The organism is Streptomyces sp. NPDC056738, assembly GCF_042790435.1.
Classification (GTDB): Bacteria; Actinomycetota; Actinomycetes; order Streptomycetales; family Streptomycetaceae; genus Streptomyces.
In genome coordinates this window covers 228229-284835 of sequence record NZ_JBHTZF010000009.1, presented here as the reverse complement: position 1 = coordinate 284835, position 56607 = coordinate 228229, and the positions used below count along the sequence as shown (strand labels likewise).

Sequence of the window (56607 nt, the reverse complement as noted above, 5' to 3'; positions counted from 1 at the left end):
TGCTCGCGGCGATGGCGTACGTCCTGTTCGAGGAGAAGCTGGTCGACCTCGGCGCGCTCGCGCCGCACGTCCAGGGGGTCGACGAACTCCCGGACGTGCTCGCGGACTTCACCCCCGAGGCGGCGAGCGCGGCCTGTGACGTGGACGCCGGGACGATCCGGGAGCTGGCGCGCGAGCTGGCCGCCGCGCCCACCGCCGCCGTCTACGGCCGCATCGGCAGCTGCACGGTCCCGCACGGCACCCTGGCGAGCTGGCTGGTGGACGTCCTCAACATCCTCACCGGCAACCTCGACCGGCCCGGCGGCGCCCTGTTCCCGACGGCCGCCACCGACCGGACACCGCGCCCGGCGGGCCCCGGCCACGGCTTCGCCCTCGGCCGCTGGCACAGCCGCGTGAGCCGGCACCCGGAGGCGAAGGGCGAACTGCCGCTGGCCGCGCTGGCGGAGGAGATCGACACCCCGACCGAGGAGGGCACCCCGGTCCGCGCGGTCGTCGTGGTCGCCGCCAACCCCGTCCTCTCCGCGCCCGACGGCCTCCGCCTCGACAAGGCCCTCGAATCGCTGGACTTCATGGTCAGCGTCGACCCCTACCTGAACGAGACCTCGCGGCACGCCCACGTCGTCCTGCCGCCGCCCCCGCCCTCCCGGAGCGCGCACCACGACTTCGCCTTCAACACCCTCGCCGTCCGCAACCAGGTCCGCTACAACCGCCCCGCCGTTCCCCTGGAGGAGGGCCGGATGGCGGAGACCGAGATCCTCGCCCGGCTCGTCCTCGCCACGACCGGCATGCACGGCGCCGACCCGTCCGCCGTGGACGCCATGGTCGTCGAGGGCACCCTCGCCAAGGCGGTCGGGGACACCGCCTCGCCGGTGCACGGACGCGACCCGCGGGAACTCGCCGCCGCCCTCACCGGCGAGAACGGCCCCGAACGCCGGCTCGACATGATGCTGCGCCTCGGCCCGTACGGCGACGGCTTCGGCGCGCGCCCCGACGGCCTGACCCTGGACCGGCTGCTGGAGCACCCGCACGGCATCGACCTCGGACCGCTCGCCTCCAGCCTGCCGCGCCGGCTCAAGACCCGCAGCGGGAGGATCGAACTGCTTCCCGGACCGATCGCGGACGATCTGCCGCGGCTGCGGGACGCGCTGCGCGAACGCCCGGCGGCGATCGTCCTCGTCGGCCGCCGTCATCTGCGCTCCAACAACAGTTGGATGCACAACGTCCCCGCGCTCACGGGCGGTTCCAACCGCTGCACCCTGCACGTCCACCCCGACGACGCCGCCCGGCTGGGGCTCGCCGACGGGTCGGCCGTGCGCGTCAAGGGTGCCGGGGGAGAGGTGACCGCGCCGGTGGAGGTCACCGACACCGTGCGGCGCGGGGTGGTGAGCCTTCCGCACGGCTGGGGGCACGACCGCCCCGGCACCCGCATGAGTCACGCCGCCCTGGACCCCGGCGTGAACGTCAACCAGCTTCTCGACGGCTCGCTGCTCGACCCGCTGTCCGGAACGGCGGTCCTCAACGGCGTGCCCGTGGAGCTGACGGCCTGCCCCTGATCCGGCACCAGGGAGGCGGGACGCCTTTGCGCCGGTCGAGCGATACCTGACCGGGGTCCGGGCGCAGTTGCGGCCCTCCGTGGATCTTCTGTGAGAAGTAGTCAGATGACCAGAAATATGTATGAAAATCATCTGACTCGGAGGAGTCCGCATGCCGACCCCGTCCCTCTCCGCGCCACAGCGCGGCACCGGTGTTCTCTCCGCGCCCCGGCGCGGCGCAGGCGCCCTCGCCGCCCTCGCGGTCGCGGGCACCGCTCTCCTCGGTGCCCCGGCCGCCGTCGCCGCCCCCGGTGACAACGGCGACGTCAAGGTCCATGACGCGAACACGCCGTTCGACAACCAGCGGGACGATCCGAAGGTCTGCCGGTTCTACCTCGACGGCTTCAACTTCGACGCGGGGCAGCAGATCTCCTGGTCGATCGCGCACCAGCCCGGCGCGGCGGGCGATCCCGTCCTGGCGGGCACGCTCGCCGCGTCCCCGACCGGGCGCGCCGGGACCCGCATCCTCACCCTGCCCGACGGCCAGTACAAGCTGACCTGGAACTTCCAGGGCGAGAACGGCGCGGGCAAGAGCAAGGTCTTCAAGGTCGACTGCCCCGTGAGCGCTCCGAGCCCGACACCGACCGGCAGCGGCGGACCGAGCGGGACACCCGGCCCGCAGGGCGGCCCCGGCGGACAGCAGGGTGGCCCGGGCGGACAGCAGGGCGGTCCGGGCGGTCAGCAGGGCGGTCCGGGCGGTCAGCAGGGCGGTCCGGGCGGGCAGCAGGGCGGCCAGGGCCCCAACGGCGGACCGCCTGCGGGCGGCGGCGGACTCGCCCACGCGCGGGACTTCTCGCCGGTGGCCGGTGCGGCGGCCGCCGGTCTCGTCGTGGCCGGGGGAGTCGTGTTCCTGCGGCTGCGCCGACGCGGCAATGGCGCCGCGTAGACGACGGAGGCCCTGGTACCGGACGCGCGCCTACCGCCTGACGAGGACCCTGGTGGTCGCCGTCGCGCTGGTGGTGGGCGGCGTCTGGTGGGCGGGCGACGACGAGCCCGCCGGGACGGTGGCGTCCGGAGCCGTACGCGACGACGGCGCCGCCTCCCGGGCGCCGTCCGGGAAGCCGGGCGCCGGGTCCACGCCCGACGCCCGCCCCGGCGGCGCGCACGCCCCGCGGCGGCATCCGTCCCCGGCCGCCCGCCGGGCGGCCCGGCCCGCGCCCCCGCCCGCACCGCTGCCCCGCTCCCGGGCCGCCTCCCTGCGCATTCCCTCCCTCGGCGTCGACGCGCCGGTCATCGGTCTCCGGCTCGACCGCGAACGACGGCTCACCGCCCCGCCCGTGGACGACCCGAAGCCCGTCGGCTGGTACACGGACGGCCCCTCGCCGGGCGAACGCGGCACGGCGCTCGTCGTCGGCCACCGCGACACCCGGACGGGACCAGCCGTCTTCGCCCCGCTCGAACGCATCCGTCCCGGCGCGCGCGTCGAGGCACGGCGCGTGGACGGGCGTACCGCCGTCTATACGGTGGACGTCGTACGCACGTACGCGAAGGCGCACTTCCCCGACCAGGAGGTGTACGGCGCCCGCGGGCGCCCCGAACTGCGTCTGATCACCTGCGGCGGCGCCTACGACCGGAAGACGGGGTACGCCGCCAACGTCATCGCCTTCGCCCACCTCACCCAGATCCTGGGGCGGGCCGGCCCCCGTTGAGACGAACCCCGGTACGGATCACCGCAGTTGCGGCCGCGGCTCCCGTGACCGTCCCCGCCCCGACCGGTAGCCGATCGTCCGTTTCCGCCCGTACCGAACCCGCCCGTCCGAATCCGCCCCGTGTCTTCCCCCGGACGTGTGCGGTCCGTTAGCTTCCGTGACTCAAGGTCCCGTACGACCCGTGCGGGACGACCGGCCGCGGAGCACCAGCGCCTTGCACGCCCCCGGGGGCACCTGTCATGACACGCGCCATCTCCCTGCACCACGTCAGCAAGTCGTACGCCCGCGGGCCCCGCGCGGTGGAACGGTTCTCGCTGGACATCAGGCCCGGCGAATTCCTCGTGCTGCTCGGCCCCTCGGGCTGCGGCAAGTCGACCGTGCTGAGGATGATCGCGGGGCTCGAGGAGGTCACCGAGGGCGAGGTGCGCCTGGACGGTGAGTACTCCAACGACCTGCCGCCCTCCGAGCGCGACATGGCCATGGTCTTCCAGAACTTCGCCCTCTATCCGAGCATGACCAGCCGCGACAACATCGGCTTCCCGCTGCGGATCGAGACGCCCGGCGAGGACCCCCGGGCCCGGGTGGACGCCACCGCCCGGATGCTCGGCATCCAGGACCTCCTCGACCGCTTCCCCAACCAGCTCTCCGGCGGCGAGCGGCAGCGCGTCGCGATGGGGCGGGCGATAGCGCGCCACCCCTCCGCGTTCCTGATGGACGAGCCGCTGTCCAACCTCGACGCCAAACTCCGCAACCACCTGCGGGCCGAGATCTCCAAGCTCACCAGGGACCTGGGCGCCACCACGGTCTACGTCACCCACGACCAGGCCGAGGCCATGTCGCTCGGCGACCGGGTCGCCGTGATGCGCGGCGGCGTCCTCCAGCAACTGGGCACGCCCCGCGCGGTCTACGGGCTGCCCGCGAACGTCTTCGTCGCCGCGTTCATCGGCACCCCGCGGATCAACCTGCTGCGCGGACTCGTCCGGGCCCCGCTCGACGGCGCCATGACGATCAGCCTCGGCAAGCAGTATCTGCGCCTGCCCGAACCCCTGTGCCTGGACCACCAGTTGCTCCGGGTGCAGCAGGGCCGCGAGGTGATCGTGGGGCTGCGCTCCGAGGCCATCCGGCTCGCCAGGGCGTCGCAGGCCCGGCCGGGCGAGGTGCCGATCACCGGTCTGGTGGAGCACGTGGAGTTCCAGGGGCACGAGGTCCTCGTCCACTTCAACACGGGCTCGCGGCCCGCCTTCGTGCCCGAACTGGAGTCGCCGCGCCCGTCCCGCCCGACACGCCGGCGGCGCCGTGACGGCACCGTCCTGGACCGGCTGCGGGGGCGCGCCGGGGCGCTGCGGGCCGGACCCGTCGTCGTCCTCGACCATCCCGCGGACGACGAGGCCGACCACGCCGGACACACACCGCCCGAGGGGCGCCTGCCCGGCGATCTCGTCGTGCGCACCACGCCCGACATCGACCTCCGCCACGGCATGCAGGTCCCGCTGCTCGTGGACCTGGCCCATCTGTTCGTCTTCGACCGGAGCGGCGAGCGGATCTGCCCGGCGCCGGAGCGGCTGCCCGATCTGGAGGAGTGACGTGCCGGGCGTGGGGCGGACTCCCTGGGGCGAGGGTGGCGGACTGCCCGGGCGAGGGTGGCCGGTGCCGCTGACCTGCGGTGCGGCAGGTCACCCTGGCGCCGCAAAACTATCATCGCTAGTTTAGGGTCCGGACGACGCTGCCCCCGCCCGGGAGGAACACGATGAAGGCACATGACGGCATGTACATCGACGGGGCATGGCGCCCCGCCGCCGGACGGGACACGATCGAGGTCGTGAACCCGGTCGACGAGCAGGTGATCGGCCAGGTCCCGGCCGGCACCGCCCTGGACGTCGACGCCGCCGTACGCGCCGCGCGTGCCGCGTTCCCCGGCTGGGCCGCCACCCCGCCCGCCGAACGGGCCGCCCGCCTCACCGCGCTCAGGGACGTCCTGGCCGCCCGCAAGGACGAGATCGCCGAGACCGTCACCGCCGAACTGGGAGCGCCGCTCGCGTTCTCCCAGGCGGTGCACGCCGGCGTCCCCGTGCTGGTCGCCGGCTCCTACGCCGAACTGGCGGCGACGTACGCCTTCGAGGAGAAGGTCGGCAACTCGACCGTCTACCAGGAGCCCGTCGGTGTCGTCGGCGCGATCACGCCCTGGAACTACCCGCTGCACCAGATCGTCGCCAAGGTCGCCCCCGCCCTCGCCGCAGGCTGCACCGTCGTGCTGAAGCCCGCCGAGGACACCCCGCTCACCGCCCAGCTCTTCGCCGAGGCCGTGGCAGAGGCGGGCGTCCCGGCCGGTGTCTTCAACCTCGTCACCGGCCTCGGCCCGGTCGCCGGCCAGGCACTCGCCGAGCACCCGGGCGTCGACCTGGTCTCCTTCACCGGCTCCACCGCGGTCGGCCGGCGGATCGGCGCGACCGCGGGCGCCGCGGTCAAGCGCGTCGCCCTCGAACTGGGCGGCAAGTCCGCCAACGTCATCCTGCCGAGCGCCGACCTCGCCAAGGCCGTGAACGTCGGCGTCGCCAACGTGATGTCCAACTCCGGTCAGACGTGCAGCGCCTGGACCCGCATGCTGGTCCCCGCCGAGCGCTACGACGAGGCGGTCGAGCTCGCCGCGGCCGCCGCCGCGAAGTACGGCGACCGCATCGGACCCGTCGTCAACGCCAAGCAGCGGGACCGGGTGCGCGGTTACATCGAGAAGGGCGTCGCCGAGGGCGCGCGGCTCGTCGCGGGCGGCACCGAATCCCCGCGCGAGCAGGGCTACTTCGTCAGCCCCACCGTCTTCGCCGACGTCACCGAGCAGATGACGATCGCGCAGGAGGAGATCTTCGGACCGGTCCTGTCGATCCTGCGCTACGAGGACGAGGAGGACGCCCTGCGGATCGCCAACGGCACCGTGTACGGGCTCGCGGGCGCGGTGTGGGCGGGCGAGGAGTCCGAGGCGGTCGCCTTCGCCCGGCGGCTCGACACCGGCCAGGTCGACATCAACGGGGGGCGCTTCAACCCCCTGGCCCCCTTCGGGGGTTACAAGCAGTCGGGCGTGGGGCGCGAACTCGGCGCCCACGGCCTGTCCGAGTACCTCCAGACCAAGTCCCTCCAGTTCTAGGAGCGTTCACGTGGTTCGCGCCGCCGTCCTGCCCGCCGTGGGTGCCCCGCTGGAGATCGCCGAGATCGAACTCCCCGATCCCGGACCGGGCCAGGTCCGGGTGCGCCTCGCCGCCGCCGGGGTCTGCCACTCCGACCTGTCCCTGTCCAACGGCACCATGCGGGTCCCGGTGCCCGCCGTGCTCGGCCACGAGGGCGCCGGTACCGTCGTCGCCGTCGGCGAGGGCGTCGACCAGGTCGCCCCCGGCTCGCCCGTCGTCCTCAACTGGGCTCCTTCCTGCGGCCGTTGTCACGCCTGCTCGCTGGGTGAGGTGTGGCTGTGCGCCGACGCGCTCACCGGCGCGGGATCGGTGTACGCCCGCCGCGCCTCCGACGGGAGCGATCTGCACCCCGGCCTGAACGTCGCCGCGTTCGCGGAGGAGACGGTGGTGCCGGTCTCCTGCGTGCTCCCCGCCCCGGACGGCATCCCGCTCACCGAGGCCGCCCTGCTCGGCTGCGCCGTCCTCACCGGCTACGGCGCCGTCCACCACTCCGCCCAGGTCCAGCCGGGCGAGAGCGTCGCCGTGTTCGGGGCCGGCGGGGTCGGGCTCGCCGCCCTGCAGGCCGCCCGGATCGCGGGCGCCCCGAAGATCGTCGCGGTGGACGTCTCGCCCGAGAAGGAGTCCCTCGCCCGTGAGGCCGGGGCCACCGACTACGTCGTGGCCTCCGACACCACCGCCCGCGAGATCCGTGCCCTGACCGGCGGTCACGGCGTCGACGTCGCCGTCGAGTGCGTCGGCCGTGCCGTCACCATCCGTACCGCCTGGGAGTCGACCCGGCGCGGCGGCCGCACCACCGTCGTCGGTATCGGCGGCAAGGACCAGCAGGTCACCTTCAACGCCCTGGAGATCTTCCACTGGGGCCGGACCCTCGCCGGCTGTGTCTACGGCAACTCCGACCCGGCGCGCGATCTCCCGGTGCTCGCCGAGCACGTACGCGCGGGCCGGCTGGACCTCGGCGGCCTGGTCACCGACCGCATCGCCCTGGACGGCATCCCGGCGGCCTTCGACAACATGATCGCGGGCAAGGGGGGCCGGGCACTGGTGGTCTTCTAGCCGCGGCTCTCCGGGGCGGCCGCACCGGACGCGTCGGCCGCACCGGACGGGTCGACGGTTCCGGCGGCGGCCGGCACGGGCGGCCGCTCCGGGGCCGCCTCCCGGCGGGGCCGGGAGCGCGACACCGCCACACCCGCCAGGCACAGCACCCCGCCGGCCAGCGTCAGCAGCCCCGGGACCTCGTCGAGGAAGAGCCAGGACATCAGCACCACCAGGGCGGGCACCGCGTACGTCGTCGCGCCCATGCGGCTCGCGCTCGTCCGGGACAGGGCGTACGCCCAGGTCGTGAAGGCCAGCGCGGTCGGGAAGACGCCCAGGTAGACCATGTCGAGCGTGGCCGACAGGGGAGCGGCGGCCGCGTCGTGGACGAGCTGTCCCGCGAACGGGAGACACACCACGGCCCCGACCAGACAGCCGAACGTCGTCACCTGGAGCACGCTCGCCCGCCCGAGCGCCGGCTTCTGCGCGACGACGCCCGCGGCGTATGCGACGGCGGCGAGCAGACACAGGACGACCCCGAGCACCGAGGAACCGCCGCCGCCGGACATCGACAGCCCCACCGCGACCGCGCCCGCGAACGACACGGCCATGCCGGCCAGCAGCCGTGGCGGCATCGCGTCCCCCAGCAGCCGGGCGCCGAGCAGGGCGATCAGGATCGGGCCGATGTTCACGACCAGTGCCGCCGTACCGGCGTCCACCTGCTGCTCGCCCCAGTTCAGGGCGACCATGTAGAACCCGAACCACAGCACCCCGGATATCGCGATGCCGCGCCACGCGCCGCGCGGCGGCAGTCCCTCACCCCGGACGACGCACACGGCGCCGAGCACCAGGGCTCCGGCCAGCAGTCGTCCGAGCGCCAGCGCGCCGGGTGAGTACGCGGCGCCCGCGCTGCGGATCGCGACGAACGCGGAGGCCCACAGCCCGACGGTGACGGTCGCCGCACCGGCGGCGAGCAACGGGGCGCGCCGGCCGGGCGCCGCGACGGGGGAGGTGTTCATCATGCTCCAGAGGCTAGGCGGGACACCGCGGCCGGTCTCGCGGATTTCCGACGTCGAGCCCGCCCCGACCCCGCCCCTGCCTCAAGCCGGCACCCGACCCCACGGCCTGCCGCAAGCGGGCGGCCGAGCCCGCCGGGGCCTCAAGCCGGCACCCGACCCCGCGGCCTGCCTCAAGCGGGCAGCCGAGCCCACCGGGGCCTCAAGCCGGCACCCGAGCACCCCCGGACCCCGGCCTGCTCAGCCCTCCCCGGCCAGCCCCGCGTACTGCACCGCGAGGCCGTCCAGCAGGGCGCCGAGTCCTGTCTCGAAGGCCCGCTCGTCGATCTTCTCCTGCTGTTCGGCGAGCAGGTGCGCCTGCCCCAGGTGGGGGTAGTCCTCCGGGTCGTACGCGCTCTCGTCGTCCACGAAGCCGCCGGCGAACGAGCCCAGCGCGGACCCCATGATGAAGTACCGCATCAGCGCCCCGATCGAGGTGGCCTGGGCCGGCGGCCAGCCCGCCCGGACCATGGCACCGAACACGGCGTCCGCGAGCCGCAGTCCGGCCGGCCTGCGGCCCGGCCCGCGCGCGAGGACCGGGACGATGTTCGGGTGGTCGCGCAGGGCCGCGCGGTAGGAGACGGCCCAGTCGTGCAGCGCGGTCCGCCAGTCACGGCCGTCCTCGAACATCGACAGCTCGACCTGCGCGCTCACCGAGTCCGCGACCGCCTCCAGGATCTGGTCCTTGGTGCTGAAGTGGTTGTAGAGGGAGGGCCCGCTCACTCCCAGTTCCGCCGCGAGCCGGCGCGTCGAGACGGCCGCGAGGCCCTCGGCGTCCACCAGCGCCCGTGCCGTCTCGACGATGCGGTCGGTGCTGAGGAGGGGCTTGCGCGGTCGGGCCATGGCGCACATAGTAGGGCTGCACCATGAAACTAGCAGTGCTAATTTAAATGTTCGGCATTCAAAGTCCGCTACCAGTGGGGTGACCCGGCATGAACCTCGGGCTCAGCGATGAGCAGACCGCCGTCTGGCAGCTCGCCAAGGACTTCGTGCACCGCGAGATCGCCCCGCACGTCGTCGCGTGGGACCGCGCGGAGGACGTCGACCGGTCCATCGTGAAGAAGCTCGGCGAGGTCGGCTTCCTCGGCCTGACCATCGACGAGGAGTACGGCGGCAGCGGCGGCGACCACCTCGCGTACTGCCTGGTCACTGAGGAACTCGGGCGCGGGGACTCCTCGGTGCGCGGGATCGTCTCCGTCTCGCTCGGGCTCGTCGCCAAGTCGATCGCCGCCTGGGGGGACGAGGAGCAGAAGCGGCGCTGGCTGCCGGGGCTGACCTCCGGCGAGTACGTCGGCTGCTTCGGGCTCACCGAACCCGGCACCGGCTCCGACGCGGGACAGCTCTCGACCCGGGCCGTGCGCGACGGCGACGACTACGTGATCAACGGCAGCAAGATGTTCATCACGAACGGCACCTGGGCCGATGTCGTGCTGCTCTTCGCCCGCTCCACCGACGCCCCGGGCCACAAGGGCGTCTCCGCCTTCCTCGTGCCCACCGACACCCCCGGTCTGACCCGCCGCACCATCCACGGCAAGCTCGGGCTGCGCGGCCAGGCCACCGCCGAACTCGCCCTGGAGGACGTGCGCGTGCCGGCGAGCGCGATGCTGGCGCCCGAGGGCAAGGGCTTCACCGTGGCCATGTCGGCGCTCGCGAAGGGCCGGATGTCGGTGGCCGCGGGCTGCGTCGGCATCGCCCAGGCCGCCCTCGACGCGGCGGTGGCCTACGCGACCGAACGGGAGCAGTTCGGGAAGACGATCGCCCACCACCAGCTCGTCCAGGAGCTGATCAGCGACATCGCCGTCGACGTGGACGCGGCACGGCTGCTGACCTGGCGGGTCGCCGACCTCGTGGACCGCGGACTGCCGTTCGCGACCGAGTCCTCCAAGGCCAAGCTCTTCGCCTCCGAGGCGGCCGTGCGCGCGGCGAACAATGCCCTCCAGGTGTACGGGGGTTACGGCTACATCGACGAGTACCCGGTCGGCAAGCTGCTGCGCGACGCCCGCGTGATGACCCTCTACGAGGGCACCAGCCAGATACAGAAACTGGTCATCGGACGCGCCCTGACGGGTGTCTCGGCGTTCTGACCCTGAGTACGTGTCTGAGTACGACGGCGGATGTGGCGGCGGCCACATCCGCCGATCCTTGTCCCATGACCGAGACACCCGTCAAACAGCAGAACACGGCTGCCTTCTACGGACAGGCCGTGGCCTCCTTCTCCGTCGCCATGGCCGCCACCGCGCTCGGCATCTTCAAGCTCCAGGCCGACGCGTGGGTGCGGGGCTTCCTGGCCATCGCCGTCCTCTACCTCGTGACGTCCTCCTTCACCCTGGCCAAGGTGATCCGCGACCGCCAGGACGGCGGCCGTCCCGGCGGCCGGGTCTACGACCCCTTCGAGAAGCTCTGATCACGGTGCGGCCCGGAGCCGGTCGGCGCTAAGCGCCCGCTCAGGTTCGGGGGTATGGTGTTCACCCTGTCAGTGGAGAAGGGGCGAACAGCGATGAGTGCGGCGCAGGAGACGTCCGGCGGCGAGATGCAGCCGTGGGCCGAGGTGACCCCTGACGCGGCGCGGCGGCTGCTCGTGGCCGCGGTGGAGGCCTTCGCCGAGCGCGGGTACCACGCGACGACCACCCGGGACATCGCGGGCCGCGCGGGCATGAGCCCGGCCGCGCTGTACATCCACTACAAGACCAAGGAAGAGCTGCTTCACCGGATCAGCCGCATCGGCCACGACAAGGCGCTCGACATCGTGCGCACCGCCGCGGAGGCCGAGGGCACGCCGTCCGAGCGGCTCTCCGACGCCGTGCGGTCCTTCGTACGGTGGCACGCGGGCCAGCACACCACCGCCCGCGTGGTCCAGTACGAGCTGGAGGCCCTCGGGCCCGACGCGCGCGCGGAGATCATCGCGCTGCGCCGGCAGGTCGACGCGGAGGTCCGGCGCATCATCCAGGACGGTGTCGCGACCGGCGAGTTCGACGTCCCGGACGTCCCCGGCACCACCGTCGCCGTGCTGTCCCTGTGCATCGACGTGGCCCGCTGGTTCAACGTCGAGGGCCCCCGCACGCCGGACGAGGTCGGTGCGCTGTACGCCGACCTGGTCCGGCGGATGGTGGGCTTCAAGGGGTAGCCCCGGCCCGTCGCGGCCCGGGGCGTGGTGTCAGAGGTAGTAGCGCGAGACCGACTCCGCCACGCAGACCGGCTTGTCGCCGCCCTCGCGCTCCACGGTGAAGGCGAGGGAGACCTGTACGCCGCCGGGCACGTCGTCCACCGCGGTGATCGTGCCGGTGGCGCGCAGCCGCGAGCCGACCGGGACGGGCGCGGGGAAGCGGACCTTGTTCGTCCCGTAGTTGACGCCCATCCTCACGCCCTCGACGCCGATGAGCTGCGGGCCGAAGAGCGGCAGCAGCGACAGGGTGAGATAGCCGTGCGCGATCGTCGTGCCGAACGGACCCGCCGCGGCCTTCTGGGGGTCGACGTGGATCCACTGGTGGTCGCCGGTGGCCTCCGCGAAGAGGTCGATGCGCTTCTGCTCGATCTCGACCCAGTCCGTGTACCCAAGCTGCTCGCCCACGGCGTCCCGCAGTTCCTCGACCGTCGCGAACGTCCTCGGCTCTGCCATGTCCCTGGCCTCCCGCATCTCATAGTCTAAGCGACTGCTTAGCATGGTCGGCCGGGCGGCGCATGTCAACGGACCGGACGGGTGGCGCGGTAGGTAGGTTGGAGGAGTGCCCCAGATCCCCGAGACGGTCCACGAGCTGACCGTCGGACAGTTGTCGGCCCGCAGCGGCGCGGCCGTCTCCGCCCTGCACTTCTACGAGTCCAAGGGCCTGATCTCCAGCCGCCGCACCTCGGGCAACCAGCGCCGCTACCACCGGGACGCACTGCGCCGCGTCGCCTTCGTCCGGGCCGCCCAGCGCGTCGGCATCCCGCTCGCCACGATCCGGGAGGCGCTGGCCGAACTCCCGGAGGAGCGCACGCCGACCAGGGAGGACTGGGCCCGGCTGTCCCGGGCCTGGCGCTCCGAACTCGACGAGCGCATCAAACAGCTCGGCCGGCTGCGCGACCACCTCACGGACTGCATCGGCTGCGGCTGCCTCTCCCTGGAGACCTGTGTGCTCTCCAACCCCGACGACGTCCTGGGCGAGCGCCGGGCCGGCTCCCGGCTCATGACGGAGCCCGCCGGCGCACAGCCGCCGGCCCCGCGGGAACGGAGGCCGGCGGCCTGTGAACCCGGACCGCCGCGCGGGGAACCGGCGGCGGGCGACCGCCGCTGACGCCCCCCGCCCGCGCCTACTCGTACTCCGTGCCGCCCTTGCGGGTCAGGTAGGCCGGGCTGACCGCCTTCGCTATGGCCCGTCCGCCCGTCACCGGGCTGTAGCGCTCGGCGGTGACGAAGGTCCCCTCCGGTCCGTCGGGCGCGGGAGCGCCGGGGCGGATCACGACGCCCTCGCGCAGATGCAGGGCGCGGCCGGACACCGTCTCCCGGCCGGACGCGACCCCCAGGACGCGCTCGACGTCGTACGGACCCTCGTACAGCCGTGGCACCAGCGGGAGTTCGCCCTCCAGCAGCTCCTGCGCGTCCAGCCAGCGGACCTCGCCGTCGATCTCCGCGGACACGTCGAAGACGGCGTAGCCGATCGTCTCGCGGCGGCCGTCGGCGCCGTACGACAGGTCCTGCACACCGGCCCCGTACACCTCGCCGAAGACACCGACGCGGCGCGCGCCGAGGCGTCCGGCGATCCGGGCGGCGGCCTCCGCGACCCGGTGTCCGCGCACCGCGCGCCAGTACAGATTGCGCGGATCCTCCTTCAGGGCTAGGGACTTGGCGCCGAAGCCCTTCGAGGACACCTGGACGCGGTCCTCGTCGGCGAGGTAGGTCAGCAGACAGGCCGAACCGTGCAGCTTCTCCGTCACGACGACGGGCTCGCCCGGGGTGAAGATGTCCGGATAGCGCTGGATGTTCTCGATGTCGACCCAGGGCAGCAGATCGGGCGCCGCCTCCACGTCTCCGTTCATCGTGGGCGGGACCGGCGGGACCCACTTCACGATGCCGAGGGACTCCGCGAAGTCCGTGCCCTCCTCGGCGGCCCGCGCCAGGTCCACGTCCGCGAGCGCCTTCGGACGGCACACGATCCCCTGCGACAGCTCGCCGCGCAGCCGCACCGCCTTGACCCGGTCCGCCGAACTGCCCGCCAGGCGCCCCGTCAGCCCCAGCTCCTCGATGAGCGGGGCCGGCAGCACGGACTGCTCCGGGATGTAGAGCGCCCACTCGCCGGTGCGGTACGCGCCCTTGGCGACCACGGCGCGGTACAGGCCCACCTGGGCCAGTTCGAGCGCGTCGGCGTTCGGATGGTCGTGGACGGTCAGCACTTCGGCGGTGACGCGCAGCGTCGACATGGAGGACTCCTCGGGTTGCTCAGCCGTGTTTCATCGCACCCAACTGTCCGGAGGGGAAACGGCTGGAACCAGCGGATTTCCTGCTGCTACCGTCGCCACGCCGCCCTCGCGACGTACACCCGGCCGCGCGGGCGGACCGCTCGGCCGGGCGGGGTGCTCACGCGGACACGAGCAGCCGGCCGCGCCTGGCGCCGGCCAGCGCCTCCGGGGTCAGGACGGGCCGCGGCACCACGATTCCGCAGCTCGTGCAGACGGGGCCCGACGACGGTTCGTGGGCCAGTTCGTACATCCAGACCAGGCGCTCGCCGGCGCACACGGGGCAGACGGTGCCCGGTTCGCGCTCCAGGGCCGCGATCAGCCGTCGCAGCACCTCGGCCAGCGGTTCATGGGGGTGGACACGGGGGTTGTCGCACCAGGCGACGCCGAAGCCGCCCCAGGTCAGCCGGTGCCAGTCGTCGACACTGCCCGGCCTGCGCAGCCCGTCGTGCTTCTCCTTCTTGCGGCGCTTGGCGAACTCGACCTCGTAGGCGAGCCAGACGGAGCGGGCCTCCTCCAGTTCGTCCAGTGCGGCCACGAGCCGCGCCGGATCGGGGGAGCGGTCCTCGGGGCCGAACCCCGCCCGGGAGCACAGATGGTCCCAGGTCGCCCGATGCCCGTAAGGGGCGAACCTCTCCAGGCACTTGCGCAGTGAGTACCGCCGCAGTGCCAGATCACACCTCGGATCTCGCGCCTGTCTCGCCAGACTCCGGAAACCGGCCATCGTCCTGCACCTCCGTCACACCTGCACCTGTACTCCGGTCACTTCGGCGCCGTCCCGTACGGACGTCGTCGAGTAGACGTATCGACAAGCGATTCGGCTCCATCCAATTTTTCGACGACCCCCGAGAGCCACCCGCCGAGTGTCCTGAGCCCGCCTCCCGTCACCGTCGGCCGGCCGCCCACCGGATCTCCGGCGGGACCTCGTTCACTGTGAATCCAAAAAACTGACGCATGTTCATCTTCAAACTCGGGGATACCGGCGGTAACGTCCGGCCCACCCCCCGTCGGTAGGAGCTGACATGCCACCGAGCACCCCACGCACCACCTTGGACAGACTGAGAACTCCCCGCCGATTCCCCAAGTTCCTCAAGGCGGCATCCCTATGCGTGCTCATTGCCGGTCTTTTGTCGCCGCTTTCCCCCGCGGCCGCCGCGGACACCTCGGCCGCGGCCGCCGCGAACGACTACTGCGGCGGCCAGTGTTCGGACATCCTGCCGCCCGGTGAGAACGGCAACGCCACCCTCGCCCAGATCCTGCTCAACCAGGTCTTCGGCACCCAGCCCGGCCACGCCGAGGACCAGCTCGGCCTCTACGGCAACCTGCCCTCCGGGTACTCCACGCTCACCGACACCAAGATCAACGACTTCTTCAACGACGCCTCCTTCGGCGTCGCCTCCGGCCAGGTCGAGTCGACCACCAAGCCCGGCGGCCGCACGGACGTGACGATCGTCCGCGACAAGAAGACGGGCGTCCCGCACATCACCGGCACCACCCGCTACGGCACCGAGTACGGCGCCGGGTGGGCCGCCGGCCAGGACCGGCTGTGGCTCATGGACGTCTTCCGGCACGTCGGACGCGGCCAGCTCACCAGCTTCGCCGGCGGCGCGCCCTCCAACCAGGGCCTGGAGCAGGAGTTCTGGCGCAGCGCGCCCTACACCGAGGCCGATCTGCAGGCCCAGATCGACAGCGCCACCGCCAAGGCCGGAGCCCGCGGCGCCCAGGCCCTCGCGGACGCCAACGCCTACATCGACGGCATCAACGCCTACATCGACGCCTCCGACAGCGGCCGCTACTTCCCCGGCGAGTACGTCCTGACCGGCCACAAGGACTCCATCACCAACGCGGGCACGATCGACCACTTCAAGCTGACCGACCTGGTCGCGCTGGCGTCCGTCATCGGCTCGCTCTTCGGCTCGGGGGGCGGCGGCGAGGTCAACAACGCCATCTCCCTGCTCGCCGCCCAGTCCAAGTACGGCGTCACCGAGGGCACCAAGGTCTGGGAGTCCTTCCGCGAGCGCAACGACCCGGAAGCCGCGCTCACCGTGCACGGCGGCGAGAGCTTCCCGTACGCCTCCAAGCCCGACAGCGCGCAGGGCCAGGCCCTGCCCGACGCCGGCTCGGTGACCCAGGAACCGCTCGTCTACGACCGCACCGGCAGCGCGGCCACCGCGAGCGCCACCGGCGCCTCGGCGACCGCGGCCACGACCTCGCTCACCTCGGCCAAGCGGGGCATGTCCAACGCCCTCGTGGTCAGCGGCAGACACACCGCCAGCGGCCACCCGATCGCCGTCTTCGGGCCGCAGACCGGCTACTTCGCGCCACAGCTCCTCATGCTCCAGGAGATCCAGGGACCCGGGATCAGCGCCCGCGGCGCCTCCTTCGCGGGTCTGAGCATGTACGTCGAACTCGGCCGCGGCCAGGACTACTCCTGGAGCGCGACGACCTCCGGCCAGGACATCATCGACACGTACGCCGTCGAACTGTGCCAGGACGACTACCACTACCTCTACCACGGCACCTGCACGGCGATGGACAAGGTCGAGCGGACCAACTCCTGGAAGCCGACCACCGCCGACGGCACCGCCGCCGGTTCGTACCGGATGCAGGTCTACCGCACCAAGTACGGGCCCGTGGAGTACCGCGCGACGGTGGGCGGCAAGAAGGTCGCGTACACCACCCTGCGCACCTCCTTCCTGCACGAGGCCGACTCGATCATCGGCTTCCAGATGCTCAACGACCCCGACTACGTGAAGAGTCCGGCGACCTTCCAGAGCGCCGTGCAGAACATCAACTACACCTTCAACTGGTTCTACGCGGACTCGGCGCACACCGCCTACTACAACAGCGGGGACAACCCGGTGCGGGCGAGCGGCGTCGACGCGGAGTTCCCGGTGTGGGCGCAGTCCGCGTACGAGTGGCGGAACTGGGACCCGGCCACCAACACCGCCTCCTACACGCCCGCGTCCGCGCACCCCAACTCGGTGGACCAGGACTACTACATCTCCTGGAACAACAAGCAGGCCAAGGACTACACCACGGCCTCCTGGGGCGACGGCTCCGTGCACCGCGGGGACCTGCTGGAGGACCGGGTGTCCAAGCTCGTCGCGGCGGGCGGGGTGACCAGGTCCGCGCTGGTGAAGGCGATGGCCGACGCGGCACTCGCCGATCTGCGCGCCGAGGACGTGCTGCCCGGACTGCTCAAGGTCGTCAACAGCTCGCCGGTCACGGACTCCACGGCCGCCGCGGCCGTCAGCAAGCTGTCCGCGTGGGTGACGGCGGGCGCCAAGCGCAAGGAGACCTCGTCGGGTTCGCACACCTACGCCGACGCCGACGCGATCCGCATCCTGGACGCCTGGTGGCCGCTGCTGGTGAAGGCGGAGTTCCAGCCGGGGCTCGGCAGCGACCTGTACACCGCGTTCGGCAACAACCTCCCCGTCGACGAGGCGCCGTCCGCCGGACACGGACCGACCGGCTCGCACGCCGGAAGCTCCTTCCAGTACGGCTGGTGGAGCTATGTCGACAAGGACATCCGGGCGGTGCTCGGGGAGCCCGTGCAGGGCGGTCTGTCGCAGACGTACTGCGGCGGAGGCAGCCTCACCGCCTGCCGGGACCTGTTGATCAGCTCGCTGAAGGAGGCGGCCGGCAAGACCGCGGCGACCGTCTACCCCGGGGACGACCAGTGCTCGGCGGGTGACCAGTGGTGTGCCGACTCGATCGTCCAGCGGACGCTCGGCGGCATCAAGCACGGCAAGATCACCTGGCAGAACCGGCCGACCTTCCAGCAGGTCGTCGAGTACACCTCGCACCGATGAGCACGAGCGCACAGCGGCACCGGCGCAGCACCCTTCGGGGCACGCTCTAGGGCGGTTCGGCGCCGAAGCGGCGGCGGGTCAGCGGACGCGGCCCGCCGCCAGCACCACCTGGGCCAGCTCACGGTGGCAGATGTCGCTGTGCGCGCCGGCCGGGGCGCCGCCGCGGCACACCACCGAGGCGGCGTCGACGTTCACGCACCCCGAGACCGGAAGCCGGGTGCGCAACGCCTCGGCGAGCGTGAACGACTTCGTCCCCGGCACCGCCTGCACCCCGTCGTGGCCCATCGCACCCCACTGCGCGCCGAGCGCGCGGCCGATCCCGAAGTCCGCCACCACGGACCGGTCGTCCCCCGCCATCCGCGAGGCCAGCGGGTAGACCGTGCCGAGCGCCGAGTCGAAGTGGGAGTAGCAGCACACCAGCGGGCCGTCGATCCGGTGGTACTGGCCGTCCAGCACACCGCTCGCGCGCGGATCGTGGGGCAGCCGCGCGGCGAACGCGTAGTGCGAGAAGGCGCCTTGGAGCAGTGTCACCGACTTCACCGCGCGCACTCCGGGAGGCAGCCCGCGCAGCGCGAAGGAGACCAGCCGGCCGCCGAAGCTGTGCCCGACCAGGTGCACGCGCACGTCGGGCGCCACCGCCGCGAGCCGGCCGACCGCCGGCCCGAGCCCGCGTTCGCCGACCGTGCCCGCGCGTCTCTTCATCGCGTAGTACGTCGCCTGGCGCAGCAGTTCGAGTGCCCCGTCCCAGAGCCGGGGCAGCGCGAACGCCCCGGCGCCGGGGGCGTCGGTCCCGGCGAGCGCCCGCGCGAACTCGCCGCACACCGCCGCGGTGTCCCCGAAGAGCATCTCGGGGTCGCTCTCCGGGACGCCCTCGGCCAGGGTGTCCGCGGCGAAGGAGGTCTGCGGTCCCTGCGGCCGGACCTCGACGAGCAGCCGTACGAGACGGCCGAACTCCTCCAACGAGGCCTCGTCGTCCGGCTGCTGGTCGAGCAGCCTGGCTATCTGCTCGACCACGGTGGCCCGGCCGGGGAACACCTCCAGGAGGGCGTGCCGGGTGTCCTTGTCGAGCGGTGAGGCGCTGTCCGGGACGAGGGCGGCGGCCACCGACCGCGGGAAGTCGGGGATCGGTTCGTCCGAGAACCGCATCGAGGGCCAGACCACCCCCACGTAGCCCAGGCGCGCGGCCGGCGCGAGCTCGGGGACCGGGGCGAAGAACTGGCCGAAGAGGCGGGTGGCGGCCGAACGGTCGCTGTTCCAGCCGTGCGTGAAGACGATCAGGTCGCGGACCTTTCGCCGTGGCACCTCCTCGAGCCACCGGTCCCGTTCTCGGCCGTCCACGTCACCGTCCGCGTCGAACGTCAGCTCCCAGTAGGGAGAAACACTCACTGCCGGTTCCGTCATGTCAGGCCCCCTGACCCCGCGGGCGGTGCGATATGGGCGCATCGTCCACCCGGCGGGGAAAGTTGGCCATACATGACGACCTATCCGTCACGCATTCACTCGTTCGTGGAAGCGGACCCGGCCTACTTGTATCTGAGGTAGTGCTTCCGGACCGTGCGGAAGGCCTCCAGCTCGTCCTGCCAGGCGGCCACGACCTCGTCGGTTCCGGCGCCCGCGTCGATCATCGTGCGCACCTGCGTCGAGCCCGTCAGCTTGTCGATCCAGTTGTCGGAGCGCCAGGCGAAGCCGCTCCAGACCTTCTTCGCGGTCACCAGAAGGGCGATCCCGGTGCGGACCGGCTCGTACGCCGCCCGGTCGTGCACATGGATCTGCACGCCCCCGATGGTCTTTCCCTGGAACTTGGAGAACGTGGGAGCGAAGTAGGCCTCTCTGAAGTGCACGCCGGGCAGGGCCAGTTCACCGGCCGCCGCCGCCCAGCGCCCGTCGATGCCCTCCGCGCCGAGCAGTTCGAACGGACGCGTCGTGCCCCGGCCCTCCGACAGGTTCGTCCCCTCGAAGAGGCAGGTCCCGGAGTACACCAGCGCGGTGTCCGCCGTCGGCATGTTCGGGCTCGGCGGCACCCAGGGCAGCCCCGAGGCGTCGTAGAACCGGTCGCGGCGCCAGCCGGACATGAGCACGGTGTCCAGTTCCACCGGCGCCGCCAGGAACTCCCCGTTGAAGAGCCGGGCCAGCTCCGCCACCGTCATCCCGTGCGCCTGCGCGATCGGCTGCCGCCCGACGAACGTCGCGAACTCCTTGTGCAGGACCGGCCCTTGGGCCGAGCGCCCGGTGACCGGGTTCGGCCGGTCGAGGACCACGAACCGTTTCCCGGCGAGCTGCGCCGCCTCCATGCAGTCGTACAGCGTCCAGATGTACGTGTAGAAGCGCGCCCCCGCGTCCTGGATGTCGAAGACGACGGTGTCCACGCCCGACGCGGTGAAGACGTCCGCGAGCGCCTGGCCGCTCTTCAGGTACGTGTCGTAGACGGGCAGTCCGGTCGCCGGATCGTCGTAACGCCCCTCGGACCCGCCCGCCTGCGCGGTGCCCCGGAAACCGTGCTCGGGGCCGAAGACCGCCGTCAGGTCCACACGCGCGTCGGCGTGCATCACGTCGACGATGTGCCGGACGTCGCGGGTGACGCCCGTGGGGTTGGTGACGATCCCCACACGGCGGCCGTCGAGCAGGGCGTACCCGTCACCGGCCAGACGCTCGAATCCGGTGCGCAGCCGGGCGCCGGGACTCGCTCCCCGCTCCGCCGCTCCGGCGGGCAGGGGGGTCAGGGCGGCCGCGGCGGTGCCGGCCGCGAGCAGGGACCGTCGGGACATGCGCATGATGGGACCTCCGTGATCGCGGAAGGCTGGCACAGGCACGCTAAGGGCTCCGGGGGGAGGTTCGCAGGGTCCGGGATACGGCCGACCTGTGTGGACTCGTGGCGGGGGTTGTGTCCGGACCGTCCGCGCGGCCGCCTGGAGCCCTTCCCTTGTTACATACCGACTGGTTAGTCTGGCGTCGCAGCAGAGCCGTGTCACGTCGCGTCGAAGGAGACCCGTGGTGGAAGCCATGCAGGGTGCGGGAGTCGTCGTCACCGGAGCGGGGGGCGGGATCGGGGCCGCGCTGGCCCGCCGCTTCGCCGCCGAGGGAGCGCGGGTCGTGGTCAACGACCTCGACGCCGCCAAGGTGAAGGCCGTGGCCGACGAGATCGGCGGCATAGCGGTCGTGGGCGACGCCTCCCGCATCGTGGCCGAGGCCCGCGACGCCCTCGACGGCACCGTCGACGTCTACTGCGCGAACGCCGGAGTCGGCTCGGGCGGCTCCGAGGCGGCCGACGAGAGCGTGTGGGCCCTGGCCTGGGACGTCAACGTCATGGCCCACGTACGCGCCGCCCAGGCGCTGCTCCCGGACTGGCTGGAGCGCGGCGGCGGCCGGTTCGTCTCCACCGTCTCGGCCGCCGGACTGCTCACGATGATCGGCGCCGCCCCGTACAGCGTCACCAAGCACGGCGCCTACGCGTTCGCCGAGTGGCTGTCCCTGACGTACCGCCACCGCGGCGTGAAGGTGCACGCGATCTGCCCCCAGGGCGTGCGCACCGACATGCTGGAGGCCACCGGCAGCGCAGGCGACCTGGTGCTCCAGCCCACCGCCATCGAGCCCGGGGCCGTCGCCGACGCGCTCATGAAGGGCATCGAGGAGGACCGCTTCCTGGTCCTGCCGCACCCCGAGGTCGCCGGCTACTACCAGGCGCGCGCCGCCGACCCCGACCGCTGGATGACGAACATGAACCACCTCCAGCAGAAGTGGGAGACCGCCGAGTGACCCGCTACGCCGACAAACCCTGGGTGGCCCTGCTCAGCGAGGCCCAGCGCGGCCCGGTGAACCCCGCCGACACCCTCGTGCACGCCCTCGCGGACGTGGTCGGGCAGACCCCGGACCGCACCGCGCTCGCCTACTTCGACGGTCGGCTGAGCTACCGCGAGCTCGACGAGCTGAGCGACTCCGTGGCCGGACACCTCGCCGCCCGGGGCGTCGGACGGGGCGACCGCGTGGCGATCATGCTCCAGAACTCGCCGCACTTCGTCCTCGCCCTGCTCGGCGCCTGGAAGGCCGGCGCGACGGTCGTGCCCGTCAATCCCATGTACAAGTCGGGCGAGGTCCGGCACGTCCTGCACGACGCCGAGGTGGCCGCCCTCGTCTGCTCCGACCGCGCCTTCGACGCGTACCTGCGCGAGACCGCCGCCGACTCGCCCGTGCGCGTCGTCCTGACGGCCTGCGAACTCGATCTCCAGACCCGGAACGACCCGCGCGTGCTGGCCTTCGAACGCCTGCCGCTCGACGACACGGCCGACGACCTCCTCGCCGTCGCCCGCCAGGGCCACAAGGCTCCCGGCGACCGCTCCCTCGGCCCGTCCGACATCGCGCTCATCAGCTACACCTCGGGCACCAGCGGCACCCCCAAGGGGGCCACCAACACCCACGGCAACATCATGTACAACGCCGAGCGCCAGCGGACCGGCCTCGCGCTGCCCGAGGCGCCCGTGTACTTCGCGATGGCGCCGCTCTTCCACATCACCGGGATGGTCTGCCAGCTCGCCGCCTGCCTCGACAGCGCGGGCACCCTGGTCCTCGCCTACCGCTTCGAGTCCGGAGTCGTCCTCGACGCCTTCGCCGAACACCGGCCGCTCTACACCGTCGGCCCCTCGACCGCGTTCATGGCGCTGGCCGCGCACCCGGACGTCACGCCGGACCACTTCTCCTCCTTCGTGAACATCTCCTCCGGCGGGGCCCCGCTGCCGCCCGCCCTCGTCGAACGCTTCCGGGCCGGCTTCGGCCCGTACATCCGCAACGGCTACGGGCTCACCGAGTGCACCGCGCCCTGCGCCTCCGTGCCGCCCGGACTGGAGGCACCGGTGGACCCGGCCTCCGGCACCCTGGCCGTGGGCGTCCCCGGCCCCGAGTCGGTCGTACGCATCGTCGACGACCTCGGCCAGGAGGTCCCCTTCGGAGAGCAGGGCGAGATCCTCGTCCGCGGCCCGCAGGTGGTGCCCGGCTACTGGCGCCGCCCCGAAGCCACCGCCGAGACCTTCCCGGACGGCGAACTGCACACCGGCGACATCGGCTTCATGGACGAGAACGGCTGGCTCTATGTCGTCGACCGGAAGAAGGACATGATCAACGCGTCCGGCTTCAAGGTCTGGCCGCGCGAGGTCGAGGACGTCCTGCACACCCACCCGGCGGTCCGCGAGGCGGCCGTCGTCGGGATCCCCGACGGCTACCGCGGGGAGACCGTCATGGCGTACATCAGCCTGCGCCCGGGGACCGCCGAGGACCCCGAAGCGCTGGCCGCGTACTGCAAGGAGAGACTGGCCGCCTACAAATATCCCCGGCGGGTGGAGATCCTGCCCGAACTGCCGAAGACGGCGAGTGGGAAGATCCTTCGTCGGGAACTGCGTTCCCGGTCCCAGGACTCCCAGTAGTCTCCAGGACTCCCCGCAGACGACGGACATCGATGTGAACGCACGGAAGGCAGGTGGCGGCAGTGCCCAGGACGACGGACGGTGACGGCACGCCCGTCCCGCAGCGGCTGCTCGCCGCCGCCACCCGGCTCTTCGCCGAGCAGGGCTACGACCGCACCTCGGTGCAGGAGATCGTCGAGGCGGCCGGCGTCACCAAGGGGGCGCTGTACCACTACTTCGGCTCCAAGGACGACCTCCTGCACGAGGTCTACGCGCGCGTGCTGCGGCTCCAGCAGGAGCGGTTGGACGCCTTCGCGGACGCCGACGCGCCGGTCGAGGAACGGCTGCGCCGGGCTGCGGCCGACGTCGTCGTGACCACCATCGACAACCTCGACGACGCGTCGATCTTCTTCCGGTCCATGCACCATCTCGGGCCCGAGAAGCTCAAGCAGGTGCGGTCCGAGCGGCGGCGCTATCACGAGCGGTTCCGCGCGCTGGTCGAGGAGGGCCAGAAGAAGGGCGTCTTCTCCACGGCCACGCCGGCCGACCTGGTCGTCGACTACCACTTCGGCTCGGTCCACCACCTGTCCACGTGGTACCGCCCCGACGGCCCCCTGGCCCCCCAGGAGGTAGCCGACCACCTGGCCGACCTGCTGCTACGAGCTCTGCGCCCGTAAGAACGTCTCTCGCCCCCTCCGCCCCTACCCTCCCCCAAGGTCTCGGCTTCGCTCGACCAAGGGGGACCCCCATCGTCCCCGGGGGCGCTGCCCCCGGACCCCCGCTCCTCGAGCGCCGGAGGGGCTGAACTTTTCCCCGCCGGGGAGTTCCAGCCCGTCCGGCGCTTGAGGACGAGGCCGTTCAGGCCGAAGCGGGGGTCTGGGGGCGGCAGCCCCCAGGTAAGGGACGGGCAGGGGCGGAGGGGGCGAAGAACGTCCACCCCCGCCCCCGCGGCGTCAGACGTGCTTCTTGATCTCCCGGTGGGCCAGCGAGCGCTGGTGGACCTCGTCGGGACCGTCCGCCAGCTTCAGCGTCCGGGCCGCGGCCCACAGCTCGGCCAGCGGGAAGTCCTGGCTGACCCCACCCGCCCCGTGAAGCTGGACCGCCTTGTCGAGGATGTCCACGACCGCCCGCGGAGTGGCGATCTTGATGGCCTGGATCTCGGTGTGCGCACCCTTGTTGCCGACCGTGTCCATCATCCACGCGGTCTTCAGGACCAGCAGACGAAGCTGCTCGACGGCCACCCGCGCGTCGGCGATCCAGTTCTGCACGACCCCCTGCTGCGCCAGCGGCTTGCCGAACGCCGTACGCGACACCGCCCGGCGGCACATCAGCTCGATGGCCCGCTCGGCCATGCCGATCAGCCGCATGCAGTGGTGGATCCGGCCCGGGCCCAGCCGCGCCTGCGCGATGGCGAACCCGCCGCCCTCCTCGCCGATCAGATTGCTCGCCGGAACCCGGACGTGGTCGAAGACGACCTCCGCGTGCCCGCCGTGCGAGTGGTCCTCGTAGCCGTACACCTGCATGGCCCGCCGGACGACGAGCCCCGGGGTGTCGCGCGGGACCAGGATCATCGACTGCTGGCGGCGGATGTCGGCGCCGTCCGGATCCGTCTTGCCCATCACGATGAAGATCTTGCAGTCGGGGTTCATCGCCCCGGAGATGTACCACTTGCGCCCGGTGATGACGTACTCGTCGCCGTCCCGCTCGATCAGCGTGGTGATGTTCGTCGCGTCGGAGGAGGCGACCTCCGGCTCGGTCATCGCGAACGCGGAGCGGATCTCCCCGGCGAGCAGCGGCTCCAGCCACTGCTTGCGCTGCGCCTCGTCACCGAACTGGGCGAGCACCTCCATGTTCCCGGTGTCCGGGGCCGCGCAGTTCAGCGCCGTGGGCGCCAGGTGCGGGCTGCGGCCGGTGATCTCGGCCAGCGGCGCGTACTGGAGGTTGGTCAGCCCGGCACCGTACTCGGAGTCCGGCAGGAAGAGGTTCCACAGACCCTGCCTGCGGGCCTCGGCCTTCAACTCGCCGACCACGGCGGGCGTGTCCCACGGCGAGGCCAGCAGCGCGCGCTGCTCCTCCGCGACCGCCTCCGCCGGATAGACGTACTCGTCCATGAAGGCGAGCAGCTTCCCGCGCAGCTCTTCGGTGCGCGCGTCGAATGCGAAGTCCATGGCGGATCAGCCTTCCTGAAGGGTGGTCAGGCCGTGCTCGATGAAGACGGGGACCAGCTCGCCGATGCGGTCGAAGCCCGCGCCGACCGTCTGGCCCTTGGTGTAGCGGTAGTGGATGCCCTCCAGGATCACGGCGAGCTTGAACCAGGCGAAGGCCGTGTACCAGGAGACCGCGGAGACGTCGCGCCCCGAGCGCGCGGCGTACCGCTCGACGATCTCGGCCGCCTCGGGATGTCCGGCGGCCGAAGCGGTCGTGCTGATGGGGGAGTCGGGCAGCTCCAGGCGGGTGCTGTACATGACGAGCAGCCCGAGGTCGGTGAGCGGATCGCCGAGGGTGGACATCTCCCAGTCCAGGATCGCCCTGATCCGGTCGTCGGGCCCGATCAGCACGTTGTCCAGGCGGTAGTCGCCGTGCACGACGGTGGGCGCGGGGGAGGTGGGCAGTTCGCGGCCCAGCGCGGCGTGCAACTCGTCGATTCCGGCGAGTTCGCGGTTGCGGGAGGCGTCCAACTGCTTGCCCCAGCGCCGCAGTTGCCGGTCGAGGAAGCCCTCGGGACGGCCGAAGTCGGCGAGGCCGACCGCGGCGGGGTCCACCGCGTGCAGCTCGACCAGGGTGTCCACGAGGGCGAGGACGGCGTCGCGCGTGCGCTGCGGGCCGAGCGGGGCGAGCTGGTCGGCGGTGCGGAAGGGGGTGCCCTCGACGAACTCCATGACGTAGAACGGGGCGCCGAGCACCGAGTCGTCCTCGCACAGCAGCACGGGGTCCGGGACCGGCACGGCCGTCGGGTGCAGCGCGCTGATCACCCGGTGCTCGCGCTTCATGTCGTGCGCCGTGGCCAGCACGTGGCCGAGCGGGGGCCGCCGTACGACCCAGCGGGAGGTGCCGTCGGAGACCGCGTAGGTGAGGTTCGACCGTCCGCCCTCGATCAGCCGGCCGGTCAGCGGGCCGTTCACCAGTCCGGGCCGCTCACGGTCGAGCAGGGCTCGCAGCCGGTCGAGATCGAGACCTGGCGGGTGGTCCGGGCTCATCTGTTGCTCCTCAGCACGCGGGTGACAGGACATGACCATGATGCCGACCAGTCGGTATGTCGTCCAGCGGCAGCACCAAACGTGATCGGCGTCTCGCCCCCGGAACACCCGCGCGGGGGAGCGGGCCGCGGTGCCGGGGCGGCCCGCGGCCGTGCGGGAGTCCGCCGGTGCGCCAAGGCACGCACGCCCACGGGGCGCCGGTGTCTCAGAACACCAGGGCCACCGCGAACACGGCCAGCGCCACCGTGCACAGGGCCGCCGCCGTCGCGTGCCGGGGCGCGAGCGCGGCCGGACCCGCGGGGCCCGCGGCCACCGCCAGGGTCCGGATACGGCGGTGGGCGAGGGCCAGGAACGCCAGCCAGACGACGCAGCAGAACGCGAACGCCACGATCGCGGCGGCCGAGTCCCGCCCGTGCAGGGCCGCCTTCGCGGCGAGCACGGCGACGACGGTGCTGGAGAGGGTCGTACGGCGCCACGCCAGCCGCGTGCGCTCCGGCTGGAGGCCGGGATCGCGCTCGGGCCCCGGTGGGGTGCTCATCCCGCCCAGCCGCCGAGGACGACGACGACCATGGCGATCGCGACGATCGCGACGACGATGCTCAGCACCGCGGGGAAGCGCGACACCGGCAGGTCCTCGCCGCGCCGCATCGCCCGCTCGCAGCGCACCCAGTGATTGACGGCCCGCAGCGCGCACAGCACGCCCGCCGCGAGCAGAGCCAGGGCGAGACCCGCCCGCCAGGCCCAGCGCAGGTCCGGCAGGAACTGGTCCACCGCGAAGCCGCCGCCGATGAGCGCGAGCGAGGTGCGCAGCCAGGCCAGGAAGGTCCGCTCGTTGGCCAGCGAGAACCGGTAGTCCGGGGTCGCGCCCTCGGACCGGATCTCCTGCGGCGCGAACCACAACCGGACATTGCGCACGAGTTCGATCACGACCAGGACCCTACCGGGCAGCCTCGCGCGGGGCTCCTCCGGAGCCGCCCTCGCGGGGTCCGGGCCGGACGGCCGATCCGTCCGATCCGTCCGACGCGTCCGGCCCGGACGGGTCGAGCGGGTCGGTCGGCCGTCCGTGCGTCAGCGATCCGTCCGGCCGGACCGATCAGTCCATCGCCCGGTAGTCCGTGAGCCGCTCGTAGGCGGCCAGCCCGTCCGGCACCCAGGTCCACTCGTCGAGGCGGCGCTCCACCTCGCCGTCCGTGAGGAAGTCGTGCCAGGCCACCTCCTCCACCTGCGGATTCACCGGCAGCTCGCAGCGGACCTCGTACACGGCCGACCACCAGGTCGCGCCCGCCCCGTCGTCGTACAGGAACTTGAACAGGGGGGTCGGCCGGGGCAGCCCGGAGACGCCGAGTTCCTCCTCGGCCTCGCGGAGCGCCGCGTCGTCGTAGGACTCGCCCGCGCCCACGACCCCGCCCACGAACATGTCGTAGAACGAGGGGAACACCAGCTTGGTGGGGGTGCGCCGGTGGACGAAGAGCCGCCCCCGGGCGTCCCGCGCCTCGATGAACACGCACCGGTGGCGCAGCCCGCGCGCGTACGCCTCCCCGCGCGGGGACTGCCCGATGATCTCGTCGTTCTCGTCCACGATGTCGAGGATCTCGTCAGCGGCACTCATGGGTTCCATCCAAGCAGTTCCCGCCTCCGCGGAGGGTCCCCACGAGGGGCGCGCACGGCCGTCGGAGTGGTGCGCGGTGCCGCGGGGCGGACGCTCAGTGGGGCTGGAGGTCCCGCGAGCGTTCCGGTTCCGCGGTGCCCGAGGGCATCGCCGGGTGCATGCCCAGCAGGACGATCCCGGTCACGATGCCGGCGAGGCCCGCGGCCTGCCAGGCGAGAGCGCCGGGATCGGTGCGGAGCTGGTCCCCGAGGAAGCCCACCCCGCAGGCGATCCCCGCCAGCGGCTGGGCGGCGGTCAGCGCGGGCAGCGACATGCGCAGCGGTGCCGTCTCGAAGGCGCTCTGGACGAGGATCAGCCCGGTCACACCGAGGACGAGCACCGCGTACGGCTGCCAGCCCGTGAGCAGTTCCGACATGCCGCCCGCGCTGAACCGCTGGCCGCTGACCCGGGTCAGCGCGTCCTGCAGTCCGTACAGCAGACCGGCGGCGGTGGCGAGCAGCACGGGTCCGGCGCTCAGCCGGGACCGTTTCGCGCAGGTGGTGAGCAGCAGGGCGAGCCCGACCACGATCCCGATGATCAGCCAGTGCCGGAGGGGGTCGTCGATGGCCTCGCCGCCCTGGGGCTGCCCGGCGATGATGAAGGCCGAGACACCGCCCGCGAGCAGCAGCAGCCCGGCCCAGCCCTGCCGGCCCAGCGGCTGTTTCGTCTGGTGGCGGGAGAGCGCCAGCGCGAAGAGCAGATTGGTGGCGAGGAGCGGTTCCACCAGGGAGACCTCGCCGTTGCCGAGCGCGATCGCCCCGAGCACCATGCCGCACACCATGAGCCCGATGCCGCCCAGCCAGCGGGGGACCCGGATGAGGTCGAGCAGGATGCGGGGGGAGAGGAAGTCGCTCAGCGGGGCGTGCGAGGCGGCGTTCTGCTGGAGCACGAAGCCGAAGCCCAGGCAGCAGGCCGCGCTCACGGCGAGGACCAGAACCAGTACCGACACGCTGGGTACCTCGATGCGTCAGAAGTCGGGGCGGGCCAGTGTTGCGTATCCCGCCGACTGTAGTGCCATGGTCCGCGCGCCCGCCCCCGGGAACAACCGGAACCGGGCAGTTGACTCGGTCACCTTTCTTGCCGAGGATGCGGACCCATCAGTAACAAGTGCTGGTCGGCCGCATGGTCGACCGGCGTCAATGTCTCACCAACCAGCGACGCCGCCGATCGGTTCGTGACAAACGTCATCAAGACGTCCTCGCGACGCCCGACCCGATCAGACCCGTCGGAATGCCGAGAGGACGGGCCCATGGCCTACGACGCAGATGTGATCGTCATCGGAGCGGGCCTGGCGGGGCTCGCGGCGACCGCGGAACTCGTCGACGCCGGCCGCAAGGTGATCCTTCTCGACCAGGAGCCCGAGCAGTCGATCGGTGGCCAGGCGCACTGGTCCTTCGGCGGTCTCTTCTTCGTCGACTCGCCCGAGCAGCGCCGCATGAGGATCAAGGACACGCACGAGCTGGCCCTCCAGGACTGGATGGGCACGGCCGGCTTCGACCGCCCCGAGGACCACTGGCCGCGCCGCTGGGCCGAGGCGTACGTCGACTTCGCGGCCGGCGAGAAGCGGCCCTGGCTGCACGCGCAGGGCGTGCGCTTCTTCCCGGTGGTGGGCTGGGCCGAGCGCGGGGGCTACGACGCCAACGGGCACGGCAACTCGGTGCCGCGCTTCCACATCACCTGGGGGACCGGTCCGGGCCTCGTGGCGCCCTTCGAGCGCCGGGTGCGGGAAGGGGTGGCCCGCGGACTGGTCGAGCTGCGCTTCCGGCACCGGGTCACCGGCCTGTCCCGCAGCGCGGGCTCCGTCGACACCGTCACCGGGGAGGTGCTGGAGCCGTCCGGCATCGAGCGCGGCCAGGCCAGCAGCCGTACGGTCACCGGCGCCTTCGAGCTCAAGGCCCAGGCCGTGATCGTCACCTCCGGCGGCATCGGCGGCAACCACGACCTCGTGCGCGCCAACTGGCCCGAGCGCCTCGGCACCCCGCCCGAGCGGATGATCTCCGGCGTCCCCGCGCACGTCGACGGGGCCATGCTCGGGATCGCGGAGGAGACCGGGGCCCGCCTCATCAACCGCGACCGCATGTGGCATTACACCGAGGGCATCCAGAACTGGAACCCCATCTGGGACAAGCACGGCATCCGCATCCTGCCGGGCCCCTCCTCCCTGTGGCTGGACGCGCGCGGCAACCGGCTGCCGGTACCGCTCTTCCCGGGCTTCGACACGCTCGGCACCCTCGAACACATCATGAAGACCGGGTACGACTACACCTGGTTCGTGCTGGACCAGAAGATCATCGGCAAGGAGTTCGCGCTCTCCGGCTCGGAGCAGAACCCCGATCTGACCGGCAAGTCCGTCAGGGGCGTCATCGGACGGGCCCGCGCGGACGTGCCCGGACCGGTCAAGGCGTTCATGGACAACGGCGTCGACTTCGTCGTCGAGAAGGACCTCGGCGCGCTGGTGCGCGGGATGAACGCGCTCACCGAGAAGCCGCTCATCGACGAGGCGGCGCTGCGCCGCGAGATCGTCGCGCGGGACCGGGAGATCGCCAACCCGTTCACCAAGGACCTCCAGGTCATGTCGATCCGCGGGGCCCGGAACTACCTCGGCGACAAGCTGATCCGCACCGCGCCCCTGCACCGCATCCTCGACCCCGCGGCAGGCCCGCTGATCGCGGTGCGCCTGAACATCCTGACCCGCAAGACCCTCGGCGGTCTGGAGACGGACCTCTCCTCGCGGGTGCTGACCGACGGCGGCGACCCGCTGGAGGGTGTGTACGCGGCCGGCGAGGCCGCCGGTTTCGGCGGCGGCGGAGTCCACGGATACCGCTCGCTGGAGGGCACCTTCCTCGGCGGCTGCCTCTTCTCCGGCCGCACGGCGGGCCGGGCGGCGGCCAAGGCCGTGAGCTGATCGTGTCGGACGGTCCCGCCGGGCGCTGATCGCGCCCGGCGATCCGCCCCGCTTCGACCCGTCCGGCGATCCCCCCGGCTCCGATCGCGCCCGATGCACAAGTCGTCCGCCCCGGGCGGCCGTTGTCATCAGGACAGTGACGGCCGCCCGCGGTTCGGCGACAGGGGAAGCTGCCAAGTCTGGCGGACAAGGCGCCTGTTCAGGACTTTGCGGAACAGTGTGCAGGTAACTGGTGTGTACAAGTGGCAAGTTGACACGTGTAGTGCCCCGGCTCGAGCTTGACTTGAACCCGTGGCTCCGGGTTTGCTGTGCGTGATCACCCTTTGACGAACCGCGCCTGTGAGGTTGAGCAGCGGTGTCACCACCCCCACCACCGCTGGGCCGCGGCCGCAAGCGGGCGTCCCAGGCCTTCGACGCCGCTCTCGACGACGCCGAACTCGTCACCGTACGCGCCGCGTTGAACCAGGGGCGGTGGACCGAGGTCCGGGCGCTGCTCGCCGCGACCGGCGACGACTGGGACCGCCGCGGGCACCGCGTCACCGTCCTCGCCCAGGAGTCCGCGACGCTCGCCTGGGCCCGCGACTGGCAGCTCGCCGAACCGGAATCCGCCGACGCCGCCGTCCTCCTCGGCTGCGCCGCCGTGGAACGCGCCCTGCGCGGCAAGGAACGCCCGGACGCGGCCCGCGAGGCCTGCCACCGTGCGGCGGACCTCGCCCCCGACGACCCCACCCCCTGGCTCGGACTCCTCCTCCTGGAGCGCTCGCTCGGGGCCGAGGACGACGTGGTCCGCCTCTTCGACGAAGTGCGCCACCGGCACGCCGTCCATCACCACGCGCACCACCTGATGGTCGCGAGGCTCGCCGAGCGCCGCGCCGCCGCGGGCCAGGACCCCCTGCACGAGGTGTACGACTTCGCCAACTGGTCGGCCGAGCAGGCGCCCGCCGACTCGCCGCTGGCGATCCTGCCGGTCGTCGCGCACGCCGAGCGCTTCCGTGTGCTCGCCGGCGCCGGGAGCGAGCCCGCCGACCCGGTCGCCTCGGGGCACTGGGCCGGGCGCCGGGCCCGCCAGGTGATGAAGGCCGCCTTCGACTGGTGGCTGGAGTGGGAGCACGGCGACCACCCGCGCCGTCTGGTCGACCTCAACTACCTCGCCCACGCCAAGATCTGCGAGGGCCGGGACGGCGAGGCGGCCGCCCTCTTCCTCCGGATCGCGGACCACCCGACCGCGGCTCCGTGGTCGTACCCGGACCGCGACGGACACCAAGCCTTCCGTGCCGCACGCGACCGCGTGCTCGGCACGGTGTGAACGCCCCCGAAGACCCGACATCCGAAAGGACGACCCCGCGATGACGACGGGCAGTTCGAGCACACCGAGTACGTCGAGCACGGGAAGACCCGACGCCGAGAGCGCCGGCATCAGCACGTTCAAGGGGCAGGACCGGGCACTGCGGGCCGGCCGGCTGGGCACGGCGGGCCTGCTGCTGTCCGTGCTCGCGGCGACCGCCCCGCTCATGGTGGTAGCGGGTGTCATGCCCACCACATTCGCGGTGATGGGCATCGTCGGGCAGCCGCTGCTCTTCGTCATCCTCGGCATCGTCCTGGTGCTCTTCAGCGTCGGCTACGCCGAGATGAGCCGGCACGTCCACAACGCCGGCGCCTTCTACGCGTACATCTCGCGCGGACTGGGCGGCACCCCGGGCGCGGGCGCCGCCGCGGTCGCCCTCGTCGCCTACAGCGCGCTGCAGGTCGGCATCTACGGCCTCTTCGGCTACGAGGTCTCCGGGCTGTTCGCCACCTACCTCGACACCGAACTCGTCTGGTGGATACCGGCGTTGGCCGCCGTGCTCGTCGTGGGCGCGCTCGCCTGGCTGAAGATCGACGTCAACGCCTGGGTCCTCGGCGTCCTGCTCGTCATCGAGGTGACCCTCGTCGTCGTCTTCGACGTCGCCGCCGTCGGCGACCCCGCCAAGGCGGGCCTGTCGCTGCACGCCTTCAACCCCGACACCCTCACCGGGGCGGGCGTCGGCACCGCGCTGTGCTTCTGCATCGCCGCCTTCACCGGCTTCGAACAGGCCCCGGTCTACGCCGAGGAGACCAGCCGCCCGCACATCCTCGTGCCGCGCGTCATGTTCCTCGCGATCGGTTTCGTCGCCGTCTTCTTCGCGATCAGCTCCTGGGCGCTCACCGTCGCCACCGGACCCTCCGCGATCGTGGGCACCTCCCAGAAGCAGAGCGCCGGACTGCTGTTCTTCCTCACCGAGTCACGCCTCGGCTCCACGTTCACCGACGTCCTGCACGTCCTCTTCGTGACCGGTATGTTCGCGGCGCTGCTCAGCTTCCACAACGTCGTCGCGCGGTACGCCTTCGCGATGGGCCGCGAGGGTCTGCTGCCCGCCGCCTTCGGCCGGACCTCCGAGGCCAGCGGAGCCCCCGGCACCGGCTCGCTCCTGCACACCGTCGTCTCCCTGATCGTGGTCGGCGGCTTCGCCCTGTCCGACGACAAGCCGACCGGAGACCCGACCGCGCCGGTCCTCAGGCTCTTCACCTGGGGCGGCAACGTCGGAGCGCTCGGCGTCACCCTCCTCATGGCGGCCGCCTCCCTCTCGGTCATCGTGTTCTTCGTCCGCCGCGGCGCGGCCCGCGCCCAGTCCTGGCGTCTGGTCACCTCCGCGATCGCGGGTCTCGCCCTGCTGGTCATCGCGGTCTACACCGTCAAGGACTTCGACGTCCTCGTCGGCTCGGGTCCGGACTCCGTCCTGAACGTGCTGCTGCCCGCCGTCATCGGGGTCGCGCTGATCGCCGGACTCGTCCAGGGGCTGCTCCTGCGCTCCCGCAAGCCCGAGGCGCACGCCCGGATCGGTCTCGGCAACGAGGCGTTCCAGTTGGACAAGGCGGCCGAGTCCTCCTCCTGATGAGGCCCTGCCGTCCTCTCCACGGCCGAACTTCCGGGCCCGCAGGTGAGAAGAGATGACGGAACGCTGACGAGCACCCGCGACCGCTGGCTTTTTGGGGGTCGCGGGTGCTCGAATCAAGGAGTGAACACTGAACGGCCCGGGGAGCCCGACGAACACGGGGAACGTGGCGAGGACCGGGAACCCGACGAGCAGATGGAACGTGACGAGCACGAGGCGTCCGGCGGGCGCGGCAGGCCCATCGGCCGCCGGGTGCTGCTCGGCACGCTCGGACTCGGCGCCCTCGGCGTCCTGACCGCCCCCGCGCTCCAGCGCGCCACGGACGCCTTCCTCGCCGGCGCCTCCCAGAAGGACCCCACCGGCCTGACCGGACTGCTGCCCAACGGCGGCGGCTTCCGCTACTACTCCGTGGCCGCCTCCGTCCCCCACAAGAACGAGACGAACTACCGCCTCACCGTCGACGGCCTGGTCGACCACCCCACCAGCTACACCCTCGCCGACCTGCGCGCCCTGCCCCAGACCCGGCTCGTCCACGACGTCCAGTGCGTCACCGGCTGGCGGGTCCCGAGCACCCCCTTCGAGGGCGTACGCCTGTCGGACCTCCTCGACGCCGCGGGAGTGCACCACACGGCCGGCGCCATCCGGTTCACCTGCTTCGACGGGACGTACACGGAGAGCCTCACCCTGCGCCAGGCCCGGCGCCCGGACGTCCTGGTGGCCCTGCGCATGCAGGACAAGCCCGTCGGCCACAACCACGGCGGTCCCGTCCGCCTCTACGTGGCGCCGATGTACTTCTACAAGTCCGCCAAGTGGCTCTCCGGCATCACCGTCACGAAGGACGTCCGCCCCGGGTACTGGGAGGACCGGGGATACGACGTCGACGCCTGGGTCGGCCGTTCGAACGGACGTGACGATGACCCCACGAGCTGACGAGTCCCCGGCCGTGGCCGCGCACTCCTCCCACGTACGCCGCTTCACCCGGGCCGAGCACTGGGTCCACCGCGTCACCGGCCTGCTGATGGGCCTGTGCGTGGCCACCGCAGCCTGCCTGTACATCCCCCAGTTCGCCGAACTCGTCGGCCGCCGCGAACTCGTCGTCCGGGTCCACGAGATCGCCGGCGTGATGCTCCCGCTGCCGGTCCTCGCCGGCCTCGCCTCGCGCGCCTTCCGCCGGGACCTGGGCTTCCTCAACCGCTTCGGCCCGCACGACCGGGTGTGGCTGCGGGCGGCCCTGCGCCGCGACAAGGACCCCGAGTCCCGCCCGGCGGGCAAGTTCAACGCCGGCCAGAAGATCTACGCGGCCTGGATCGCGGGGGCCACGCTCGTGATGCTGGGCACCGGTCTGCTGATGTGGTTCACCCACCTCACCCCGCTGATGTGGCGTACGTCGGCGACCTTCGTCCACGACTGGCTGGCCCTCACCGTCGGCATCGTCCTCGCGGGCCACATCGGTATGGCGCTCGGCGACCCGGAGGCCCGGCGGGGTCTGCGCACGGGGTCGGTGAGCCGCCAGTGGGCGGACCGCGAACATCCGCTGTGGCGGCCCTGATCGTCCGCCGAAGCCGAACGGGCCGCGGGGAGAACCGAGTCCGGTTCTCCCCGCGGCCCGTTCGGCCCTTCCGCCCGGCCGTGACAGGAACGGCCCGGCGGAGACAGCCGTCTAGATCACGAGCGACAGCAGCAGCACCAGCGCTCCGGCCACCACCGAGATGATCGTCTCCATGACCGACCAGGTCTTGACGGTCTGGCCGACGTTCAGGCCGAAGTACTCCTTCACCAGCCAGAAGCCGGCGTCGTTGACGTGGCTGAAGAACAGCGAGCCCGCGCCGATCGCGAGGACGAGCAGCGACGTGTGGGCGGTCGACATGTCGGCCGCGAGCGGCGCGACCAGACCGGCCGCCGAGATGGTGGCGACGGTCGCCGAACCGGTCGCGAGCCGGATCGCCACCGCGATCAGCCAGGCCAGCAGCAGCGCGGGGATCGACCAGTCCTTGGAGATCTCCAGGATCATCTGGCCCACACCGGAGTCGATCAGCGTCTGCTTGAATCCGCCGCCCGCGCCGACGATGAGCAGGATGCCGGCGATGGGCGCGAGGGACTTCTCGGTGGTCGCCGCGATGCGCTCCTTGGTGAAGCCCGCCGCCCGGCCCAGCGTGAACATGCCCACGATCACGGCCGCCAGCAGCGCGATCAGCGGCGCGCCGACCACGTCGAAGACACGCTGCGTCATGTCCGTCGGGTCGTCGACGACGATGTCCACCAGCGCCTTGGCCAGCATCAGGACCACCGGGAGCAGCATGGTGGCGAGGGTCGCGCCGAAGCTCGGACGCTTCTCCAGGTCCTCCGAGGCGCGCGCCGGGACCATGCGGTCCGGGGCCTGGACGTCGACCCAGCGGGCCGCGTACCGGGAGAACACCGGACCGGCGATGATCACCGTGGGGACGGCGACCAGGACGCCGAGGACGAGGGTGACGCCCAGGTTCGCCTTGACCGCGTCGATCGCGACCAGCGGACCGGGGTGCGGGGGGATCAGACCGTGCATCACCGACAGGCCCGCGAGCGCCGGGATACCGATGCGCATCAGCGAGTAGTTGCCGCGCTTGGCGACCATCAGGACCACCGGGATCAGCAGCACGATGCCGACCTCGAAGAACAGCGGAAGACCGACCACCGAGGCGATCAGCACCATCGCCCACGGCATGGCGCGCCCGCCGGCCTTGGCGAGGATCGTGTCGACGATCTGGTCGGCGCCGCCCGAGTCGGCGAGCAGTTTGCCGAGGATCGCGCCGAGGGCGATCAGGACACCCACACCGGCCACGGTCGAGCCGAGTCCGGTGGTGAAGCTGACGATGGCCTTGTCGAGCGGGGCGCCGGCGAACGCGCCGAGCGCCAGCGAGCCGATGGTCAGGGCGAGAAAGGCGTGCAGCTTGAACTTCGTGATGAGCAGGACGATGACGGCGATGCCCGCCAGCACGGCTATGCCCAGTTGAGCGTGGCCCGCCGAGGTGATCGGTTCGACGGCGTCCGCTGCCAGCATCTCGACACTGAGTCTGGTCACGGTTGATCCCTTGCTTGAGAAAAGGACGCGGGGGAGGGTCGTGCGCGCTGCCGCCCGGGCGACAGCGTTGTCACGGGTACGCGTACGAGTACGGGTGGGAGGTACGGGGTACGGCGTCGGAGCCCCGGGCGTGCCGGGGCCGGGTGCCGGGACCGGGGTGCTACGGCCTGGGCGGTTCGAGGGCGCCGAGCGCCGCCACGGCGCGCTCGGTGATCTCGGCGGGCTCGCCGGCGACGTCGACCTCGACGCCCGCCTCGTCCGCAGCCAGCGGCTGGAGCGTGGCGAACTGCGAGTCCAGGAGCGCGGTGGGCATGAAGTGCCCCGTGCGGTGCGACATCCGGTCCTCGATGAGCTCGCGGTCGCCGGTCAGATGCACGAAGACGACCCCGGGCGCGGCGGTACGGAGCCGGTCCCGGTAGACGCGCTTGAGCGCCGAGCTGCTGACCACACCGCCGAGCCCCGCCCGCTCGTGCGCCCAGCGCCCGATGGCGTCCAGCCACGGCCACCGGTCGTCGTCGGTCAGCGGAGTCCCGGCCGTCATCTTGGCGATGTTCGCCTGCGGGTGGAAGTCGTCGCCCTCGGCGTAGGGCACGCCGAGCCGGGCCGCGAGCAACGGGCCGATGGTGGTCTTCCCGGTGCCTGCCACGCCCATGACCACGACGACATGGGGGGTGGGACTGTGCTGCATCACGCTCTCGCTGTCTTCGTCGACATCTGATGTCGACGCCACTGAAACGCATTAGGTACGATGAATTCAAGAGTGTGTGACATATAAGTCTGACTTTTTGTTCGTGACGTATGCCTCGTACCCTGACCCCATGACCACACGGGGCCGGGGGCTGCACGGACACGTACTCGAAAGCCTCGGGCCGGCGATCACGGCGGGCGACTACCCACCGGGCAGCGTGCTACGCACCGACGAACTCGCCCAGCGCTTCGAGGTGTCCCGCTCCGTCATGCGCGAGGCGGTCCGCGTCCTGGAGTCGATGTACCTGGTCGAGTCCCGCCGCCGCGTGGGCGTGACGGTCCGCCCCAAGTCCGAGTGGAACGTCTACGACCCCCAGGTCATCCGCTGGCGGCTGGCCGGCGCCGACCGCCCCCACCAGCTCCGTTCCCTCACCGTCCTGCGCTCGGCGATCGAACCCGTCGCCGCGGGACTGGCCGCGCGGCACGCCACACCCGAGCAGTGCGCGGAACTCACCGAGTGCGCGCTCGGCATGGTCGCCACCTCACGCGGGCACCAGCTCGAGGGCTATCTCGTCCACGACGTCGCCTTCCACCGGGTGATCCTCAAGGCGTCCGGCAACGAGATGTTCGCCCGCCTCGGGGACGTCGTCGCGGAGGTCCTGTCCGGCCGCACCCATCACGACGTCATGTTCGAGGACCCCGACCCCGCCGCCGTCACCCTGCACGTCCAGCTCGCCGAGGCCGTCCGCGGGGGCGACGCCGCGCGCGCCGAGGAACTCACCCGCGAGATCACCGTCGGAGCGCTCCAGGAACTGGACGTCCTGGCCCCCTGACGGCCCGCCCGAGGTCAGTCGAGGAACTCCCCGTCCACGTACACCCAGGCCCCGTCCACCCGCTCGAAGCGGCTTCGCTCGTGCAGCGAACCGCCCCGGTAGGAAGCCCGGAAGGTCACGGTGCCCGTGGTGTGGAACGCCGAGCCCTGCCCCGTGTCCAGGATCTCCAGGCCGCTCCACCGCATCCCCGGGTCGAACTCCAACCGGGCCGGCCGCGTCCGGGGATGCCAGGTCCGCAGCAGGTACGCCTCGTCCTCCTTCACGAAGGCGCAGTAACGCGACCGCATGAGCGCCTCGGCACTCGGCGCCGCGGCCTCACCGCGATGGAAGCGCCCGCAACAGCGCGCGTACGGCTCAGGGAGCCCACAAGGGCAGGAACGGCTGGTCATCGCGTCATTCTCCCCGGACCCGGGCCGAATCCGCGCTCGGCGGGGGATAGGTGGGCGGATAGGCGGGCCGGGCCGGCATCCGCGGCGCCGCCTCCGGCAGCGACGGCAGGGGCGGCAGCGCCGTCTCGTACAGCCACGCCGTGAAGAGATCGTCCAGCGGCTCGGCCGCGAAGCGCGAGACGTGCGCGGTGAAGACGGACGTGGTGACCGTGCCGCCCCGGTGAAGCGTCGCCCAGCCGCGCAGCATGCGGAAGAACGCCTCGTCGCCCATCGCGCACCGGATCGCGTGCACCGTGAGCCCGCCGCGCTGGTAGAGCCGGTCGTCGAACATCAGCTTGCGGCCCGGGTCCGCCAGCAGCAGATCCTGCGGCAGCGCGGCCAGCTTCCGGTGCGCGGCGGCGGCGAGCTGGTGGGCCGGCCGCCCGCCGGAGCGCTCCGACCACAGCCACTCGGCGTACTTCGCGAGCCCCTCGTTGAGCCAGATGTGCCGCCAGTCCGCGATGGTCACACTGTTGCCGAACCACTGGTGCGCCAGCTCGTGCGCGATCAGCCGCTCCGAACCCCGCGCCCCGTCCACATGGTTGGCGCCGAACAGCGAAAGACCCTGGGCCTCGACCGGGACGTCGAGCTCCTCCTCGGTCACCACCACCGCGTACTCGCCGAACGGATACGGCCCGAACAGGCTCTGGAACAGCTCCATCATCGCGGGCTGCCGGGCGAAGTCCCGGGAGAACTCGGGCAGAAGCTGCGCGGGCAGATGCCCGGACTGCGGCACGCCGGACAGACCCGGATCGCCGAGCAGCACCGTCTGGTACTTCCCGATCGACAGGCCCACCAGATAGCTGGAGGTCGGCGCCGGCTGCTCGTACACCCAGGTCGTCGTCGACGCCTTCGTCGTCCGCGTCAGCAGACGCCCGCCCGCCACCACCGCGTACGCGGACGGCGTGGTGACCGAGATCTGGTACGCGGCCTTGTCGGCCGGCCGGTCGTTGCACGGATACCAGGACGGCGAACCGACCGGCTGGCTCGCCACCAGCGCCCCGTCCTCCAGCTCCTCCCAGCCGATCCCGCCCCAGGGACTGTTCACCGGCTTGGGGTTGCCCGACCAGTGCACCTCGACGGTGAACGCGGCGCCGGCCCGCAGCGGCTTCGGCGGACGGATCCGCAGCCTGCCGCCCCGGTGCGTGTAGTGCGGGGCCTTGCCGTCGACACGGACCCGGCCGATCCGGAAGTCGGCCAGGTTGAGCTGGAACTCGGTCAGCGGGGAACGGCCCGCTATGGCGTTGATCCGCGCGGTGCCGGAGAGCCTGTTCGGGCCGGGGCGGTAGTCCAGCGCCAGCTCGTACCGGTGCACCCGGTAACGGGGGTCTCCGTTGGCCGGGAAATAGGGGTCCGGTCCCGCTGTCTGCTGAACGCTCACTGCTGCGACTGCTCCCTGCCCTGTGCTCGACTCTCCGCTGTACCGCCCTTCAGATCCGATCGGGTCGAGTCCGCTACGAGCGCCAGGCCTCGATCGGGTTGCCCAGCCAGCGGGTGTCGTCGGGAACGGACTCCGCCGCCATCACCAGCGACGCGGGACCCAGAGTGGAGCGGGCCCCGACGGTGCTGCCGGGCAGGACGATTCCGCCCGGACCCAGAGTGGCGCCCTCACGGAGGACCACAGTATCCGTCCGCAAGATCCGGTCGTGGAAGAGGTGGGTCTGCAGCACACAACCCCGGTTGACCGTCGTCGCGTCCCCGAGCGTCACGAGATCCGACTCCGGCAGCCAGTAGCTCTCGATCCACGCACCCCGCCCGATCCGGGCCCCGAGCCCCCGCAGCCACGCGGTCATCAGCGGCGTACCGGGCACCGATCCGGCCAGCCACGGCACGGCGACGACCTCCACGAAGGTGTCCGCCAGCTCGTTGCGCCACACGAAACCGCTCCACAGCGGGTGCTCACCCGCACGATGCCGCCCCACCAGCAGCCACTTCGCCACGACGGAGACCAGACACGCGAGGACACCCACGGCGAGCAGCACCACACCCGCGAACGCCCACGCCCACGGCCCCAGCGCGCACAGCGCGGCGACCGTCAGCACGGCCAGCGCCGCCGAACAGAACACCGGCACCAGCCGGCACAGCTCCACCAGACCGCGCGCCCACAGCAGCCGCGCCGGCGGCTCGTACGTACGGCTCTGATCGCCGCCCTGCGCCGCACGCGGCAGCTTCATCGGCGGCAGCCCCAGATACGAGCTGCCCTTCTTCGCCTTCTTCGGCGTCGCCGACAGCACACCGACCAGACCGCCGTCCGGAACGCTGCGGCCCGGAGCGGTCATCCCGGAATTGCCGAGGAACGCCCGCCTCCCGATCTCGGCCCGCCCGATGCGCATGTAGCCGCCGCCGAGCTCGTACGGAGCCGTCAGCGTGTCGTCCGCCAGGAACGCGCCGTCCCCGACCGTCGTCAGACTCGGCAGCGCGAGCACCGTCGACACCTCGGCGCCCCGGCCGATCCGCATGCCGAGCAGCCGCAGCCACACCGGCGTGATCAGCCCGGCGTACAACGGGAACAGCGTCTCCCGGGAGCGGTCCATGAGCTGCGTGACCGTCCACGCCTGCCAGCCGATCCGGCTGTGCGTCGGATGCGTGCCCTCGTGCAGCCCCAGACTCAGCAGCCGTACCGCGACCAGCAGCAGCAGCGCGTACGCGAGACCGAACGCCAGCGTCGCCGGAACCAGCGCGAGCCCCGCACCGCGCAGCGCCGCGCCGAGCCCCGCGTCCGGGCTCACGAACACCCGGGCCACGAGCAGCGCCGCCACGGCCGCCAGCACCGGCAGCGCGCTCAGCGCGAACCCGGTCGCGCCGTACATCATCCGCCACGAGGTGCCCCGCTGCGGCCGGTCCTTGGGCCACGCCCGCTTCGCCTTGCCGAGCTTGACCGCGGGAGCCCCCGCCCAGCGCTGCCCGGTCGGGATCTGGCCCGTCACGGCGGAACCCGGAGCCACCTCGGCCCGCTTGCCCACCCGGGACCCCGGGAACAGGATGCTGCGCGTCCCGACCACGGCACCGGCGCCCACCTTCACCGCACCGATCTCCAGCCGGTCACCGTCCAGCCAGTACCCGGACAGGTCCACCTCCGACTCGACGGCGGCACCCCGGCCCATCTTCAGCAGGCCGGTGACCGGCGGCAGCGAGTGCAGATCCACGTCCTGCCCGATCCTGGCACCCAGCGCACGGGCGTACCGCTCCAGCCAGGACCCCGTCAGCGAGGTCGCACCGCTGAACGCGGCCAGCCGCTCGGCCGTCCACAACCGCAGATGGACACTCCCGCCGCGCGGATACCGGCCGGCCTTCACTCCGCGCAGCAGCAGCCGCGCACCGCCCGCGCCGACGGCGAGCCGTCCCGGCGGGCTGTAGAGGACGAGTGCGCCGGCACCCACCAGCCACCACGAGGCGCCGGGCGCCCACGGATAGGGGCCGAACCAGTGCAGCACGTTGCCGAGCGCGGCCAGCGCCACCGTCCAGCGCAGCCCGAGCAGGCAGAACAGCGGCACCAGCACGAGCAACTGGACCAGCTTGGCGCGCACCGGGACCGGCGCGACCACCCGCTCCGCGCCGTCGTCCTGCCCCGATCTCTCCAGATGCCGGGCCAGCTTGCGCAGCACCGGCTGCTGATAGATGTCGAGCACGGCCACGTTCGGATAGCGGGCGCGCAGCCGCGTCGTGAGCAGGGCGGCCGCGAGACTGCTGCCGCCGATCGCGAAGAAGTCGTCACCGGCCCCGCCGACCGGGATGCCGAGGACCTCGCTCCACTGCTCGGCGAGCCACGCCTCGGTGCCGTACAGCTCCTCCTTCGCGCCGCCGGCCTCCAGACCCTCCAGCGGCCAGGGCAGCGCGTTCCGGTCGACCTTGCCCGACGTCCGGGTCGGCAGGTCCTCCACCGGCGCGATCAGCGGAACCAGCGCGGCGGGCAGCTCGGCCCGCAGCTTCTCGACGGCGGCCGCGTGGTCCCAGCCCTCCTGGGTGACGACATAGCCGACGAGGAGCTGATTGCCGCCGCGCGCCGTGCGCACGGCCGCCGCGGCACCCGCGACACCGGGCAGCGCCTGGAGCGCCGCGTCCACCTCGCCGAGCTCGATCCGGCGCCCGCCGAGCTTGATCTGCTCGTCGGCCCGGCCGAGGAAGATCAGCCCCTCGGGCTCCGCCTTGACCAGGTCACCGCTGCGGTACGCCCGCTCCCAGCCCAGTGAGGCGAGCGGCGCGTACTTCTCGGCGTCCTTCTCCGGGTCCAGATAGCGGGCGAGTCCGACCCCGCCGATCACGAGCTGGCCACTGGCGCCCATCGGCACCGGCTCCCCGGCCTCGTCGACGACCGCGAGCTCCCAGCCGTTCAGCGGCAGCCCGATACGGATGGGCTCGTCGCCGGTCAGCAGCGCGGCACAGGCCACGACGGTCGCCTCGGTCGGCCCGTAGGTGTTCCACACCTCCCGGCCCTCGGTCACCAGGCGCTGGGTCAGCTCGGGCGGGCAGGCCTCGCCGCCGAAGATCAGCAGCCGGACCTCGTTGAGGGTCTCGGGCTCCCACAGCGCGGCGAGGGTCGGCACGGTGGAGACGACGGTGATCTCCTGCTCGACCAGCCAGGGGCCGAGATCGGCGCCGCTGCGCACCTGGGAGCGCGGCACGGGCACCAGGCAGGCCCCGTAACGCCAGGCCAGCCACATCTCCTCGCAGGAGGCGTCGAAGGCCACGGACAGGCCCGCCATGACCCGGTCGCCGGGGCCGATGGGCTCCTCGGCCAGGAACAGATCGGCCTCCGCGTCGACGAAGGCGGCGGCGCTGCGGTGGCTCACGGCGACGCCCTTGGGCTTGCCGGTGGAACCCGAGGTGAAGATGATCCACGCGTCGTGCTCGACGCCGGGCCGCCCCGCGGGGACCTCGGAGCGCCCGTTGACGGTCAGCTCGTGCCCGGCGCCGACGACGGCGCGCACACCGGCCTCGCCGAAGACCAGCTCGGCCCGCTCGTCGGGGTCCTCGGCGTCGACGGGGACGTAGGCGGCCCCGGCGGTGAGGACGGCGAGGATCGCCACGTACAGCTCGTTCGTGCCGGACGGGACCCGTACGCCGACCCGGTCGCCGAGGCCGACCCCGGCCTCCGCGAGCCGCGACCGCAGCACGTCCACCTCGGCGGCCAGGGCGCGGTAGGTGAGGGCGCGCCGGCCGTCGTCGAGAGCGGGCTCGTCCGGGTACGCCCGTACGGCGGCGTCGAGGATGTCGACGAGCGTGCGGGGCGAGGCGGCAGAGGCGGCGGAGAAGCGGGCCTGGTCACCGAACTCCGCACGCACCTCGTCGTCGGACAACGCGAGTGCGGGGCCTTGCTGGAGGGCTGCCATCGGGTCCTCACGTGTTGTTCCCGGATACTCCGGGGAGCCGGTGGGCCCGCAGGTACGCCTGGGGATATTCCGGTCCAGCTCCGAACAAGCCTGCAATTTTAGTACGACGCTAGCTTCGGACCTGCGGATCAGCGATGCGAGACCCTCCCGAGCGGCCCTTCCGACCCCCTCCTCCAGCGCTGTGACGTGGGAATATGTCAGCGTGACGAGATCTGCCCCACATCTTTCCGTGACGCCGTGAACACAGTGAGCGAGGGCCCCGGAAGTGGTGATCGGGGCCCTCGCCCGCCGTGCCCGGTGACGCGGGGCGGCGCTGTTCCTCGGTGCGGTCGCGGCGGGTCAGCCCGCGGCGCAGGAGACCGTCGGCCACGTCCACGTGCCGTTGGTCTGAACGGTGACGCCGAAGGTGTTGCCGCTGCCGTTGGGCTTGGCCGTCAGCACCTGGGCGCTGGGGTAGGTGGCCGTGGTGTTCCAGGTGGCGATGATCTTCTCGGGTGCGGGCACGTTCATCGTCACGGTCCAGTTGCTCGATCCGGTGACGGCGACGTTGAGGTTGTACCGGTCGCTCCACTGCTGTCCGGCGGACAGCGTCGCGGTGCACCCGCCGCCACCGCCGCCTGTGCCGCCGCCGTCCGGTGCCACGGCGCGGCCGGTCGCCGGGGAGATCATCCCGGCGCACAGGCCGCGCGAGGCCAGTCCCTGGGCGATGCGCGGGATCGCGGCGATCGTGTTGGCCGGCCAGTCGTGCATGAGGATGATCTGGCCGTTGGTGAGCCGGCCCGCCGCCTGCACGATCGCGTCGGTGCTCGCGCCGTTCCAGTCCTGCGAGTCCACGTCCCAGATGATCTCGGTCAGGCCGTACTTGGCCTCGACCGACTTCACCGTCGCGTTGGTCTCCCCGTACGGCGGCCGGAACAGTTTCGGCGTCCCGCCGCCGGCGGCGGCGATGGCCTGCTGGGTCCGGGAGATCTCGGAGTCGATCTGAGCCTGGCTCTGCTGGACGAGATGCGGGTGGGTGTAGCTGTGGTTGCCCACCCACATGCCGGCGTCGACCTGGGCCCGTACCTGGGCCGGGCTGGACGCCGCGTACTGGCCCTCGTTGAACATCGTGGCCCGCAGGCCGTTCTGCTTGAGGGTGTTGAGCAGGGTCGAGGTGGTGCTCGAGGGGCCGTCGTCGAAGGTGAGTCCGACGTATCCGTTGCAGGTGGCGGCCCGCGCCGGTCCGGTGCCGAGGGCGAGGGTGCCCGCGGCGGCCGTCGCCACGACGGCCAGTCCCGTGATCAGCGACCGCAACGGGCCGAGCCGTGCCGATCTGGTGCGCGATCTCATGCGAAGTGCTCCTTCGGCCTGGTGGGGGCGGGGGGTCAGCTCGTGCTGCAGGAGACCGTGGGCCAGGTCCAGTTGCCGTTGGGCTGGATGGTGACGCCGAAGGTGTTGCCGCTGCCGTTGGGTTTGGCCGTCAGGACCTGGGCGCTGGGGTAACTGGCGCTGATGTTCCAGGTCGAGAGGATCTTCGCCGGGGACGGCACGTTCATCGTCACGGTCCAGTTGCTGGAGCCGGTGACGGCGACGTTGAGGTTGTAGCGGTCGTTCCACTGCTGGCCGGCGGACAGGGCCGCCGCGCACCCGCCGGAGCCGCCGCCCCCGCCTCCGGACCCGCCGCCCGAGCCGCCTCCGGACCCGCCGCCCGATCCGGTGTCGCCCACCGTGATGTTGGAGTTGCCGCTGCTCTGATAGCCCTCGGTGGCGAGGATCATGTAGTAGTTGAAGCTGCCCAGGTTCATCCCGGCGCGGGCCCAGGCGTCGAAGTGGTTGCCGGTGGTGATGGTCCCGCCCGTGCGCTTCGACTGCCGGACGCTCCAGTACTGGTCGAAGGTGCGGGTGCCTTCGACGGAGGGCGCGTTGGTCCGCGTCGTCTTGTAGATGTCGTACGTGCCGCCGTCGGTGGTGACGGTGCCCTTGAACGTTTTCGTGGGCCGGTAGGTGCCCCAGTTGTCGACGATGTAGTACTCGACGAGCGGGTTGGACGTCCATCCGTAGAGCGACAGGTAGGCGTTGCCGGACGGGTTGAAGGTGCCCGAGTAGGTCACGGTCCTGCGTCCGCCGTTGCTCCAGCCCTTGCCGGCGACGAAGTTCCCGGTGTTGCTCCACGAGGTGCTGTAGTTGCCGCCGGAGCCCAGGTTCATGGACACCGTGCCGCTGCTGTCGGTCCAGAACGAGTAGTAGTACCCGTTGTTGGTGCCGGTCTGGTTCGACGTGACGACCGTGTCGGCCCGGGCGGTCCCGGGCAGGGTCATCGCGGCCACGGCGACCAGCAGCATGGTGCAGACACCGCTGATGAGCAGCCTGACGTTGCGGAACGTTCCCGGCCGACCGCTGCGGCGGCCCGGCGGATGTGCGGATGCGTCGGTCATGTGCGTGTTTCCTCCTCGTTCCCGTGAGGTGACGCGCTGCGAATGGCCCACAGTGTTGAACTGGCCCTGTCAAGTGTCAATACTTTCGACGTCCGATCCGAAACATTCGCGAGTGCTGGCAATGGTGAACGGCAGAGTTCGGGCAGCTCAAGTGGGTCGCCTGGGCGGTGTCCGGATGGCGGATCTCGGAGGGTGGCGCTGGAGAGATCGGCGAATGCTTTCGACTTCTCGAAAGGTTTCGAAATATTTCCCGATCGCGCTATCGGTCGGCGGACCATTCGGAAAGGGCTGGAGACGCGCCGTGCCGCGGTAAAGACTCCGGACATGCAAAAGACCCCACCGAAGTGGGGTCCCGCTGGTGTCCGAGGGGGGACTTGAACCCCCACGCCCGATAAAGGGCACTAGCACCTCAAGCTAGCGCGTCTGCCATTCCGCCACCCGGACAAGGTGTCTGTCGCGCGGGGTTTCCCTCGCGGCGACAGGTGAAACATTACCAGGCTTCCGAGGGTTCCCAGATCACCCCCCGTCCCGGCGTGACCCCCCGTCCCCGTGTGAGCGCCCCGTCCCGGCATGAACGCCGTGTGACGGGCCGGGGCCGCCCTTGGGCAGGAGGGCGGGTGGGAGAGAGGATGAGGGGGACCACCAGCGGCGACAGTGGGAGGAACCAGCGTGAGCGAGAGCGGCACGACCAGGAACGTCACGGGCGAGGACGAGGTCGTGGACCTCTGTCGTGAGCTGATCCGGATCGACACCAGCAACTACGGGGACCACTCGGGCCCGGGCGAGCGCGAGGCCGCGGAGTACGTCGCCGAGAAGCTCGCCGAGGTCGGCCTCGAACCGCGGATCTTCGAGTCGCACAAGGGCCGTGCCTCCACCGTGGCCCGTATCGAGGGCGAGGACCCCTCACGGCCCGCGCTCCTCATCCACGGCCACACCGACGTCGTCCCCGCCAACGCGGCGGACTGGACCCACCACCCCTTCTCGGGCGAGGTCGCCGACGGGATGGTCTGGGGCCGCGGCGCGGTCGACATGAAGGACATGGACGCCATGACGCTCGCCGTCGTACGGGAGCGGATGCGCACGGGCCGCAAGCCTCCGCGCGACATCGTCCTCGCCTTCCTCGCCGACGAGGAGGCCGGCGGTACGTTCGGCGCCCGGCACCTGGTGGACAAGCACCCGGACCTCTTCGAGGGCGTCACCGAGGCGATCGGCGAGGTGGGCGGATTCTCCTTCACGGTCAACGAGAAGCTGCGGCTGTACCTCGTCGAGACCGCGCAGAAGGGCATGCACTGGATGAAGCTGACCGTGGACGGCACCGCCGGGCACGGTTCGATGATCCACAAGGACAACGCGATCACGGAGCTGTCCGAGGCCGTCGGGCGGCTCGGCCGGCACAAGTTCCCGGTGCGGGTGACGAAGACCCTGCGGCACTTCCTCGACGAACTCGGCGACGCCCTGGGCACCGAGCTCGACCCCGAGAACATGGACGAGACGCTCGCCAAGCTCGGCGGTATCGCCAAGCTCATCGGCGCCTCGCTGCAGAACACCGCCAACCCGACCCAGTTGGGCGCCGGTTACAAGGTCAACGTGATTCCGGGGCAGGCCACCGCGCATGTCGACGGCCGCTATCTGCCGGGCTACGAGGAGGAGTTCCTCGCCGACCTCGACCGGGTCCTCGGTCCCCGGGTCAAGCGCGAGGACGTCCACGCGGACAAGGCGCTGGAGACCGGCTTCGACGGCGCCCTCGTCGACGCCATGCAGACCGCGCTCTCGGCCGAGGACCCCATCGCGCGCGCCGTGCCCTACATGCTCTCGGCCGGCACCGACGCCAAGTCCTTCGCCGATCTCGGCATCCGCTGCTTCGGCTTCGCCCCGCTGAAGCTGCCCCCTGAGCTGGACTTCGCGGGCATGTTCCACGGGGTCGACGAGCGGGTCCCGGTGGACGCTCTCCAGTTCGGCGTGCGAGTGCTGGACCGATTCATCGACGCCTCCTGACGTGCCGCCGGCGGCACGTCCCGCCCGGGCGTCGGCGGGCTGACCTGCCGAACCGCCCGGGAGGTGCGGGGTGTTGACGCCGGCATTCGACCGCGCGTGCGGAGATCGCCCGGGACGAGTGAATGCGACCATAAGCCCATAGCTCTACTACTCCCTCCTCGTTACAGGTGTTGCGATCCGCTGCTTTGGACCGCATTTGCCTACCAGGAGGAATAATGATCAAGAAGATCGTCGCCGCCGCTGCTGCCACGGGTGGTCTGGTTCTCGCGGGTGCGGGTCTGGCCGTCGCCGACTCGGGTGCCCAGGGAGCCGCTGTGCAGTCCCCGGGCGTCGCCTCCGGCAACGTCATCCAGGTGCCCGTCCACGTTCCGGTGAACGTCTGCGGCAACACGGTCTCCGTGATCGGGCTGCTGAACCCGGCCTTCGGCAACACCTGCTTCAACCACTGACATCGCGCCTCATCCCATGAGGGGGATCCCATGGGTCACCTCATGAGGGTCACTTCGTGAAGGTCTGAGCCCGTCGGCCCCGGAGTGCGCGCCATGCGCTCCGGGGCCGACCGGCTTCCCCGCGTACGTCACTGACGTGCGCGTGCTCTCGATGGTCCACGTCCCAAGGACTGTTGGTCCACGTCCCAGGACTGAAGGCAGGGATTTCAGCTATGCGACAGGTCACCCGCAAAGGCCTGATGACCGTGGCGGCGGCCGGTGGTGTCCTCGCGGTCACCAGCGTCTCCGCGCACGCCGACTCGGGCGCGTTCGGCGCCGCGTCGAACTCTCCCGGCGTGCTGTCGGGCAACACCGTGCAGGCGCCCGTGAACGTGCCGGTCAACGTCTGCGGCAACACGGTGAACGTGGTCGGGCTGCTCAACCCGGCGATGGGCAACACCTGTGTCAACCACGGCGGCGGAGGCGGTTCGTCCGCGGGCCGGGGACATCAGGGCGGTCATGGTGGTCACGGCGGACAGGGCGGTCACGCCGGCGGCGCGCAGGCCCGCGGCAGCGCCGCCCACTCGCCGGGCGTGGGCTCCGGCAACCACGTCCAGGCGCCGGTCGACGTCCCCCTGAACCTCTGCGGCAACAGCGTGAACGTCATCGGGATCGGCAACGCGGCGGCGGGCGACAGTTGCGCGAACGGCGCGGGCACGGGCGGCCACCAGCCCGGCCACCCTGGCCATCCCGGTCATCCGGGTCAGCCCGGCCACCCCGGTCACCCGGGTCAGCCCGGTCATCCTGGCCACCCCGGACATCCGGGTCACCCGGGTCAGCCGGGGCACCCTGGGCACGGCGGTGACTGTGACCACCCAGGTCACCCGGGGCACCCCGGACACCCGGGCGAGCCCGGTCACCCCGGTCACCCTGGCGAGCCGGGCCATCCTGGTCAGCCGGGTCACCCCGGAACCCCGGGTCACCCCGGAACCCCGGGTCACCCTGGCACCCCGGATCACCCTGCCAACCCCGGTACCCCTGGTCACCCGGGCAACCCCGGTGGCTCCGGTCACCCCGGCACCTCCACCCCGGGCGGTGGCAAGCACCGGGCCGGTGCCGTGCAGGTCGGTCAGACCGGCTCGGGGGCCGTCGTGCGGACGCCGGCCGTGGACGGAGGGGCCGAGCTGGCCCACACCGGCAGTGAGCTGCCGGTCGGAGCTGCCGTACCCGCAGCAGCCGCCGCGCTGCTGGCCGGCGCCGTGCTCTACCGCCGGGCGCGTGCCGCTGCGTGACGCGGCGACGTCGCGCGGCCGGAGAGATCGAGCGGTAGCGCGGCCGGAGAAGTTGCGATGATCACAGCGGGGAGCGGGGGCGGGGAGCAGGCGTGACCTCACGCGCGCAGGACTGATCGCTGCGCGGCACGGCTGCGACCGAGGCGCCCCGGCCTTCCCGGTGACGTGAGTGACCGTGCGGGCCTCGCGATGGCGGGGCCCGCACCGGTTCAGCGGCCTTGTGTCACCACGTGGCGCGTACCTGGCGGATGATCCGGCGGCGCAACCGCACTCTGCGGCTGCCGTCACGGAGCAGGCTCAGGCGGTCCAACTCCCAGTGTCCGTACTCGGCATGGTCCGTCAGCAGACGTGTCGTCTCCTTGCGGGAGACCCCGCGAGGTACGTACACGTCGACAAATTCGTATTCCGGCATCGCATCTATTGTGCGGGCAGAGGCCCAGTACGGATAGCGTCTGCACTATGTCTGATGCTGTGCAGCCCACCGCTGCCGAGGTACGCGCCGCCGCAGAGGCTGTCAAGACCGCACTCGACCGCCACCTCGCGGCGGTCGAGCGCAGGACGGGCGATGACGACCCGGACGTCTACGAGGCTTTCAACGAGCTCGCCGCGGCGGCCGAGGAGTACGACGAGCTCCTCTACGACCGTTACGACGAGGTCACGCCCTTCGAGATCCCCGGCGGTGACGACACGCTGCCTCCCTACACGGGGCCCGAGGAGCCGAACGCGCTGAGCGTGGTGATCCGCCGGGACTACGCGGTGGTGGAGCCCCAGCGGCTGCTCGCGCAGGCCCAGCGGGTGGAGGCGGTGGAGGAGGACGGCGCCACCGCCGACGAGGGCTTCGACGCGGCGGCCGGCACCGTTCACGGTGCGCTGGGGGTCCTCTTCGGAGAGTTCGAGCCCGACGAGATCGCCAGCCGGCACAAGGAGTTCGGGCTGGAGGAGGGCGACTCCACGCTGTGGGTGACCGCCGCCGACGAACCGGCCGAGCCGGGTGAATGGCTGGAGACGCCCTTCGAGTCGATCGACCCGCAGCGGGTGGTCTGCCGCTTCGACGTCAGCTCGGTCTTCGACGAGGAGTCGGACGACGACGATCTGGACGACGACCTCGGCTCCGGCGCGGACCTCGACTCCGAGGACCGCCTGGACGCGGATCGCTGACCCACCCCGGCACGCACGTGCCTCGCAAGTGGCGGCCACCGAACCTCGGTGGCCGCCACTCGCACGTTCATGGCCTGACAGGCACCCGGCCGCATGACTGCCCGGCTGCCGGCCGCCCGGTCCCGCGGTCGCCGCGCCTGACGGCCGCCCGGGCCCAGGGGCGCCGGCCTCAGGACTGCCCGGGTCCCAGGGCAGCCCGGCTCCGCAGCCGCCCGGCCTCAAGGTCGCCTGGGCCCGGTCGCTCGGCTTCAAGGTCGCTTGGGGCCCGCGGCCGCCCGGCGGCCCGACCAAGGCTGCCCGGCCCCACGGCTGCCGGCCGTGGTCCCCTGGACCTGCCCAAGGCGGCCCCGGCCCCCCGGCCCGGCCGGATCAGCCCCGCGATCAGGCCGACGTAGGTGTCTGCGCCTTCAGCAGGGCCTGGAGGCGGGTCGTGCGCGGCTTCTGAGGGACCTCGGCCACCGCGTGCGGCAGGGCCTGCTCCACTCCGTGCACGACGGAGAGGTGCCGCTCGGCCCGCCCGAAGGCCGTGTAGACCCACGGCCGGGTCAGGGACCCGGCGGCGTCACCGGGCAGCACCACGACCGCGGCCGGCCAGCGCAGCCCCACCGCCTGGTGCGCGGTGAGCGCCCAGCCGTGCCGCACGGTCTGCTCCACCCGGTCCTTCGGCACGACCACAGGGGTGCCCGAGCAGTCCAGGTGCAGTCCCTCGGCGTCGGCCCGCACCACCCGGCCCGGCAGTGAACGGCCCGGTGCGGGGGAGTGGACGATCCGGTCGCCCGGGTCGAACCCGCCGAAGCGGCCGGGACCGGGGTTCAGCCGCTCCTTGAGGGCGGTGTTCAGCGCGCGGGTGCCGACCGGGCCGCCGTGCCCCGGGGTGATGACCTGCGTCTGCTCGGCCGGCACGCCGATCGCACGCGGCACCGAGTCCGCGACGAGCTGAACCGTCCGGTGGACCGCCTCGCCCGCGTCACGCACCGGGACGATCACCACCTCCTTGCCGGGCGCCTCGACCTGGTTGAGCTCGCCGATGCCGATCCCGGATACCAGCTCGCCGATGGGCCCGGGATCGGGGGTCCGCGAGGCCACCTGCGGGCAGGCCCGCGCGGCGATCAGGTCCGCGAAGACCCGGCCGGGGCCCGCCGACCACAGCACACCCGGATCACCGCTCAGCACGAGCCGCGCCCCGTCCGGCAGCGACTCCGCGAGCATGGCCGCCGTCTCGACGTCGAGCTGCGGCGCGTCCAGGACGACCAGGACGTCCAGGTCCAGGGCACCGTCCGCGTCCCGGCCCGGGCCCTCGGCGCCGGAGAGCAGCCCGGCGACCGTGGCGGCGCCGGTCGCCTCGCCGCCCGTGGGGCGGTCCGCGGCGCCGTCCGCCGGCTCGTGCCGGGCCAGTCGGGCGGCGAAGTCGTCCCGTCCGCCGGAGGTGTGTGCGGCGGCCCAGCCGCGCAGTCCGAGCGCGCGGGCCGCGTGCAGCAGCGCCGCGACCTCGGCCCGCGAGGCCTCGCCGCCGGTGTGCAGCACCAGGCCGTGGGCGCCGCCCACGCGGATCAGCTCCCCCGCCGAGCGGGGTGCCGAGGCGGCCTCCCGCTCCCAGCCGGCGGCCGAACCGTCCTCCTTCGGCACCGAGTTCACCAGCCGGGCGAGTCCGTCGGCCAGGCTCTCCTCCGCGAGTGCGTACCGCTCCAGGCCGATCAGGATCCGCACCGGGCGCTCCTGCGGCTCCTCCGCGTCGTCGTCCGCGGCCGCCGCGGCCGGGGGAGCCGAGTCCAGCGCGTCCTGGAAGACCAGGGCCTCGCCCTCCGCGACGGCGCTCTGCACGGCCGTGTCCGGGTCGGGCACCGAGCGCTGGGAGAGCGCCGCGATCAGCGCCGGGGCGTCCAGAGCGGTGTGCCCGGCGACGGCGGCCTGCTCCAGCAGCCACACGGTCAGCGCCGTGCCACGGCGTTCGTCGTCCGGACCGCACTCGGCGCCGAGCAGCGCCCGCGCGAACCCGTCGGCCTGCTCGGGCCGCACCCCGGGCACCCGCAGCAACTGCCAGGGGTCCTCGCGGAGCCGGTCGTCCGCGCCCTCGCCCAGAACCGTGACGACCTGGGCCGCGAGCCCCTCGGGGGCGCCGGCCCCGGCCAGCACGGCACGGACGGCGGCGACGGCCTCCGGGGGCGCGCCCGGGGCCGGCGCGGTCGGCGCCGCGACCGGCTGAGGTCGCCGTACGGGCTCCGGGGCGGCCCGGCGCGGAGCCGGATCCGGCTCGCGGAAGGCCGTGGCCACGGGCTTCTCGCCGCTCTCCACGGCCCGTACCGCGGCGAGCAGGTCCGCGGCCGTGCCGCTGAGCTTGGTGCCGGCCTCGATGGGCGCCCGCTTCTCCGCCTTGCGCCGCTCGATCCGCTCCCGCTCCACCCGCTGGGCCGCGAGCTCGGCGGCCGCCTCGGACACCTGAGCGGCACCTTCGGCCGTCCCGGCCCCCTCGGCGCCCGTGCCCTCGCCTGTGTCCTCGCCTGTGTCCTCGCCCTCGCCCGTGCTCTCGTCGGCGGAGACGTCCCCGTCCCCGGAGGGCTCGGCCGCCCGGTCCACGCCCTCGCCCGTCGGCTCGGAGGCGCCGGCGGCCGACTCCGCGCCCGGCGTCCCCGGCTCCGCGTCCTGAGTGGTCTCGGGCTCCGTGCTCACAGCGTGCTCCAGTCGTGATCGGGATAGTGGTGCACCGGGGCCGACACGTCGTCGAGCGCCCGGCAGATCTCGTCAGGAAGACTAAGCGCCTCCACTGACAACGCGGCCGTGAGCTGCTGTGCGTTGCGCGCGCCGACGACGGGCGCGACGACCCCGGGCCGGTCGCGGACCCAGGCGAGCGCCACCTGCAGCGGGGTCACGGCGAGACCGTCCGCCGCGGTCGACACCGCCTCCACGACGCTGCTCGCCGTCTCGTCGAGATAGGGCGCCACGAAGGGCGCGAGGTGTTCGGACGCGCCCCGGGAGTCGGCCGGTGTCCCGGCCCGGTACTTGCCGGTGAGCACACCGCGCCCGAGCGGCGAGGAGGGCAGCAGGCCGATGCCCAGGTCGAGGGCGGCGGGCAGCACCTCACGCTCGATGCCGCGCTGCAGCAGGGAGTACTCCATCTGCGTACTGGCCAGCCGCGTGCGTATACCGGGTGCCGAGATCTGCCAGGTCGCGGCCTTGGCGAGCTGCCAGCCGCAGAAGTTGGACACGCCGGCGTAGCGCGCGCGGCCGCTGGCGACGGCCAGGTCGAGGGCCTGGAGGGTCTCGTCGAGCGGCGTGTGGGAGTCGTAGGCGTGCACGTGCCACACGTCCACGTAGTCGGTGCCCAGGCGGGCGAGCGAGGCGTCCAGGGCCGACAGGAGATGACTGCGCGAGCCGTCGAAGCGGCGGTCCGGCTCGCGCACGCTCCCCGCCTTCGTCGAGATGACCAGGTCACGGCGCGGGACGAGCCCTTCCATGAGCTGCCCGAGGAGATACTCCGCCTCCCCGTCGCCGTACACGTCCGCCGTGTCGACGAGGTTCCCGCCCGCTTCCCAGAACGTCTTCAAGAGGTCCGCGGCGTCATGCTCGTCGGTGTCCCGCCCCCACGTGAGGGTGCCGAGCCCGATCCGGGAAACACGCAGGCCGGTACGGCCGAGATGCCTCTGCTCCATGGACGCCGAGATTACTGTCCGGCACCGGCGGTGTGGGGGCCTGTGGACAACGGAAATCCGGCGGAAGGCCGCTCCCCGCCGGGGGCGCCCGCACGCTAGGGTCTCGGACACAAGGGACGTTACTGATCAGTAAGGGGATCGGCCATGCAGCTCGGCATCAATCTCGGCTACTGGGGCGCCGGAATGGACGCGGACAACCTCGCCGTCGCCCGGGAGGCCGACCGGCTCGGATACGCCGTCTGCTGGGCCGCCGAGGCCTACGGCTCCGACGCGGCCACCGTGCTGAGCTGGGTCGCCGCCCAGACCGAGCGGATCGACGTCGGTTCGGCCATCTTCCAGATCCCGGCGCGCCAGCCCGCGATGACCGCGATGACCGCCGCGACGCTGGACTCGCTGTCGGGCGGCCGCTTCCGCCTCGGCCTCGGCGTCTCGGGCCCGCAGGTCTCCGAGGGCTGGTACGGCGTCAAGTTCGACAAGCCGCTGGCCCGCACCCGCGAGTACGTGGAGATCGTGCGCAAGGCCATGACGCGCGAGCGGCTGTCGTACGAGGGCGAGCACTGGACCCTGCCGCTGCCCGGCGGCCCGGGCAAGCCGCTCAAGCTGACCGTGCACCCGGAGCGCGAGCACATCCCGCTGTACATCGCCGCGATCGGCCCGAAGAACCTGGAGCAGACCGGCGAGATCGCGGACGGCGCGCTGCTCATCTTCCCCTCGGCCGAACACATCGAGGACACCGCGCTCACCTACCTGCGCGCGGGCCGCGAGAAGGCCGGGAAGACGCTGGAAGGGTTCGACGTCTGCCCGACCCTGCCGCTCGCCGTCGGCGCCGACAAGGACGTCCCCGCGCTCGCCGACATGTTCCGCCCGTACACCGCCCTGTACGTCGGCGGCATGGGAAGCCGCAAGCAGAACTTCTACAACCAGCTCGCGCAGCGCATGGGCTACGAGAAGGAAGCCGCCGAGATCCAGGACAAGTACCTGTCCGGCGACAAGGAGGCCGCCGCGGCCGCCGTCCCGCACGCCCTGATCGACCAGACGACCCTGCTCGGCTCGGTCGACCGCATCGCCGACCGCATGAAGGCGTACGCCGCCGTCGGTGTCACCACGCTCACGCTGGCCCCCGCGGGCTTCACGCTGGAGGACCGGCTCGCCTCGCTGCGGGCCGGCACCGAGGCCCTGGAGCGGGCCGGACTCGCGTAACCCCGGCGGAATCGCCGCCGGGAGGTTTCTGCGGCCGTGGTGGGGGCTCGGGGGTCTTCCCCGCCACGGCCGTCACGGAGAACAACGCGCCGACGGTCCCTTGGTTACGCGTCCGGGGCCGCCGCGCCGTCCATCGTTCGGCCGATTTGTCGGACACATCGGTTGCCGGGCCCCGGACGACCCATTTGACTCGTTTTCTGCACAACTCTGCAGAGAGGGTGTCAACCATGCTGTCCGCCAAGAGCCTGTTCCAGGAAATCCTCGACAACGACGAGTCGTACCGCCTCTTCTGCTCCATCGCCGCGAGCGGCGAGTCGCAGGGCGGCTGGGAGAACG

Annotated in this window: 49 protein-coding genes and 1 tRNA gene (2 of these 50 cut by a window edge); 26 read left to right on the top strand and 24 right to left on the bottom strand. The window is 72.1% G+C overall.

What is annotated here, in order from left to right:
* The 6 genes from ACFRIC_RS24735 to ACFRIC_RS24710 all read left to right on the top strand — a co-directional run.
* Positions 1–1553: the 3' portion of a molybdopterin oxidoreductase family protein gene (locus ACFRIC_RS24735; protein ID WP_382789363.1), read on the top strand. The gene continues 706 nt to the left of window position 1, outside the view; 1553 of the gene's 2259 nt are visible here — the last part of the coding sequence; its start codon lies beyond the left edge, outside the window; the stop codon is at positions 1551–1553.
* Between the two features lie 151 nt (positions 1554–1704).
* On the top strand, positions 1705–2478 hold the full coding sequence (locus tag ACFRIC_RS24730) for a hypothetical protein (RefSeq protein WP_382789360.1): 774 nt from the start codon (positions 1705–1707) through the stop codon (positions 2476–2478).
* Positions 2465–3241: a class F sortase gene (locus ACFRIC_RS24725; RefSeq protein ID WP_382789358.1), complete on the top strand. Its 777-nt coding sequence runs from the start codon at positions 2465–2467 to the stop codon at positions 3239–3241. Before ACFRIC_RS24730 ends, ACFRIC_RS24725 begins: the two co-directional genes overlap by 14 nt.
* A 239-nt stretch (positions 3242–3480) precedes the next feature.
* Positions 3481–4824 carry an ABC transporter ATP-binding protein gene (locus ACFRIC_RS24720; protein WP_382789355.1) on the top strand — a complete coding sequence of 448 codons (1344 nt, stop codon included), beginning with the start codon at positions 3481–3483 and terminating at the stop codon, positions 4822–4824.
* A gap of 164 nt (positions 4825–4988) precedes the next feature.
* The gene (locus ACFRIC_RS24715; protein WP_382789352.1) at positions 4989–6377 is read left to right on the top strand and encodes an aldehyde dehydrogenase family protein; all 1389 of its coding nucleotides are present in this window, start codon (positions 4989–4991) and stop codon (positions 6375–6377) included.
* A 10-nt stretch (positions 6378–6387) separates the two neighbouring features.
* Complete coding sequence (locus tag ACFRIC_RS24710; protein ID WP_382789350.1) at positions 6388–7470, top strand: Zn-dependent alcohol dehydrogenase; 1083 nt, start codon at positions 6388–6390, stop codon at positions 7468–7470.
* On the opposite strand, the gene ACFRIC_RS24705 is transcribed toward ACFRIC_RS24710, so the two are convergent.
* Positions 7467–8471 (bottom strand): DMT family transporter, encoded by a 1005-nt coding sequence (locus tag ACFRIC_RS24705; protein ID WP_382789348.1) that lies wholly within the window; start codon positions 8469–8471, stop codon positions 7467–7469. The genes ACFRIC_RS24710 and ACFRIC_RS24705 overlap by 4 nt on opposite strands.
* A 234-nt stretch (positions 8472–8705) precedes the next feature.
* The gene (locus tag ACFRIC_RS24700; RefSeq protein WP_382789345.1) at positions 8706–9356 is read right to left on the bottom strand and encodes a TetR/AcrR family transcriptional regulator; all 651 of its coding nucleotides are present in this window, start codon (positions 9354–9356) and stop codon (positions 8706–8708) included.
* An 80-nt stretch (positions 9357–9436) separates the two neighbouring features.
* On the opposite strand from ACFRIC_RS24700, the gene ACFRIC_RS24695 reads away from it, so the two are divergent.
* From ACFRIC_RS24695 to ACFRIC_RS24685, 3 genes are all read left to right on the top strand, one after another.
* Complete coding sequence (locus ACFRIC_RS24695; protein ID WP_382789343.1) at positions 9437–10588, top strand: acyl-CoA dehydrogenase family protein; 1152 nt, start codon at positions 9437–9439, stop codon at positions 10586–10588.
* Between the two features lie 65 nt (positions 10589–10653).
* Positions 10654–10908: a YiaA/YiaB family inner membrane protein gene (locus tag ACFRIC_RS24690; RefSeq protein ID WP_382789340.1), complete on the top strand. Its 255-nt coding sequence runs from the start codon at positions 10654–10656 to the stop codon at positions 10906–10908.
* 93 nt (positions 10909–11001) lie between these two features.
* A complete protein-coding gene (locus ACFRIC_RS24685) occupies positions 11002–11628 on the top strand; it encodes a TetR/AcrR family transcriptional regulator (RefSeq protein WP_382789337.1) in 627 nt (208 codons plus the stop codon).
* A gap of 30 nt (positions 11629–11658) precedes the next feature.
* On the opposite strand, the gene ACFRIC_RS24680 is transcribed toward ACFRIC_RS24685, so the two are convergent.
* Positions 11659–12120, bottom strand: coding sequence for a MaoC family dehydratase (locus ACFRIC_RS24680; protein ID WP_382789334.1), 462 nt, complete (start codon positions 12118–12120; stop codon positions 11659–11661).
* A gap of 106 nt (positions 12121–12226) precedes the next feature.
* On the opposite strand from ACFRIC_RS24680, the gene soxR reads away from it, so the two are divergent.
* Complete coding sequence (soxR, locus tag ACFRIC_RS24675) at positions 12227–12775, top strand: redox-sensitive transcriptional activator SoxR (protein ID WP_382789332.1); 549 nt, start codon at positions 12227–12229, stop codon at positions 12773–12775.
* A 16-nt stretch (positions 12776–12791) separates the two neighbouring features.
* On the opposite strand, the gene ACFRIC_RS24670 is transcribed toward soxR, so the two are convergent.
* Entirely contained in the window at positions 12792–13898 is a 1107-nt protein-coding gene (locus ACFRIC_RS24670) for an RNA ligase (ATP) (RefSeq protein ID WP_382789329.1), read from the bottom strand.
* A 157-nt stretch (positions 13899–14055) separates the two neighbouring features.
* Complete coding sequence (locus ACFRIC_RS24665) at positions 14056–14658, bottom strand: hypothetical protein (protein WP_382789327.1); 603 nt, start codon at positions 14656–14658, stop codon at positions 14056–14058.
* Positions 14659–14956: 298 nt separating this feature from the next.
* Here ACFRIC_RS24665 and ACFRIC_RS24660 point away from each other — a divergent pair, with 298 nt between their 5' ends.
* Entirely contained in the window at positions 14957–17749 is a 2793-nt protein-coding gene (locus ACFRIC_RS24660) for a penicillin acylase family protein (protein WP_382789324.1), read from the top strand.
* 78 nt (positions 17750–17827) lie between these two features.
* Here the strand turns inward: ACFRIC_RS24660 and ACFRIC_RS24655 are convergent, their stop codons facing one another.
* Together ACFRIC_RS24655 and ACFRIC_RS24650 are read right to left on the bottom strand one after the other, a co-directional pair.
* The gene (locus ACFRIC_RS24655) at positions 17828–19150 is read right to left on the bottom strand and encodes a serine-threonine protein kinase (RefSeq protein WP_382789322.1); all 1323 of its coding nucleotides are present in this window, start codon (positions 19148–19150) and stop codon (positions 17828–17830) included.
* A gap of 122 nt (positions 19151–19272) precedes the next feature.
* Positions 19273–20520: an exo-beta-N-acetylmuramidase NamZ domain-containing protein gene (locus tag ACFRIC_RS24650; protein ID WP_382789319.1), complete on the bottom strand. Its 1248-nt coding sequence runs from the start codon at positions 20518–20520 to the stop codon at positions 19273–19275.
* A 217-nt stretch (positions 20521–20737) separates the two neighbouring features.
* Here ACFRIC_RS24650 and ACFRIC_RS24645 point away from each other — a divergent pair, with 217 nt between their 5' ends.
* The 3 genes from ACFRIC_RS24645 (at position 20738) to ACFRIC_RS24635 (ending at position 23816) form a co-directional block, all read left to right on the top strand.
* The gene (locus ACFRIC_RS24645) at positions 20738–21502 is read left to right on the top strand and encodes an SDR family oxidoreductase (RefSeq protein WP_382789316.1); all 765 of its coding nucleotides are present in this window, start codon (positions 20738–20740) and stop codon (positions 21500–21502) included.
* Positions 21499–23160, top strand: a complete 1662-nt coding sequence (locus ACFRIC_RS24640; RefSeq protein WP_382789314.1) for a class I adenylate-forming enzyme family protein — start codon at positions 21499–21501, stop codon at positions 23158–23160. Before ACFRIC_RS24645 ends, ACFRIC_RS24640 begins: the two co-directional genes overlap by 4 nt.
* A 62-nt stretch (positions 23161–23222) precedes the next feature.
* The gene (locus tag ACFRIC_RS24635; RefSeq protein ID WP_328454182.1) at positions 23223–23816 is read left to right on the top strand and encodes a TetR/AcrR family transcriptional regulator; all 594 of its coding nucleotides are present in this window, start codon (positions 23223–23225) and stop codon (positions 23814–23816) included.
* Positions 23817–24092: 276 nt separating this feature from the next.
* Here the strand turns inward: ACFRIC_RS24635 and ACFRIC_RS24630 are convergent, their stop codons facing one another.
* The 6 genes from ACFRIC_RS24630 to ACFRIC_RS24605 all read right to left on the bottom strand — a co-directional run bounded on the left by ACFRIC_RS24630 (position 24093) and on the right by ACFRIC_RS24605 (position 28933).
* Positions 24093–25307 carry an acyl-CoA dehydrogenase family protein gene (locus tag ACFRIC_RS24630; RefSeq protein ID WP_382789310.1) on the bottom strand — a complete coding sequence of 405 codons (1215 nt, stop codon included), beginning with the start codon at positions 25305–25307 and terminating at the stop codon, positions 24093–24095.
* Between the two features lie 6 nt (positions 25308–25313).
* Positions 25314–26336, bottom strand: coding sequence for a phosphotransferase family protein (locus ACFRIC_RS24625; protein ID WP_382789307.1), 1023 nt, complete (start codon positions 26334–26336; stop codon positions 25314–25316).
* 205 nt (positions 26337–26541) lie between these two features.
* Positions 26542–26874 (bottom strand): DUF202 domain-containing protein, encoded by a 333-nt coding sequence (locus ACFRIC_RS24620; RefSeq protein ID WP_382789304.1) that lies wholly within the window; start codon positions 26872–26874, stop codon positions 26542–26544.
* Complete coding sequence (locus ACFRIC_RS24615) at positions 26871–27263, bottom strand: YidH family protein (protein ID WP_382789302.1); 393 nt, start codon at positions 27261–27263, stop codon at positions 26871–26873. The genes ACFRIC_RS24620 and ACFRIC_RS24615 overlap by 4 nt, the downstream gene beginning before the upstream one ends.
* Positions 27264–27429: 166 nt before the next feature.
* Positions 27430–27945, bottom strand: coding sequence for an NUDIX hydrolase (locus tag ACFRIC_RS24610; RefSeq protein ID WP_382789299.1), 516 nt, complete (start codon positions 27943–27945; stop codon positions 27430–27432).
* Positions 27946–28039: 94 nt separating this feature from the next.
* On the bottom strand, positions 28040–28933 hold the full coding sequence (locus ACFRIC_RS24605; protein WP_382789296.1) for a DMT family transporter: 894 nt from the start codon (positions 28931–28933) through the stop codon (positions 28040–28042).
* A 300-nt stretch (positions 28934–29233) separates the two neighbouring features.
* Here ACFRIC_RS24605 and ACFRIC_RS24600 point away from each other — a divergent pair, with 300 nt between their 5' ends.
* From ACFRIC_RS24600 to ACFRIC_RS24580, 5 genes are all read left to right on the top strand, one after another.
* On the top strand, positions 29234–30889 hold the full coding sequence (locus ACFRIC_RS24600) for an FAD-binding dehydrogenase (protein ID WP_382789293.1): 1656 nt from the start codon (positions 29234–29236) through the stop codon (positions 30887–30889).
* Between the two features lie 355 nt (positions 30890–31244).
* Positions 31245–32195 carry a hypothetical protein gene (locus ACFRIC_RS24595; RefSeq protein WP_382789290.1) on the top strand — a complete coding sequence of 317 codons (951 nt, stop codon included), beginning with the start codon at positions 31245–31247 and terminating at the stop codon, positions 32193–32195.
* Between the two features lie 40 nt (positions 32196–32235).
* Positions 32236–33801: an APC family permease gene (locus tag ACFRIC_RS24590; protein ID WP_382789287.1), complete on the top strand. Its 1566-nt coding sequence runs from the start codon at positions 32236–32238 to the stop codon at positions 33799–33801.
* A gap of 195 nt (positions 33802–33996) precedes the next feature.
* On the top strand, positions 33997–34731 hold the full coding sequence (locus ACFRIC_RS24585; RefSeq protein WP_382789617.1) for a molybdopterin-dependent oxidoreductase: 735 nt from the start codon (positions 33997–33999) through the stop codon (positions 34729–34731).
* Positions 34715–35350: a cytochrome b/b6 domain-containing protein gene (locus ACFRIC_RS24580; RefSeq protein ID WP_382789285.1), complete on the top strand. Its 636-nt coding sequence runs from the start codon at positions 34715–34717 to the stop codon at positions 35348–35350. Before ACFRIC_RS24585 ends, ACFRIC_RS24580 begins: the two co-directional genes overlap by 17 nt.
* Positions 35351–35461: 111 nt before the next feature.
* On the opposite strand, the gene ACFRIC_RS24575 is transcribed toward ACFRIC_RS24580, so the two are convergent.
* Together ACFRIC_RS24575 and ACFRIC_RS24570 are read right to left on the bottom strand one after the other, a co-directional pair.
* On the bottom strand, positions 35462–36859 hold the full coding sequence (locus ACFRIC_RS24575) for a gluconate:H+ symporter (protein WP_382789282.1): 1398 nt from the start codon (positions 36857–36859) through the stop codon (positions 35462–35464).
* Between the two features lie 160 nt (positions 36860–37019).
* Complete coding sequence (locus ACFRIC_RS24570) at positions 37020–37547, bottom strand: gluconokinase (protein ID WP_382789279.1); 528 nt, start codon at positions 37545–37547, stop codon at positions 37020–37022.
* Positions 37548–37677: 130 nt separating this feature from the next.
* Between ACFRIC_RS24570 and ACFRIC_RS24565 the strand changes: the two genes are divergently transcribed.
* Positions 37678–38379, top strand: coding sequence for a FadR/GntR family transcriptional regulator (locus ACFRIC_RS24565; RefSeq protein ID WP_382789277.1), 702 nt, complete (start codon positions 37678–37680; stop codon positions 38377–38379).
* 14 nt (positions 38380–38393) lie between these two features.
* Here ACFRIC_RS24565 and ACFRIC_RS24560 read toward each other — a convergent pair whose 3' ends face one another.
* From ACFRIC_RS24560 to ACFRIC_RS24535, 6 genes are all read right to left on the bottom strand, one after another.
* Positions 38394–38768: a YchJ family protein gene (locus tag ACFRIC_RS24560; RefSeq protein WP_382789274.1), complete on the bottom strand. Its 375-nt coding sequence runs from the start codon at positions 38766–38768 to the stop codon at positions 38394–38396.
* Positions 38769–38772: 4 nt separating this feature from the next.
* Positions 38773–40188: a M1 family metallopeptidase gene (locus ACFRIC_RS24555; protein WP_382789271.1), complete on the bottom strand. Its 1416-nt coding sequence runs from the start codon at positions 40186–40188 to the stop codon at positions 38773–38775.
* Positions 40189–40261: 73 nt separating this feature from the next.
* Complete coding sequence (locus ACFRIC_RS24550) at positions 40262–44137, bottom strand: Pls/PosA family non-ribosomal peptide synthetase (RefSeq protein ID WP_382789268.1); 3876 nt, start codon at positions 44135–44137, stop codon at positions 40262–40264.
* A 339-nt stretch (positions 44138–44476) separates the two neighbouring features.
* On the bottom strand, positions 44477–45466 hold the full coding sequence (locus ACFRIC_RS24545) for a polysaccharide deacetylase family protein (RefSeq protein WP_382789266.1): 990 nt from the start codon (positions 45464–45466) through the stop codon (positions 44477–44479).
* Positions 45467–45501: 35 nt separating this feature from the next.
* Positions 45502–46551 carry a glycoside hydrolase family 11 protein gene (locus ACFRIC_RS24540; protein ID WP_382789264.1) on the bottom strand — a complete coding sequence of 350 codons (1050 nt, stop codon included), beginning with the start codon at positions 46549–46551 and terminating at the stop codon, positions 45502–45504.
* 356 nt (positions 46552–46907) lie between these two features.
* Positions 46908–46995: transfer RNA gene (locus tag ACFRIC_RS24535), tRNA-Leu, on the bottom strand.
* A gap of 225 nt (positions 46996–47220) precedes the next feature.
* On the opposite strand from ACFRIC_RS24535, the gene ACFRIC_RS24530 reads away from it, so the two are divergent.
* The 3 genes from ACFRIC_RS24530 to ACFRIC_RS24520 all read left to right on the top strand — a co-directional run bounded on the left by ACFRIC_RS24530 (position 47221) and on the right by ACFRIC_RS24520 (position 50266).
* Positions 47221–48546, top strand: coding sequence for a M20/M25/M40 family metallo-hydrolase (locus ACFRIC_RS24530; RefSeq protein WP_382789261.1), 1326 nt, complete (start codon positions 47221–47223; stop codon positions 48544–48546).
* Between the two features lie 215 nt (positions 48547–48761).
* The gene (chpH, locus tag ACFRIC_RS24525; protein ID WP_359021972.1) at positions 48762–48995 is read left to right on the top strand and encodes a chaplin ChpH; all 234 of its coding nucleotides are present in this window, start codon (positions 48762–48764) and stop codon (positions 48993–48995) included.
* A 212-nt stretch (positions 48996–49207) separates the two neighbouring features.
* Positions 49208–50266: a chaplin gene (locus tag ACFRIC_RS24520; protein ID WP_382789258.1), complete on the top strand. Its 1059-nt coding sequence runs from the start codon at positions 49208–49210 to the stop codon at positions 50264–50266.
* Positions 50267–50489: 223 nt separating this feature from the next.
* On the opposite strand, the gene ACFRIC_RS24515 is transcribed toward ACFRIC_RS24520, so the two are convergent.
* On the bottom strand, positions 50490–50678 hold the full coding sequence (locus ACFRIC_RS24515; protein WP_081223519.1) for a DUF5703 family protein: 189 nt from the start codon (positions 50676–50678) through the stop codon (positions 50490–50492).
* Positions 50679–50725: 47 nt separating this feature from the next.
* Here ACFRIC_RS24515 and ACFRIC_RS24510 point away from each other — a divergent pair, with 47 nt between their 5' ends.
* Positions 50726–51424 carry a hypothetical protein gene (locus ACFRIC_RS24510; protein WP_382789254.1) on the top strand — a complete coding sequence of 233 codons (699 nt, stop codon included), beginning with the start codon at positions 50726–50728 and terminating at the stop codon, positions 51422–51424.
* A gap of 381 nt (positions 51425–51805) precedes the next feature.
* Here ACFRIC_RS24510 and ACFRIC_RS24505 read toward each other — a convergent pair whose 3' ends face one another.
* Together ACFRIC_RS24505 and ACFRIC_RS24500 are read right to left on the bottom strand one after the other, a co-directional pair.
* Positions 51806–54091, bottom strand: a complete 2286-nt coding sequence (locus ACFRIC_RS24505) for a helix-hairpin-helix domain-containing protein (RefSeq protein WP_382789251.1) — start codon at positions 54089–54091, stop codon at positions 51806–51808.
* The gene (locus ACFRIC_RS24500) at positions 54088–55071 is read right to left on the bottom strand and encodes an aldo/keto reductase (protein ID WP_382789248.1); all 984 of its coding nucleotides are present in this window, start codon (positions 55069–55071) and stop codon (positions 54088–54090) included. The genes ACFRIC_RS24505 and ACFRIC_RS24500 overlap by 4 nt, the downstream gene beginning before the upstream one ends.
* Before the next feature lie 144 nt (positions 55072–55215).
* Between ACFRIC_RS24500 and ACFRIC_RS24495 the strand changes: the two genes are divergently transcribed.
* Together ACFRIC_RS24495 and ACFRIC_RS24490 are read left to right on the top strand one after the other, a co-directional pair.
* Positions 55216–56271, top strand: coding sequence for an LLM class F420-dependent oxidoreductase (locus tag ACFRIC_RS24495; RefSeq protein WP_382789246.1), 1056 nt, complete (start codon positions 55216–55218; stop codon positions 56269–56271).
* Between the two features lie 227 nt (positions 56272–56498).
* Positions 56499–56607: the 5' end (the start) of a ferritin-like domain-containing protein gene (locus tag ACFRIC_RS24490; protein WP_382789243.1), read on the top strand. Its footprint extends 680 nt past the window's final position; 109 of the gene's 789 nt are visible here — the first part of the coding sequence; it begins with the start codon at positions 56499–56501; its stop codon lies beyond the right edge, outside the window.

What these genes read in the sequence shown, in the direction of transcription:
- ACFRIC_RS24730 (WP_382789360.1), top strand. Translation starts at nt 1,705, where the DNA reads ATGCCGACCCCGTCCCTCTCCGCGCCACAGCGCGGCACCGGTGTTCTC.
- ACFRIC_RS24725 (WP_382789358.1), top strand. Translation starts at nt 2,465, where the DNA reads ATGGCGCCGCGTAGACGACGGAGGCCCTGGTACCGGACGCGCGCCTAC.
- ACFRIC_RS24720 (WP_382789355.1), top strand. Translation starts at nt 3,481, where the DNA reads ATGACACGCGCCATCTCCCTGCACCACGTCAGCAAGTCGTACGCCCGC.
- ACFRIC_RS24715 (WP_382789352.1), top strand. Translation starts at nt 4,989, where the DNA reads ATGAAGGCACATGACGGCATGTACATCGACGGGGCATGGCGCCCCGCC.
- ACFRIC_RS24705 (WP_382789348.1), bottom strand. Translation starts at nt 8,471, where the DNA reads ATGATGAACACCTCCCCCGTCGCGGCGCCCGGCCGGCGCGCCCCGTTG.
- ACFRIC_RS24700 (WP_382789345.1), bottom strand. Translation starts at nt 9,356, where the DNA reads ATGTGCGCCATGGCCCGACCGCGCAAGCCCCTCCTCAGCACCGACCGC.
- ACFRIC_RS24695 (WP_382789343.1), top strand. Translation starts at nt 9,437, where the DNA reads ATGAACCTCGGGCTCAGCGATGAGCAGACCGCCGTCTGGCAGCTCGCC.
- ACFRIC_RS24690 (WP_382789340.1), top strand. Translation starts at nt 10,654, where the DNA reads ATGACCGAGACACCCGTCAAACAGCAGAACACGGCTGCCTTCTACGGA.
- ACFRIC_RS24685 (WP_382789337.1), top strand. Translation starts at nt 11,002, where the DNA reads ATGAGTGCGGCGCAGGAGACGTCCGGCGGCGAGATGCAGCCGTGGGCC.
- ACFRIC_RS24680 (WP_382789334.1), bottom strand. Translation starts at nt 12,120, where the DNA reads ATGGCAGAGCCGAGGACGTTCGCGACGGTCGAGGAACTGCGGGACGCC.
- ACFRIC_RS24670 (WP_382789329.1), bottom strand. Translation starts at nt 13,898, where the DNA reads ATGTCGACGCTGCGCGTCACCGCCGAAGTGCTGACCGTCCACGACCAT.
- ACFRIC_RS24665 (WP_382789327.1), bottom strand. Translation starts at nt 14,658, where the DNA reads ATGGCCGGTTTCCGGAGTCTGGCGAGACAGGCGCGAGATCCGAGGTGT.
- ACFRIC_RS24660 (WP_382789324.1), top strand. Translation starts at nt 14,957, where the DNA reads ATGCCACCGAGCACCCCACGCACCACCTTGGACAGACTGAGAACTCCC.
- ACFRIC_RS24655 (WP_382789322.1), bottom strand. Translation starts at nt 19,150, where the DNA reads ATGACGGAACCGGCAGTGAGTGTTTCTCCCTACTGGGAGCTGACGTTC.
- ACFRIC_RS24650 (WP_382789319.1), bottom strand. Translation starts at nt 20,520, where the DNA reads ATGCGCATGTCCCGACGGTCCCTGCTCGCGGCCGGCACCGCCGCGGCC.
- ACFRIC_RS24630 (WP_382789310.1), bottom strand. Translation starts at nt 25,307, where the DNA reads ATGGACTTCGCATTCGACGCGCGCACCGAAGAGCTGCGCGGGAAGCTG.
- ACFRIC_RS24625 (WP_382789307.1), bottom strand. Translation starts at nt 26,336, where the DNA reads ATGAGCCCGGACCACCCGCCAGGTCTCGATCTCGACCGGCTGCGAGCC.
- ACFRIC_RS24620 (WP_382789304.1), bottom strand. Translation starts at nt 26,874, where the DNA reads ATGAGCACCCCACCGGGGCCCGAGCGCGATCCCGGCCTCCAGCCGGAG.
- ACFRIC_RS24610 (WP_382789299.1), bottom strand. Translation starts at nt 27,945, where the DNA reads ATGAGTGCCGCTGACGAGATCCTCGACATCGTGGACGAGAACGACGAG.
- ACFRIC_RS24600 (WP_382789293.1), top strand. Translation starts at nt 29,234, where the DNA reads ATGGCCTACGACGCAGATGTGATCGTCATCGGAGCGGGCCTGGCGGGG.
- ACFRIC_RS24590 (WP_382789287.1), top strand. Translation starts at nt 32,236, where the DNA reads ATGACGACGGGCAGTTCGAGCACACCGAGTACGTCGAGCACGGGAAGA.
- ACFRIC_RS24585 (WP_382789617.1), top strand. Translation starts at nt 33,997, where the DNA reads ATGGAACGTGACGAGCACGAGGCGTCCGGCGGGCGCGGCAGGCCCATC.
- ACFRIC_RS24580 (WP_382789285.1), top strand. Translation starts at nt 34,715, where the DNA reads ATGACCCCACGAGCTGACGAGTCCCCGGCCGTGGCCGCGCACTCCTCC.
- ACFRIC_RS24570 (WP_382789279.1), bottom strand. Translation starts at nt 37,547, where the DNA reads ATGCAGCACAGTCCCACCCCCCATGTCGTCGTGGTCATGGGCGTGGCA.
- ACFRIC_RS24565 (WP_382789277.1), top strand. Translation starts at nt 37,678, where the DNA reads ATGACCACACGGGGCCGGGGGCTGCACGGACACGTACTCGAAAGCCTC.
- ACFRIC_RS24560 (WP_382789274.1), bottom strand. Translation starts at nt 38,768, where the DNA reads ATGACCAGCCGTTCCTGCCCTTGTGGGCTCCCTGAGCCGTACGCGCGC.
- ACFRIC_RS24550 (WP_382789268.1), bottom strand. Translation starts at nt 44,137, where the DNA reads ATGGCAGCCCTCCAGCAAGGCCCCGCACTCGCGTTGTCCGACGACGAG.
- ACFRIC_RS24545 (WP_382789266.1), bottom strand. Translation starts at nt 45,466, where the DNA reads ATGAGATCGCGCACCAGATCGGCACGGCTCGGCCCGTTGCGGTCGCTG.
- ACFRIC_RS24540 (WP_382789264.1), bottom strand. Translation starts at nt 46,551, where the DNA reads ATGACCGACGCATCCGCACATCCGCCGGGCCGCCGCAGCGGTCGGCCG.
- chpH (WP_359021972.1), top strand. Translation starts at nt 48,762, where the DNA reads ATGATCAAGAAGATCGTCGCCGCCGCTGCTGCCACGGGTGGTCTGGTT.
- ACFRIC_RS24520 (WP_382789258.1), top strand. Translation starts at nt 49,208, where the DNA reads ATGCGACAGGTCACCCGCAAAGGCCTGATGACCGTGGCGGCGGCCGGT.
- ACFRIC_RS24515 (WP_081223519.1), bottom strand. Translation starts at nt 50,678, where the DNA reads ATGCCGGAATACGAATTTGTCGACGTGTACGTACCTCGCGGGGTCTCC.
- ACFRIC_RS24510 (WP_382789254.1), top strand. Translation starts at nt 50,726, where the DNA reads ATGTCTGATGCTGTGCAGCCCACCGCTGCCGAGGTACGCGCCGCCGCA.
- ACFRIC_RS24500 (WP_382789248.1), bottom strand. Translation starts at nt 55,071, where the DNA reads ATGGAGCAGAGGCATCTCGGCCGTACCGGCCTGCGTGTTTCCCGGATC.
- ACFRIC_RS24495 (WP_382789246.1), top strand. Translation starts at nt 55,216, where the DNA reads ATGCAGCTCGGCATCAATCTCGGCTACTGGGGCGCCGGAATGGACGCG.